The sequence below is a fragment of the Streptantibioticus ferralitis genome (assembly GCF_029223525.1).
Taxonomy (GTDB): domain Bacteria; phylum Actinomycetota; class Actinomycetes; order Streptomycetales; family Streptomycetaceae; genus Streptantibioticus_A; species Streptantibioticus_A ferralitis.
Genome location: NZ_JARHTQ010000013.1, coordinates 1 through 54834, shown reverse-complemented (window position 1 = coordinate 54834; position 54834 = coordinate 1). Strand labels below are relative to the sequence as shown.

The 54834-nt window shown below is 71.0% G+C and carries 56 protein-coding genes, 3 tRNA genes and 3 pseudogenes (1 of these 62 only partly in view); 30 read left to right on the top strand and 32 right to left on the bottom strand.

Annotation, left to right across the window (positions count from 1 at the left end):
- Both P2L57_RS20655 and P2L57_RS20650 read right to left on the bottom strand, forming a co-directional pair.
- Nucleotides 1–621: the beginning of an ABC transporter substrate-binding protein gene (locus tag P2L57_RS20655; protein WP_275816657.1), read on the bottom strand. The gene continues 684 nt to the left of window position 1, outside the view; the window shows 621 of its 1305 coding nt (coding positions 1–621); it begins with the start codon at nt 619–621; its stop codon lies beyond the left edge, outside the window.
- Between the two features lie 56 nt (nt 622–677).
- Nucleotides 678–1631, bottom strand: coding sequence for a phosphotriesterase family protein (locus tag P2L57_RS20650; RefSeq protein WP_275816655.1), 954 nt, complete (start codon nt 1629–1631; stop codon nt 678–680).
- Between the two features lie 107 nt (nt 1632–1738).
- Between P2L57_RS20650 and P2L57_RS40265 the strand changes: the two genes are divergently transcribed.
- Nucleotides 1739–2308, top strand: coding sequence for a CGNR zinc finger domain-containing protein (locus P2L57_RS40265; RefSeq protein WP_275816653.1), 570 nt, complete (start codon nt 1739–1741; stop codon nt 2306–2308).
- Nucleotides 2309–2391: 83 nt separating this feature from the next.
- Here P2L57_RS40265 and P2L57_RS20640 read toward each other — a convergent pair.
- Nucleotides 2392–2679: pseudogene (locus P2L57_RS20640) on the bottom strand (MgtC/SapB family protein); the annotation flags it as partial.
- 320 nt (nt 2680–2999) lie between these two features.
- Here P2L57_RS20640 and P2L57_RS20635 point away from each other — a divergent pair.
- Complete coding sequence (locus P2L57_RS20635; RefSeq protein WP_275816650.1) at nt 3000–4151, top strand: alpha/beta hydrolase; 1152 nt, start codon at nt 3000–3002, stop codon at nt 4149–4151.
- Between the two features lie 149 nt (nt 4152–4300).
- Here the strand turns inward: P2L57_RS20635 and P2L57_RS20630 are convergent, their stop codons facing one another.
- Complete coding sequence (locus P2L57_RS20630; protein WP_275816648.1) at nt 4301–4690, bottom strand: rodlin; 390 nt, start codon at nt 4688–4690, stop codon at nt 4301–4303.
- 145 nt (nt 4691–4835) lie between these two features.
- Here P2L57_RS20630 and P2L57_RS20625 point away from each other — a divergent pair, with 145 nt between their 5' ends.
- Entirely contained in the window at nt 4836–5108 is a 273-nt protein-coding gene (locus P2L57_RS20625) for a hypothetical protein (protein WP_275816646.1), read from the top strand.
- 100 nt (nt 5109–5208) lie between these two features.
- Here the strand turns inward: P2L57_RS20625 and P2L57_RS20620 are convergent, their stop codons facing one another.
- Nucleotides 5209–5598 carry a rodlin gene (locus P2L57_RS20620; protein ID WP_275816644.1) on the bottom strand — a complete coding sequence of 130 codons (390 nt, stop codon included), beginning with the start codon at nt 5596–5598 and terminating at the stop codon, nt 5209–5211.
- A 212-nt stretch (nt 5599–5810) separates the two neighbouring features.
- On the opposite strand from P2L57_RS20620, the gene P2L57_RS20615 reads away from it, so the two are divergent.
- A complete protein-coding gene (locus P2L57_RS20615; protein WP_275816642.1) occupies nt 5811–6422 on the top strand; it encodes a DedA family protein in 612 nt (203 codons plus the stop codon).
- Between the two features lie 32 nt (nt 6423–6454).
- Nucleotides 6455–6619, top strand: coding sequence for a hypothetical protein (locus P2L57_RS20610; RefSeq protein WP_275816640.1), 165 nt, complete (start codon nt 6455–6457; stop codon nt 6617–6619).
- 63 nt (nt 6620–6682) lie between these two features.
- Here the strand turns inward: P2L57_RS20610 and P2L57_RS20605 are convergent, their stop codons facing one another.
- Nucleotides 6683–7396 carry a SanA/YdcF family protein gene (locus P2L57_RS20605; protein WP_275816638.1) on the bottom strand — a complete coding sequence of 238 codons (714 nt, stop codon included), beginning with the start codon at nt 7394–7396 and terminating at the stop codon, nt 6683–6685.
- Between the two features lie 90 nt (nt 7397–7486).
- Here P2L57_RS20605 and P2L57_RS20600 point away from each other — a divergent pair, with 90 nt between their 5' ends.
- Nucleotides 7487–7933 carry a gamma-glutamylcyclotransferase family protein gene (locus tag P2L57_RS20600; RefSeq protein ID WP_275816636.1) on the top strand — a complete coding sequence of 149 codons (447 nt, stop codon included), beginning with the start codon at nt 7487–7489 and terminating at the stop codon, nt 7931–7933.
- Nucleotides 7934–8013: 80 nt separating this feature from the next.
- On the opposite strand, the gene P2L57_RS20595 is transcribed toward P2L57_RS20600, so the two are convergent.
- Complete coding sequence (locus P2L57_RS20595; protein ID WP_275816634.1) at nt 8014–8361, bottom strand: CU044_2847 family protein; 348 nt, start codon at nt 8359–8361, stop codon at nt 8014–8016.
- Nucleotides 8362–8514: 153 nt separating this feature from the next.
- Here P2L57_RS20595 and P2L57_RS20590 point away from each other — a divergent pair, with 153 nt between their 5' ends.
- The 5 genes from P2L57_RS20590 (at nt 8515) to P2L57_RS20570 (ending at nt 15134) form a co-directional block, all read left to right on the top strand.
- Nucleotides 8515–8691: a hypothetical protein gene (locus P2L57_RS20590; protein WP_275816632.1), complete on the top strand. Its 177-nt coding sequence runs from the start codon at nt 8515–8517 to the stop codon at nt 8689–8691.
- Between the two features lie 68 nt (nt 8692–8759).
- Nucleotides 8760–10055, top strand: coding sequence for a deoxyguanosinetriphosphate triphosphohydrolase (locus P2L57_RS20585; protein WP_275816630.1), 1296 nt, complete (start codon nt 8760–8762; stop codon nt 10053–10055).
- 503 nt (nt 10056–10558) lie between these two features.
- Nucleotides 10559–11833 carry an NAD(P)/FAD-dependent oxidoreductase gene (locus tag P2L57_RS20580; RefSeq protein ID WP_275816628.1) on the top strand — a complete coding sequence of 425 codons (1275 nt, stop codon included), beginning with the start codon at nt 10559–10561 and terminating at the stop codon, nt 11831–11833.
- 56 nt (nt 11834–11889) lie between these two features.
- Nucleotides 11890–13779, top strand: coding sequence for a DNA primase (gene dnaG, locus P2L57_RS20575; RefSeq protein WP_275816626.1), 1890 nt, complete (start codon nt 11890–11892; stop codon nt 13777–13779).
- A 95-nt stretch (nt 13780–13874) separates the two neighbouring features.
- Nucleotides 13875–15134, top strand: a complete 1260-nt coding sequence (locus tag P2L57_RS20570; RefSeq protein ID WP_372515810.1) for an RNA polymerase sigma factor — start codon at nt 13875–13877, stop codon at nt 15132–15134.
- 6 nt (nt 15135–15140) lie between these two features.
- Here the strand turns inward: P2L57_RS20570 and P2L57_RS20565 are convergent, their stop codons facing one another.
- Together P2L57_RS20565 and P2L57_RS20560 are read right to left on the bottom strand one after the other, a co-directional pair.
- Entirely contained in the window at nt 15141–16595 is a 1455-nt protein-coding gene (locus tag P2L57_RS20565) for an FGGY family carbohydrate kinase (protein ID WP_275816622.1), read from the bottom strand.
- Nucleotides 16596–16640: 45 nt separating this feature from the next.
- Nucleotides 16641–16940 carry a YtxH domain-containing protein gene (locus tag P2L57_RS20560; RefSeq protein WP_275816620.1) on the bottom strand — a complete coding sequence of 100 codons (300 nt, stop codon included), beginning with the start codon at nt 16938–16940 and terminating at the stop codon, nt 16641–16643.
- Between the two features lie 210 nt (nt 16941–17150).
- On the opposite strand from P2L57_RS20560, the gene P2L57_RS20555 reads away from it, so the two are divergent.
- From P2L57_RS20555 to P2L57_RS20545, 3 genes are all read left to right on the top strand, one after another.
- Nucleotides 17151–17223: transfer RNA gene (locus P2L57_RS20555), tRNA-Asn, on the top strand.
- A 5-nt stretch (nt 17224–17228) separates the two neighbouring features.
- Nucleotides 17229–17301, top strand: a tRNA-Asn gene (locus P2L57_RS20550).
- A 166-nt stretch (nt 17302–17467) separates the two neighbouring features.
- Nucleotides 17468–17544 (top strand) — tRNA-Ile (locus P2L57_RS20545).
- 268 nt (nt 17545–17812) lie between these two features.
- On the opposite strand, the gene P2L57_RS20540 is transcribed toward P2L57_RS20545, so the two are convergent.
- Complete coding sequence (locus tag P2L57_RS20540) at nt 17813–17992, bottom strand: hypothetical protein (RefSeq protein ID WP_275816618.1); 180 nt, start codon at nt 17990–17992, stop codon at nt 17813–17815.
- A gap of 138 nt (nt 17993–18130) precedes the next feature.
- On the bottom strand, nt 18131–18352 hold the full coding sequence (locus P2L57_RS20535; RefSeq protein ID WP_275816616.1) for a hypothetical protein: 222 nt from the start codon (nt 18350–18352) through the stop codon (nt 18131–18133).
- A 22-nt stretch (nt 18353–18374) separates the two neighbouring features.
- Between P2L57_RS20535 and P2L57_RS20530 the strand changes: the two are divergent.
- Both P2L57_RS20530 and P2L57_RS20525 read left to right on the top strand, forming a co-directional pair.
- Nucleotides 18375–18584, top strand: a pseudogene (locus tag P2L57_RS20530) (XRE family transcriptional regulator); the annotation flags it as partial.
- Between the two features lie 101 nt (nt 18585–18685).
- Nucleotides 18686–19549 (top strand): alpha/beta hydrolase, encoded by an 864-nt coding sequence (locus tag P2L57_RS20525; RefSeq protein WP_275816614.1) that lies wholly within the window; start codon nt 18686–18688, stop codon nt 19547–19549.
- Between the two features lie 48 nt (nt 19550–19597).
- On the opposite strand, the gene P2L57_RS20520 is transcribed toward P2L57_RS20525, so the two are convergent.
- From P2L57_RS20520 to P2L57_RS20495, 6 genes are read right to left on the bottom strand one after another with little or no spacing between them, the layout of a single operon-like run.
- Complete coding sequence (locus P2L57_RS20520; RefSeq protein ID WP_372515823.1) at nt 19598–20698, bottom strand: cytochrome P450 family protein; 1101 nt, start codon at nt 20696–20698, stop codon at nt 19598–19600.
- Nucleotides 20683–22203 carry a cytochrome P450 gene (locus P2L57_RS20515; protein WP_372515808.1) on the bottom strand — a complete coding sequence of 507 codons (1521 nt, stop codon included), beginning with the start codon at nt 22201–22203 and terminating at the stop codon, nt 20683–20685. The genes P2L57_RS20520 and P2L57_RS20515 overlap by 16 nt, the downstream gene beginning before the upstream one ends.
- The gene (locus tag P2L57_RS20510; RefSeq protein ID WP_275816611.1) at nt 22200–22799 is read right to left on the bottom strand and encodes a GTP-binding protein; all 600 of its coding nucleotides are present in this window, start codon (nt 22797–22799) and stop codon (nt 22200–22202) included. Before P2L57_RS20510 ends, P2L57_RS20515 begins: the two co-directional genes overlap by 4 nt.
- A complete protein-coding gene (locus P2L57_RS20505; RefSeq protein ID WP_275816609.1) occupies nt 22777–23100 on the bottom strand; it encodes a DUF742 domain-containing protein in 324 nt (107 codons plus the stop codon). Before P2L57_RS20505 ends, P2L57_RS20510 begins: the two co-directional genes overlap by 23 nt.
- 26 nt (nt 23101–23126) lie before the next feature.
- A complete protein-coding gene (locus P2L57_RS20500) occupies nt 23127–23549 on the bottom strand; it encodes a roadblock/LC7 domain-containing protein (protein ID WP_372515807.1) in 423 nt (140 codons plus the stop codon).
- Nucleotides 23546–24892 (bottom strand): ATP-binding protein, encoded by a 1347-nt coding sequence (locus P2L57_RS20495; RefSeq protein WP_275816607.1) that lies wholly within the window; start codon nt 24890–24892, stop codon nt 23546–23548. Before P2L57_RS20495 ends, P2L57_RS20500 begins: the two co-directional genes overlap by 4 nt.
- A gap of 288 nt (nt 24893–25180) precedes the next feature.
- On the opposite strand from P2L57_RS20495, the gene P2L57_RS20490 reads away from it, so the two are divergent.
- Both P2L57_RS20490 and P2L57_RS20485 read left to right on the top strand, forming a co-directional pair.
- Complete coding sequence (locus tag P2L57_RS20490) at nt 25181–26608, top strand: MFS transporter (RefSeq protein WP_275816604.1); 1428 nt, start codon at nt 25181–25183, stop codon at nt 26606–26608.
- A gap of 23 nt (nt 26609–26631) precedes the next feature.
- Nucleotides 26632–27129: a MarR family winged helix-turn-helix transcriptional regulator gene (locus P2L57_RS20485; RefSeq protein ID WP_275816602.1), complete on the top strand. Its 498-nt coding sequence runs from the start codon at nt 26632–26634 to the stop codon at nt 27127–27129.
- Here P2L57_RS20485 and P2L57_RS20480 read toward each other — a convergent pair.
- Together P2L57_RS20480 and P2L57_RS20475 are read right to left on the bottom strand one after the other, a co-directional pair.
- The gene (locus P2L57_RS20480) at nt 27126–29687 is read right to left on the bottom strand and encodes a phosphatidylglycerol lysyltransferase domain-containing protein (protein ID WP_275816600.1); all 2562 of its coding nucleotides are present in this window, start codon (nt 29685–29687) and stop codon (nt 27126–27128) included. The genes P2L57_RS20485 and P2L57_RS20480 overlap by 4 nt on opposite strands.
- Nucleotides 29688–29813: 126 nt before the next feature.
- The gene (locus P2L57_RS20475; protein ID WP_275816599.1) at nt 29814–30509 is read right to left on the bottom strand and encodes a class F sortase; all 696 of its coding nucleotides are present in this window, start codon (nt 30507–30509) and stop codon (nt 29814–29816) included.
- Nucleotides 30510–30792: 283 nt separating this feature from the next.
- Here P2L57_RS20475 and P2L57_RS20470 point away from each other — a divergent pair, with 283 nt between their 5' ends.
- Both P2L57_RS20470 and P2L57_RS20465 read left to right on the top strand, forming a co-directional pair.
- Nucleotides 30793–32019 (top strand): MFS transporter, encoded by a 1227-nt coding sequence (locus tag P2L57_RS20470; RefSeq protein WP_275816862.1) that lies wholly within the window; start codon nt 30793–30795, stop codon nt 32017–32019.
- Nucleotides 32020–32198: 179 nt separating this feature from the next.
- On the top strand, nt 32199–32471 hold the full coding sequence (locus P2L57_RS20465; RefSeq protein WP_275816597.1) for a GlsB/YeaQ/YmgE family stress response membrane protein: 273 nt from the start codon (nt 32199–32201) through the stop codon (nt 32469–32471).
- Nucleotides 32472–32778: 307 nt separating this feature from the next.
- Here the strand turns inward: P2L57_RS20465 and P2L57_RS20460 are convergent, their stop codons facing one another.
- The gene (locus P2L57_RS20460; protein WP_275816595.1) at nt 32779–33207 is read right to left on the bottom strand and encodes a MarR family winged helix-turn-helix transcriptional regulator; all 429 of its coding nucleotides are present in this window, start codon (nt 33205–33207) and stop codon (nt 32779–32781) included.
- 111 nt (nt 33208–33318) lie between these two features.
- Between P2L57_RS20460 and P2L57_RS20455 the strand changes: the two genes are divergently transcribed.
- Nucleotides 33319–34338 (top strand): NADP-dependent oxidoreductase, encoded by a 1020-nt coding sequence (locus P2L57_RS20455; protein WP_275816593.1) that lies wholly within the window; start codon nt 33319–33321, stop codon nt 34336–34338.
- Between the two features lie 111 nt (nt 34339–34449).
- The gene (locus P2L57_RS20450) at nt 34450–34878 is read left to right on the top strand and encodes an organic hydroperoxide resistance protein (RefSeq protein WP_275816591.1); all 429 of its coding nucleotides are present in this window, start codon (nt 34450–34452) and stop codon (nt 34876–34878) included.
- A gap of 33 nt (nt 34879–34911) precedes the next feature.
- On the opposite strand, the gene P2L57_RS20445 is transcribed toward P2L57_RS20450, so the two are convergent.
- The gene (locus P2L57_RS20445) at nt 34912–35535 is read right to left on the bottom strand and encodes a TetR/AcrR family transcriptional regulator (protein WP_275816589.1); all 624 of its coding nucleotides are present in this window, start codon (nt 35533–35535) and stop codon (nt 34912–34914) included.
- Between the two features lie 181 nt (nt 35536–35716).
- Between P2L57_RS20445 and P2L57_RS20440 the strand changes: the two genes are divergently transcribed.
- On the top strand, nt 35717–36685 hold the full coding sequence (locus tag P2L57_RS20440; protein WP_275816587.1) for a GlxA family transcriptional regulator: 969 nt from the start codon (nt 35717–35719) through the stop codon (nt 36683–36685).
- A 10-nt stretch (nt 36686–36695) separates the two neighbouring features.
- Nucleotides 36696–37319 carry a DJ-1/PfpI family protein gene (locus tag P2L57_RS20435; RefSeq protein WP_275816585.1) on the top strand — a complete coding sequence of 208 codons (624 nt, stop codon included), beginning with the start codon at nt 36696–36698 and terminating at the stop codon, nt 37317–37319.
- Between the two features lie 4 nt (nt 37320–37323).
- On the opposite strand, the gene P2L57_RS20430 is transcribed toward P2L57_RS20435, so the two are convergent.
- Both P2L57_RS20430 and P2L57_RS20425 read right to left on the bottom strand, forming a co-directional pair.
- Complete coding sequence (locus tag P2L57_RS20430; RefSeq protein ID WP_275816582.1) at nt 37324–37743, bottom strand: TIGR03668 family PPOX class F420-dependent oxidoreductase; 420 nt, start codon at nt 37741–37743, stop codon at nt 37324–37326.
- Between the two features lie 70 nt (nt 37744–37813).
- Complete coding sequence (locus P2L57_RS20425; RefSeq protein ID WP_275816580.1) at nt 37814–38734, bottom strand: SGNH/GDSL hydrolase family protein; 921 nt, start codon at nt 38732–38734, stop codon at nt 37814–37816.
- A 279-nt stretch (nt 38735–39013) separates the two neighbouring features.
- On the opposite strand from P2L57_RS20425, the gene P2L57_RS20420 reads away from it, so the two are divergent.
- Nucleotides 39014–39508, top strand: a complete 495-nt coding sequence (locus P2L57_RS20420) for a DUF3145 domain-containing protein (RefSeq protein WP_275816578.1) — start codon at nt 39014–39016, stop codon at nt 39506–39508.
- Nucleotides 39509–39562: 54 nt separating this feature from the next.
- The gene (locus P2L57_RS20415; protein ID WP_275816576.1) at nt 39563–40438 is read left to right on the top strand and encodes an NAD(P)-dependent oxidoreductase; all 876 of its coding nucleotides are present in this window, start codon (nt 39563–39565) and stop codon (nt 40436–40438) included.
- A 467-nt stretch (nt 40439–40905) separates the two neighbouring features.
- Here the strand turns inward: P2L57_RS20415 and P2L57_RS20410 are convergent, their stop codons facing one another.
- The 6 genes and pseudogenes from P2L57_RS20410 to P2L57_RS20385 all read right to left on the bottom strand — a co-directional run bounded on the left by P2L57_RS20410 (nt 40906) and on the right by P2L57_RS20385 (nt 47621).
- Nucleotides 40906–42303: a carboxyl transferase domain-containing protein gene (locus P2L57_RS20410; RefSeq protein ID WP_275816575.1), complete on the bottom strand. Its 1398-nt coding sequence runs from the start codon at nt 42301–42303 to the stop codon at nt 40906–40908.
- Between the two features lie 99 nt (nt 42304–42402).
- On the bottom strand, nt 42403–43665 hold the full coding sequence (gene fabF, locus P2L57_RS20405) for a beta-ketoacyl-ACP synthase II (protein ID WP_275816573.1): 1263 nt from the start codon (nt 43663–43665) through the stop codon (nt 42403–42405).
- An 88-nt stretch (nt 43666–43753) separates the two neighbouring features.
- Entirely contained in the window at nt 43754–44002 is a 249-nt protein-coding gene (locus tag P2L57_RS20400; RefSeq protein WP_275816571.1) for an acyl carrier protein, read from the bottom strand.
- Nucleotides 44003–44075: 73 nt separating this feature from the next.
- Nucleotides 44076–45086 carry a ketoacyl-ACP synthase III gene (locus tag P2L57_RS20395; RefSeq protein WP_275816569.1) on the bottom strand — a complete coding sequence of 337 codons (1011 nt, stop codon included), beginning with the start codon at nt 45084–45086 and terminating at the stop codon, nt 44076–44078.
- Nucleotides 45087–45387: 301 nt separating this feature from the next.
- A pseudogene (locus P2L57_RS20390) lies at nt 45388–46320 on the bottom strand (ACP S-malonyltransferase); the annotation flags it as partial.
- A gap of 89 nt (nt 46321–46409) precedes the next feature.
- Nucleotides 46410–47621 carry a PucR family transcriptional regulator gene (locus tag P2L57_RS20385; RefSeq protein WP_275816567.1) on the bottom strand — a complete coding sequence of 404 codons (1212 nt, stop codon included), beginning with the start codon at nt 47619–47621 and terminating at the stop codon, nt 46410–46412.
- Nucleotides 47622–47888: 267 nt separating this feature from the next.
- On the opposite strand from P2L57_RS20385, the gene P2L57_RS20380 reads away from it, so the two are divergent.
- The gene (locus P2L57_RS20380; RefSeq protein ID WP_275816565.1) at nt 47889–48542 is read left to right on the top strand and encodes a pirin family protein; all 654 of its coding nucleotides are present in this window, start codon (nt 47889–47891) and stop codon (nt 48540–48542) included.
- Here P2L57_RS20380 and P2L57_RS20375 read toward each other — a convergent pair.
- Nucleotides 48533–49363 (bottom strand): serine hydrolase domain-containing protein, encoded by an 831-nt coding sequence (locus P2L57_RS20375; RefSeq protein ID WP_275816563.1) that lies wholly within the window; start codon nt 49361–49363, stop codon nt 48533–48535. The two genes, P2L57_RS20380 and P2L57_RS20375, sit on opposite strands and share 10 nt — an antisense overlap.
- Before the next feature lie 125 nt (nt 49364–49488).
- Between P2L57_RS20375 and P2L57_RS20370 the strand changes: the two genes are divergently transcribed.
- Complete coding sequence (locus tag P2L57_RS20370) at nt 49489–49941, top strand: MerR family transcriptional regulator (protein WP_275816561.1); 453 nt, start codon at nt 49489–49491, stop codon at nt 49939–49941.
- 5 nt (nt 49942–49946) lie between these two features.
- Complete coding sequence (locus P2L57_RS20365) at nt 49947–50963, top strand: aldo/keto reductase (RefSeq protein ID WP_275816559.1); 1017 nt, start codon at nt 49947–49949, stop codon at nt 50961–50963.
- A 55-nt stretch (nt 50964–51018) separates the two neighbouring features.
- On the opposite strand, the gene P2L57_RS20360 is transcribed toward P2L57_RS20365, so the two are convergent.
- On the bottom strand, nt 51019–52287 hold the full coding sequence (locus P2L57_RS20360) for an alpha/beta hydrolase (protein WP_275816557.1): 1269 nt from the start codon (nt 52285–52287) through the stop codon (nt 51019–51021).
- Nucleotides 52288–52410: 123 nt separating this feature from the next.
- Nucleotides 52411–53082, bottom strand: a complete 672-nt coding sequence (locus P2L57_RS20355; protein ID WP_275816555.1) for a TetR family transcriptional regulator — start codon at nt 53080–53082, stop codon at nt 52411–52413.
- A 115-nt stretch (nt 53083–53197) separates the two neighbouring features.
- Here P2L57_RS20355 and P2L57_RS20350 point away from each other — a divergent pair, with 115 nt between their 5' ends.
- Nucleotides 53198–54796 carry an MFS transporter gene (locus P2L57_RS20350; protein ID WP_275816553.1) on the top strand — a complete coding sequence of 533 codons (1599 nt, stop codon included), beginning with the start codon at nt 53198–53200 and terminating at the stop codon, nt 54794–54796.
- Nucleotides 54797–54834 lie beyond the last annotated feature (38 nt).

The window sequence follows — 54834 nt, the reverse complement described above, 5'->3', positions numbered from 1 at the left end:
CACACCGGCGCCGCCGTCGTTGCCGAGGAAGAGGCCCTTGGTGTCCTTGGTGGTCAGTCTGCGTGCCGCGTCGACCAACTCGTCGAGCGTCTGCGGCGGTCGCACCCCCGCCCTGTCCAGCAGGCTCCTGCGGTAGTAGAGCAACTGCATGTCGATGACCTGCGGAATGCCGTAGACCCTGCCCTGGTACGTCTTCGGGGCCAGGACCGCGGGATTGAAGTCGGCGCGGGCGTTCTTGATCTGCTCGGTGAGATCGGCGACCTGACCGCCCTGGATCTGGTCGATGGAAGGCCCGTTGACCTCGAAGACATCAGGTCCGGCGTCGGTGAGCAGGGCGGCGGCGGTCTGCTGGTCGTAGTCGCCGGGCCGCCACTGCACCGTGACCCTGGCCTGCCGGTACGCGGCCGCGTACCGCTGCACCGCCTGTTCGGTGCCCGCCTCGCCGTACTGGTGGTACCACTGCGACAGCGCCGGTCCGCCACCACCGGAACTCCCGCCGCCGCGGCCGGTGTTCGACCCGCAGGCGGCGGCGAGCGCGCCGGTGAGTGCGAGGCCGCCGCTCAGACCGAGCAGACGGCGCCGGGAGAGCATGGGAAGCGTGCTGTGCTGCGGCTCCGACATGGTCAAGAAGTATCGTCCGGGTGCGTGTAACGTGCATTGCGAATGCGTGAAATGGCTCAGTGCCAGTGCGTCGCGAAGGCCCGGGCCGGGTTGGCGACGAAGAACGCGTCAGCGCTCTGCTCGCCCAACTCACGGGCGATGCGCGGCCGGAGCACGCGCAGCAGGAACGGGATGCCGGGACCGCCCCCGGTGGCGGCCCGCGCCGCGGCGGTCGTGGTGTCGCCGCCGATCAGCACCTGGTCCGTGTGGCCTGCCTCGGCCAGCGCCACCAGCGCGTCGAACAGCCGCCAGTCCGTCGCGTGGTTGGCCCGCGACGGCCCGTCAAAGGCGAGGAAGGCGCCGGATCGCGCCGCCTCTCGATGGACGCGCAGATCGGGCGAGCGGTTCAGATGGCCGAGGACCACCTTGGCCGCGGGCACCTCCAACTCGCCGCAGAGCAGGCCGAGTACGTCCAGCGGCGCGGTGCCGAGTTCGTGGTGCACGGCGATCGGCGCGCCGGTCGCGTGGTGCGCCTCGGCCGCCGCCGCCATCACCCGCCGGGCGTGCGTGTCGAGGCCGTGGAAGGCGCCCGCCACCTTGATCAGTCCTGCCCTGACCGGCTCGGCGGGGCCGTCCGGGTCCTCGTCCTGGCGTACCCCCTCGGTCAGTTCGGCGACGAAGAGCTCGGCCAGTCGGTCCATGACGCGGTCCAGTACGCCGGGCGTGCAGTGGGCGGCCTGGTGCAGACCGGTCGCCGCGATGACATGTACGCCGGCGTCGCGGGAGACCCGGGGGAGCGCGTCGGTGCGGCGGCCGGTGCCGAACGGCGACCACTGCACGACCGCCCGCCCGCCCAGCTCGCGGAAGGCCCGCAACTCCCGGGTCGCCGCCAGCGGGTCGGTCAGCTCCTGACCGGGCAGCAGCGGACTGCGGAAGAACAGATGGTCATGGGCGTCGCAGACGCCCAGCTCGGCGGCGGGGATGTCGCCGAGCACGGTACGGACGGCGGCTGCCTGGGTGGTCTGCTCCATCGGGCGCTCCGATCGAATGGCGAATGGCCGGGACACCCCCGGGCGGCGTAACGCTCAGACCGTTACACGCTATCAAGGGGTAACGGCTCAGGCGTTACGATTTTTCGGTGGACGATGAGGGATCGCTCGCCTTCCGGCTCGACTGCGGCGCTACCTGGCTCAACCTGCTGGCCACCAGCGGGCGGACGTTCAGTGACCGATCGGTGGAGCGGATCGCCACCGCGGAACGGCTGCGGGAGTGGTTGGAACGGTGCGAGCTGGCGCCCGTGACGCCGCCGACCGCGCGGGACGTGGCGGCGGCGCGGCGGCTGCGGGAGGCGCTGCGGGCGCTCGCCATGGCGACCGTGACGGGCGACCGGCCGCCGGCGGAGGTGGCGGCGCGGCTGGAGGAGTTCCTCGCCGGGCGGCCCGATCCGGTGCGACTGCGGGCCGCCGAGCGGCTCTCGCGTGAACCGCCGCCGGACGCCGGGGCGGCGCTGGCCCGGATCGCCCGGCAGGCGGTGGACCACCTCACCGGACCGGAGCGCGGCACGCTCGCGCTGTGCGGTGAGCACGACTGCCGTGCGGTGTTCGCCAACCCCGGTGGGCGGCGCCGCTGGTGCCCCGCGCCCGCCTGCGCGAGCCGCGGCCGGGTACGGGCGCTGCGGGCCCGCAGGAAGGCGGCGGAAGAGGGCTGACCGCGGCCGGTCCGTGGCGGCGGCCGCTGGCGACCAGATGCTGACGACGCCCGGCAGCTCCGCCAACTCCGAGGCCAGATGGTGCCGCCGATGAAGTCGATGCCGGAGATGATCTGCGCGGCCACCCGGGAGGGGGCGAAGGAGACGTGGTCAAAGCCGAGGGCACCGTTGAGGCCGTGCTGGGAGACATCCATGAACAGCGCGCTGCCCACCCCGGCCGGCGTATGGGTCCGCGACCCGGCGCTCTTCTGCCGGATCGCGCGCTCCAGGCCGATCGGTGCGGCCGGCATCAGGGCGAGCCCCAGCTCGGTCAGCTGCCGCAGGCCCTGCCCTGTGCCCGGATCCCCCAGCGGCAGTGCGATCGGCTGCACGGTCACCTCTCAACCGAGGCTGTCCCATCGAGCCCATCCCCGGCCGCTGACATGTGATCAGGTGGACCCCGACTCCGACGGCCCGCAGATGCGCTCGTTCGGCCCGTTCGGGCACAACCCCGGGGTGCCGGGCCCCAGATGATCGGGAAGACTCCAGATGATGTCGGATATGTCTGAAGTGGGGAGATCTATGGGCCATGGGCGGGACGGGCCGTAAAGGTGGGGAAGGCTGGCTGCAAAGCTGAGTAAACCAATCCGAACGGATTTCCGTCTCCTCTCTTGAGAAGGACTGCCTGAAGCCTGAAGAGAGAGCGACGACCGTGGGACTCACGTCCAATGTGTTCTTCATAGTGCTGGTGATCATCGCGGTAGCGGTGGTCGCCGTGGCGCTATGGCTGTGGCCGCGCGCCGCGAGGAAGGGCCCGGTGCCGTGGCTCGGCCGCCTCGGGCTGATCGCGGCGACGCAGGGTGCCATCCTGTGCGTGGTCCTGGTCGCGGCCAACAACAACTTCGGCTTCTACTCCTCGTGGAACGACCTGCTCGGCAACCCCGACGGCCAGCAGATCATGGACGCGGGCCACACCAACGACGGTCGTCCGGTCACCCTCACCGTCAAGGGCAAGACCGACGCGGGGCTCAAGGGCGGCAAGACCAAGGCAGGCGAGGTCGAGGAGGTCACCTTCCGCGGCCCGTCCTCCGGACTGACCACCGACGGCTTCGTCTACCTGCCGCCGCAGTACTTCCAGAAGGGCCACGAGAAGGACAAGTTCCCGGTCGTCGTCGCCCTCACCGGCTACCCGGGCGTGGCGAAGAACCTGATCACCGGTCTGAAGATCCCGCGGACCGTCTCCGACGACATCGTGGCCAAGAAGATCAAGCCGACCATCTATGTGATGGTGCGTCCGGCCATCGTGCCCGGCCGGGACACCAACTGCACCGATGTGCCCGGCGGTCCGCAGGCGCTGACCTTCTTCAACCAGGACCTGCCGTCGGCCATCGCCAGCCAGTACCGTTCCGCCGACACCCCCGGCTCCTGGGGCGCCGTCGGTGACTCCACCGGCGGCTACTGCGCGTTGAAGTTCCCCATCACCAACCCCACCCGCTACGGCGCGGGAGCGAGCCTGTCCGGCGACTACTTCGCCCGTCAGGACCGGGACACCGGCGACCTCTACGCGGGCAGCGCCCAGGTGAAGAAGGAGAACGACCTGATCTGGCGGATGGAGCACATGCCCGCGCCGCCGGTCTCGCTCCTGCTGACCAGCAGCAAGAAGGGCGAGGACAACTACGGCCCCACCATGCGGTTCGTCTCCAGCGCCAAGGCGCCCACCAGGATCGACACGCTGATCCGCGACGAGGGCGGCCACAACTTCAAGACCTGGAGCGCCGAGTACCCGGAGGTAATTCTCTGGCTGGACAAGCGGCTCTCGGCGAATTCCCAGCAGGCACCGGCCCCGCAGTCACCCCAGCCCTAGTCCCCAGCCCTAGTCCCTAGTCCCCGGTCCGTGGACGGCGTCGCGGCTCATTCGCTTATTGGGTAATCGCGTGGTCATCGAGTCCTGGGAAACAGAAGCCCCCAGTCGCCGGTGGAAGACCGGCGGCTGGGGGCTCCTCGGGATGGCGGTCAGTGGTTGCCCACGCCGTTCCCGGACAGAACCGGGATGTTGTCCAGGATGTGCGACAGCGGGGCGTCGCCCTGCTCGAAGCTCGAGTTCTCGGCGCACGTCTGTTCGCCGTTCTGCGCCAGGAGGTCCTGCACCCCGAGCGCCAAGCCGGCGACGACCTGGACGTCCTTGATCGGAACAGCGACGCACGGCTTGTTGAGCGTGCCCTGGACCAGACCGATCTGGGGGCTCATGTAGCCGCCGGTGGTGGTGTTCCCGTACCGCTGCTCCGACCCGTTGCCGTTGGCGGCGTTGCCGCCGTGGTCGTCGCCGATGGCCATCGCGGGCCCGGCCGAGACGCCGACGATGGAAGTGACCACCGCAGCTGTAGCGAGAATCTTCTTGATCACGCGAGTTTTCCTTCCGATCCTGGAGCGCCCCACTACCGGAGCAGACTGCACAACTCCCACCGCAAGGGGAAGTTCCTATCGTTCACTCGCCTGGATCAATTCCACGCGCCGCCAGCGTGTGAAATTGTCGCAATGGAATGGGCTGATGTGTTCGCGTCCCCCCTCGCTGTCGCTCGCCGGCAGCAAGAAGGGGGAGGGGAACTTTCGCCTCACCATGGAGTTCGCGCCAAAGGCCAAGGTGCCGACCAGGATTGACGCATTGATCCGCGACGAGGGTGGCCGCCATTTCGATACCTGGCGTGCCGAGTATCCGGAAGTAATACCCTGGCTGGACAAGCAGCTTGCCGTGAACGCCCGGCAGGTGTCGGCCCCGCGGTCGCCGCAGGCATGGATCCGGGTCCGTGGAGGCTGTGGCTAATCCGCTCAATGGGCGATTTCGTGGTTGTCGCGTGTTCGGAAGCGGGAGCCCCCAGCCGTCGGCGGAAGGCCGACGGCTGGGCGGTTTCTCGGGATGGCGGTCAGTGGTTGGCCGCGCCGTTCCCGGACAGAATCGGGATGTTGTCCAGGATGTGCGACAGCGGGGCGTCGCCCTGCTCGAAGCTCGAGTTCTCGGCGCACGTCTGTTCGCCGTTCTGCGACAGGATGTTCTGCAGCCCGATCGCCGCGGCGGCCTGGACCTGGACGTCCTTGATCGGAACAGCGATGCACGGCTTGTTGAGCGAACCCTGGATCAGACCGATCTGGGGGCTCATGTAGCCGCCGGTGGTGGTGTTCCCGTACCTCTGCTCCGAGCCATTGCCGTTGGCGGCGTTGCCGCCGTGGTCGTTGCCGATCGCCATGGCCGGGGCGGCCGAGACGCCGACGATGGAAGTGACCACCGCAGCTGTAGCGAGAATCTTCTTGATCACGCGAGTTTTCCTTCCGATCCTGGAGCGCCCCACTACCGGAGCAGACTGCACAACTCCCGGCGCAAGGGGAAGTTCCTATCGTTCACTCGCCTGGATCAATTCCATGCGCCATCGGGGCGCGTAATTCCTGCAATGTAATCGGCTACCGTGTTCGCGTTTTGTCCCCATCCAGCGTCTACGTATCTGTAGACGCATCGGCTAGGGTGGCGGCCGTGCAGAACTTCATCGCGACCTTCGGCTACCTCGCGGTCTTCGTCCTCATGGTCGCCGAGTCGGCCTGCGTCCCGATCCCGTCCGAGCTGATCATGCTGATGGGCGGCGCGCTGGCCGCCGGTGCGGTTCCGGGCAGCCATCCCAACCTGGTCGGCGTGATCGCCGCCGGTGTGGTGGGCAACGTCGTCGGCAGCTACCTCGCCTGGGCGGTCGGCCGGTACGGCGGGCACGCGGCGCTGCACCGCTGGGGCCGCTACCTGTGGCTGAAGGACGAGGACATCGACCGGGCCACGCGCTGGTTCGAAGGGTACGGCTCCGCGGCCGTCTTCTTCGGCAGGATGCTGCCGGTCATCCGCACCTTCATCTCGCTGCCCGCGGGCTTCGCGAACATGCCGGCGGGCCGCTTCGGCCTCTACACCGTCGCGGGCTGCATCCCCTGGACCGCGGCGCTCGGCATCGTCGGCTACGCGGTGGGCCGCAACTGGCAGACGGTCGCCGACGACTTCCACGGACCGAGCTACGTCATCGCCGCAGTGGTGGCGGTGCTGGTGATCGCCGGTCTGCTCGTCCTGGTCCGCAGGCGCCGCGCGCAGGACCGTGGGCGGTCCTGAGCCACCGCCGGTCGGACAAGTAGGATCCTCGGGTGGCGTCTGAGGCAGAGGAACCCGAGGAGCCGCTGGTCACCATCGCGCCGTACGCGCCGCCACCGCCGGATCCACTGGACCGGCCGTGGGTGGGCCCGATGCTCGTCATCGGGGCTCCGGTGACCCTGGCGGTGGTCGTCTTCCTCTTTTTCCTGCTGCGCTGAGGTCTTCGCCGCCGGGCTGCGGGCGTCTCCCCTGGTCGTCCCGGGGTCGTCCCGGGGGCGTCGCTACCGCCGCGCCCCCGTATTCGCCGCGCGCAGCGCCTCCGTGACCCCGTGGTCCTTCGGGCCGAGCAGGCTCGGGTCGGGGTGCAGCAGCACGTTGTAGGCCGCCTTCGACGCCGCCGCCACCTCCCGTACCCCGCCGTAGTACCAGGTGGCGTCGTGCGTCTCGGCCAGCCCGACGCCGTACGCGGAGATGCCCGCCGCCTGGCACAGGTCCAGCGCGCGGCGGATGTGGAAGGCCTGGCTGATCAGGATGGCCCGGTCGACCCCGAAGATCCGCTTGGCGCGGGCGCAGGAGTCCCAGGTGTCGAAGCCCGCGTAGTCGAGCACCACGCGGTCGGACGGGACGCCGTGCCGCACCAGGTAGGTGCGCATCGCCCCGGGCTCGTTGTAGTCGACGCGGCCGTTGTCGCCGGTGACCAGCAGGGCGTTGACCTTGTGGGCCCGGTACAGCTGCGCGGCGGCCGCCAGCCGGTGGGCGAGGTACGGCGACGGCGTGCCGTTCACCAGACCCGCGCCGAAGACCACGGCGACGGGCGCCGCCGGGACATCGGCGACATCGCGCACCCGGGGCGCGGCCTGCGCGTACATCCAGGTGGCGGGCAGCAGCGCCAACGTACAGGCGGCGGCGGTCAGTTGGACGGTGCGCCGCCGGCCCCTGCGCGTCCTCGGCAGCACCGCCCGTATGCCCCGCCGGATCCGCGACCGCATCCCCATGATCCCCGTCATCCCCCGTCGTCTCGCCCACCGCAGATCATCGACGCGTTCGCCGGCGGGCCGGTTCCCGCGATGGCATGATGATGGATCATGGTCGTCGGCCGCCTGCCCGTTTTCGTGTACGGCACGCTGCGTCCCGGCGAGGCCAACCATCCGCGCCTGCTGCGCGGCCGCACCGCCGCCCAGACGCCCGCCGTGCTCGCCGGTGCGCTGCTGTACCAGGGGCCCGGGTACCCGTACGCCGTGGACGACCCGGGCGGCGGCGAGATCCACGGTGAACTGATCGATCCACGGCCCGAGGCGTACGAGGCGGTGCTGGCCGATCTGGACCGGCTTGAGGAGTACGTCCCGGGCGCGCCCGGCAATCTCTACGAGCGCGTCGTGCGCGAGGTGCGGCCGGCGGCCGGGGGTGTCCGGCGGGCCTGGGTGTACCTCGCCGCGACCGCGACCACGCGAATCCTGCGCGCCAACGGCGTGCGCATCCCCGGCGGTGACTGGAAGAGCCGTCGCGGATCCGGGGGCCGGGGGCACGAGTGAGGAACCGGGACCGGGCGGCCGCCGGAGGAACGCGGCGGCTGGTGGCCCGGGCCCCGGAAGGCGCAGGGGGCGAGAGCGCGCTACTCCCGCGACTGCTCGCGGGACCACTCCGCCTTGACGGTGAAGTTGGCCTCGGTCGCCGCACGGGCGATCACCGCCCCGGCCTCCGCGGTGATCTTGATACCGAACTCCACGCTCACCTTGTCCGGCGGCTGCGCCAGCGCCCGTACCTGGCCCACCACCGCGGTCAGCGCGGGCTGTACGCGCGCCAGAGTGCTCTGCAGGGTCTCCGCGGTCTGCCGTGCGGCGTCCTGGCCGCGGCTCACCCGGGCCCGCCGGTTCTCGTCGTCACCGCCGTCCGGCCCCTCGTCGGTCTCGACCACGATCACGCCGCCCCCGTCGAGCGGAATCCGGGTCAGTTGCCCCATCGCGACCTCCTGCGCTACGACCGGATATCCAACGTAGCGGCAATTCCCAACTCCCGTCCGGCAAGCGGCGCTTCGCCCTGGCGCCGACCAGCGGTGAACCGGACGATACGCCGTCGCAACGAGGGCGCAATTCGCCGCCGCAAGACTTGATCCATGACGGATGCGACGCCCGAGCCCGAGTCCGGTCCCGACTTCGATTTCGACGGTGTGTTCGACAGTACGGCGCAGCTCATGTCCTTGGTGACCCAGCAGCTCAGCGCGCAGCTGACCCGGATAGCCCCGCCCGGTCGGCGCGGAACCGGGCCCGACGAGCCCCGCCGGGCCGCCTGAGGCATGATCCGGGGCAACGGGGGCGATGCGCGGGCGCGGCTGTCGGTGCCTGCGGCTACCGTCGCAGTATGGACTGGAACCACCCGTTGACAGCAGCCGCTGGCGCCCCGTACGACGAAGCGGCCACCGAGCGCTGGGTGCCCGAGCCGGACAAGCGGCCGGGCCGCACCGCCTTCCAGCGGGACCGCGCCCGGGTGCTGCACTCCGCCGCGCTGCGGCGGCTCGCGGGCAAGACCCAGGTGGTCGACCCGGGTGCGGCCATGCCCGAGGTCAACACCAGTCCGCGCACCCGGCTGACGCACTCCCTCGAATGCGCCCAGGTGGGCCGGGAGTTGGGGGCGGCGCTCGGCTGTGACGCCGATCTGGTGGAGACCGCGTGCCTGGCCCACGACCTCGGCCATCCGCCGTTCGGGCACAACGGGGAGCAGGTGCTCGCCGAAGTGGCCAAGGAGTGCGGCGGCTTCGAGGGCAACGCGCAGTCGCTGCGGCTGCTCACCCGGATCGAGCCCAAGCGGTTCACCACCGACGGCGCGGGCGGCGTCTCCAGCGTCGGCCTCAACCTGACCCGGGCCGCGCTGGACGCCGCCACCAAGTACCCCTGGGGGCATGGCGACCACCCCACGGACCCGGGGTCCCGTAAGTTCGGCGTGTACGAGGACGACGAACCGGTCTTCAGCTGGCTGCGCGCCGGTGCCCCGGCCGGGCGGCAGTGCTTCGAGGCGCAGGTCATGGACTGGTCGGACGATGTGGCGTACTCCGTCCACGATGTCGAGGACGGGCTGATGGCCGGGCACCTCGACCCGAATCTGCTGCTCGCCGAGCCCGAGCGGCAGGAGATCTACACGGTCGCCACAGGCCGCTACGCGCCGGACGCCGAGCCGGGCGAACTGGCCGAAGCGCTGGAGCGGTTGCTCGACCAGGAGTGGTGGCCGCACGGCTACGACGGATCCGCTCTCGCGCAGGCCCGGTTGAAGGACGCCACCTCGCAGCTCATCGGCCGCTTCTGCCTGGCGGCCGAGCGGGCCACCCGGGACGCCTACGGCCCCGGACGCCTCACCCGGTACGCGGCGCAGCTCGTCGTGCCCCGGCGCGTACGGCTGGAGTGCGCCGTGCTGAAGGCGGTGGCCGACCGGTATGTGATACAACGCGCCGACCAGGCCAAGCGCCGGGCCGAGCAGCGCGTCGTCATCGCGGAGTTGGCCGAGGCCCTGGTGGCCAGGGCGCCCGAGGGCCTCGACCCGCAGTTCCGCGGGATGTACGAGACGGCGGACGACGACCGCGCCCGGCTGCGGGTGGTCATCGACCAGATCGCCTCCCTGACCGACAGCGCGGCCCTCGCCCTACACCACCGACTGGCGGCGTAGCGCCCTTCCGGCGGACCCCGCCCGGCCACCGCGGGCGGCGGCAGTCGCGCGACCGCCGGTCTGCCACGCCGTGGTCACTCGCCGCCGCGGCGGATTCATCGTGCCGCCGCAGCGGAGAGTCTCGTGCCGCCGCACTGGAGCCTGTTTTGTCGCCGCAACGGCGATCAGCCACGACAAGGCGCCCCGGCGGTCGCGCGATCGCCGCGGCGATGAATCTCTGGCCACCGCAGCGGAGCGCCTCGTGCCGCCGCAGCGGTGATCAACCCCCGTGCCACGGACCGGCGGTGCTGAACCAGCCGTACCCCGACGAAGCCCCGCCAAGCGGGCCCGGCCAGGAGATTCGATGCCGTAGCCGGGGGTGACCCGTCACCCCCGGCGTTGCACCATGGAGATCGACACAGGCCGGGCGGCCCGGCGGTGCGGCGCCCTTCACGCGGGCCGCGCCGTGCGGGACGCTCCCTGAAGACGGATTCGCCGGGGGATTCCGCGCGAGGAGGCGCACAGTGGTCGACGCACATCAGACGTTCGTCATCGTAGGGGCCGGACTGGCCGGGGCGAAGGCAGCCGAGACCCTCCGGGCCGAGGGGTTCACCGGCCGGGTGATCCTCATCGGCGACGAACGCGACCACCCCTATGAACGTCCCCCGCTGTCCAAGGGCTATCTGCTGGGCAAGGACGACCGCGACTCGGTCTTCGTCCACGAACCCGCCTGGTACGCCGGCGCGGACATCGAACTCCACCTCGGCCAGCCGGTCGTCCACCTCGACCGCGTCGCCAAGACCGTCACCCTCGGCGACGGCACCGCGCTGACCTACGACAAACTGCTGCTCACCACCGGAGCCGAGCCGCGGCGGCTGAACATTCCCGGCACCGATCTCGTCGGCGTGCACCACCTGCGCCGCCTCGCGCACGCCGAACGGCTGCGCGGCGTCCTCACCTCGCTCGGCCGTGACAACGGCCACCTGGTGATCGCGGGCGCGGGCTGGATCGGCCTTGAGGTGGCGGCCGCCGCACGCGAGTACGGCGCCGAGGTCACCATCGTGGAACCCGAGTCGACGCCGCTGTACGCCGCCCTCGGCCCCGAACTCGGCGCGGTCTTCGCCGAGCTGCACCGGGATCACGGGGTCCGGTTCCACTTCGGCGCCAGGCTGACCGAGATCACCGGCCAGGACGGCGTGGTGTTCGCCGCCCGCAGCGACGACGGCGAGGAGCATCCGGCGCACGATGTGCTCGCCGCGATCGGCGCCGCACCGCGCACCGCGCTCGCCGAGGCGGCCGGTCTCACCCTCGCCGCCCGCGCCGACGGCGGCGGTGTCGCGGTCGACGCCGCGCTGCGTACCTCGGAACCCGACATCTACGCGGCGGGCGACTGCGCCGCCGCCCAGCACCCCACGCTGGGCCTGCGGCTGCGGGTGGAGCACTGGGCGAACGCGCTGAACGGGGGGCCCGCGGCGGCGCGCTCGATGCTGGGGCAGGAGGTGTCGTACGACCGCGTGCCGTACTTCTTCTCCGACCAGTACGACCTGGGCATGGAGTTCTCCGGGCATGTGGCGCCGGGCAGCTACGACCAGGTGGTGTGCCGTGGAGATGTCGGCAAGCGGGAGTTCATCGCCTTCTGGCTGGGGCAGGGCGGCGAGGGGTTCCACGTCCAGGCCGCGATGAACGTGAACGTCTGGGACGTGACGGAGACCTTGCAGGAGCTCATCCGCTCCGGCCGCGCCGTCGACCCCGACCGCCTCGCGGACCCGGGCGTTGTGCTGACCGCCTTCCTGGAGTGATCGACGTGATCACCATCCCGGGCGCCGCTGTCAGATCTCGACCGTAGAATTCTGGCGTGGCGGGCAGGATCAGGGATGAGGATGTGAAGGCGGTTCGGGACGCGGTCCCGATCGACGCCGTGGTGTCCGAGTACCTTCAACTCCGTCCGGCGGGCGGCGGCAACCTCAAGGGGCTATGCCCTTTTCATGATGAGAAGTCCCCTTCTTTCCAGGTGAGTCCGAGTAAGGGACTTTTCTACTGCTTCGGTTGCCAGGAGGGCGGTGACACCCTCGACTTCGTCATGAAGCTCGACCACCTCTCCTTCTCCGAGACGGTCGAGCGGCTGGCCGCCCAGGCCGGGATCACCCTGCGGTACGACGAGGGCGGCTACACGCCCGGCCGCCAGCAGGGCGAGCGCACCCGGCTGGTGGAGGCGCACAAGATCGCCGCGCAGTTCTACGTCGACCAGCTCGGCGGCGCCGAGGCCGAGATCGGCCGGAAGTTCCTCGCGGACCGCGGCTTCGACCAGGCGGCCGCGAGCTACTTCGGCGTCGGCTACGCACCGGCGGGCTGGGACCACCTGGTCCGCTTCCTGCGCGGCAAGGGCTTCTCCGAGAAGGAACTGCTGCTCTCCGGGCTGGCCAGCGAGGGCCGCCGCGGTCCCATCGACCGGTTCCGCGGCCGCCTGATCTGGCCGATCCGCGACATCACCGGTGAAGTGATCGGCTTCGGCGCGCGCAAGCTGCGCGAGGACGACAACGGACCGAAGTACCTCAACACACCGGAGACCCCGCTCTACAAGAAGTCCCAGGTCCTCTACGGGATCGACCTCGCCAAGAAGGACATCGGCAAGTCCGGCCGCGCGGTGGTGGTCGAGGGCTACACCGATGTCATGGCCTGCCACCTCGCGGGCGTCACCACCGCCATCGCCACCTGCGGCACTGCCTTCGGTGAGGATCACATCAAGATCCTCCGGCGGGTGTTGATGGACAACTCCGGCTCGCAGGTGGTCTTCACCTTCGACGGGGACGCGGCCGGTCAGCGCGCCGCGCTGCGCGCCTTCGAGGACGACCAGAAGTTCACCGCCCGTACCTCCATCGCGGTCAGCCCCGGCGGTATGGACCCGTGTGAACTACGGCTCGCCGAGGGCGACGGGGCGGTGCGCAATCTCGTCGACCAGGCACTGCCGCTGTTCGACTTCGCCATCCGGTCAACCGTCGCCCGGCATAACCTGGACACCGCGGAGGGCCGCGCCGCAGCGCTGGAGGAGTCCGCGCCGATCGTCGCCGGGATCAAGGACGCCGCCATCCAGCACGAGTACGCCGTCGAACTCGCCGGGATGCTCGGCATCCTGGAAGTGGGCTTCGTGGTCCGCCGGGTCAGCCAACTCGCCCGCTGGCAGCGCGAGCGCCGTCGGCAGCCGGACCGCCGGCGCGCTTCCTCCCGTTCCGCGCCCGCCCAGCCGCAGGCCGCGCCGCGACCCACCGGCCCCCGGCTCGATCTGCGCAGCCCGCACCATCGTGTCGAGCGTGAACTGCTGAAACTCGCACTGCAGTACCCGCAGTTGGTCTCCCCGGCGTTCGACGCCTACGGCGAGGACGAGTTCACCGCGGCGCCCTATGCGGCGGTCCGCCGGGCCATCGCCGAAGCCGGGGGAGCGACGGCCGCCGACGCCGAATACCTCACCCGGGTGAGGGACGCGGTGCCCGATGACTCGGTGCGCGCGATGGTCACCGAACTGGCCGTCGAGCCGGTGATGCACAAGGCGCCCGACATCTACGCGGGCGAGGTGCTGGTGAGCGTACGGCTGGCGGCGGTCAAGCGCCGGGAGAGCGAGCTGCGGGCCGACCTCGCCCGCCTCGGCCCGCGCGCCGACCCCGCGCGGATCGGCGCCGTGCAGAACGAGCTGTGGGCACTGCAGCAGTACGGCAACCGACTGCGTCACCAGGGCGCCGCGGGCCTGTGAAACGTAGTCGGGTGAGCGCTGCGGGTAACGGGAACCGAAGAAACTGACCGCACACCCCTCGTAGTCGGGCGGTGTCGTACCGCACACTGGGTCCGGTGCCTGAGTCCTCGGAGCGCGGAACGCCAGAACCCCCCGGCCATCCGCTCACGGTGTACTCCCGGACGGACAGCGGCTTGGCCGTGCCCGTTCCGCTGCCGCACGCCTCCGAGTCCGTGACCGCGCTCAGTGTGGAGGCCGTCCCTGTGCAGACCCAGACCCTCGTCCCCCAAGCCGACCGTGCCACCGAACTCGCCCCCGTCGAAACCACGTTGGAACGTGTGCCTGAGCAAAGTCACGCGGCGGTGCACCCCGAGGCCGAGCCGGTACTCGACGGCGCGGGGACCGCGGTGCCCGACGTGAGCGAAGTGCCGGAGGCGGAACGCCCCTTCCAGGGCGAGGTGTCCGGCCCGTCGGCCGACCTCTTCCGCCAGTACCTCCGCGAGATCGGCCGCATTCCGCTGCTGACCGCCGTCGAGGAGGTCGAGTTGGCCCGCAAGGTCGAGGCCGGACTGTTCGCCGAGGAGAAGCTGAGCGGCGCCGCCGACCTGGACTCCCGGCTCGCCGGCGATCTCGACCAACTCGTGGTGGAGGGCCGGATGGCCAAACGCCGCCTGATAGAGGCCAATCTGCGGCTGGTCGTCTCGGTGGCCAAGCGCTACGTCGGACGCGGGCTGACCATGCTCGACCTCGTCCAGGAGGGAAACCTCGGTCTGATCCGGGCGGTTGAGAAGTTCGACTACGCGCGTGGCTACAAGTTCTCCACCTACGCGACCTGGTGGATCCGCCAGGCCATGAGCCGGGCCCTGGCGGACCAGGCGCGCACCATACGGGTTCCGGTCCATGTGGTGGAGCTGATCAACCGGGTGGTGCGCGTCCAGCGCCGACTGCTCCAGGAGCGCGGCTTCGAACCGGCCACCGCCGATGTCGCCGCCCAACTCGACCTCACCGAGGAGCGCGTCACCGAGGTCCTGCGGCTGGCACAGGAGCCGGTCTCCCTGCACGCGCCGGTGGGCGAGGAGGACGACGTCGCCCTCGGCGACCTCATAGAGGACGGCGATGCGGCGTCCCCCGTCGAGTCCGCCGCCTTCCTCCTGCTGCGCGAGCACCTGGAAGCCGTACTGTCCACGCTCGGCGAACGCGAGCGGAAGGTCGTACAGCTGCGCTACGGGCTGGTCGACGGCCGTCCCCGCACGCTGGAGGAGATCGGCCGGATCTTCGGTGTGACGCGGGAGCGGATACGCCAGATCGAGTCCAAGACGCTCAACAAGCTGCGCGACCACGCGTTCGCCGACCAACTGCGGGGATACCTGGACTGACCGCCGCTAGACGACCGCGAAGGCCCCCGGGTGCGTCTGGTCCCGTACCGCCCGGTACTGCTGCCGCACCGATGAGCCGGCGGCCAGTTCGTCACCCGGTTCGGCCACCCGGCTGCCGGAGAGCACCGCCGACTCCCAGTGCGGCGGATCCTGCGGCGACAGCGAGCCGTGCTGGACGCCCAGCGCCCAGGCCGCCTGGCGGGCCGCGCCCAGCGCCGCGTAGTCGGCGGGCGGGGGCACGACCACCGGCACCCCGAAGACCGCGGGTGCCATCGCCTGCACGGCCGGCAGCTCACCGGCGGGGCCGAGCAGGAAGACCCGGCGCACCGCCACACCGCGTCCGCGCAGCACGTCCAGCGCGTCAGCGAGCCCGCACAGCATTCCCTCGAACGCGGCCCTCGCCAGGTGCTCGGGCTTCATGCTTTCGCGCCGCAGACCCGCCAACAGCCCGGCGGTGTGCGGCAGTTGCGGAGTGCGCTCGCCCTCCAGATAGGGCAGCAGCACCAGCCCGTACGAACCCGGGGTGGACCGCAGCGCGAGTTCCGACAGGCCGGACAGATCGGTACCCAGCAGGTCGGCGGCGCCGCGCAGCACCCGGACCGCGTTACGGGTCTGCACCACGGGGAGGTGGTGGCCGGTCGCGTCGGCGAGCGAGGTGATCAGTCCCGAGGGGTCGTTCAGCGCCTCGTGGTGCACCGCGAAGACGGTGCCGGAGGCACCCAGCGCCACCACCGCGTCGCCGGGGCCGAGGCCCAGCCCGAGGGCGGCGGCCATGTTCTCCCCGGTACCGGCGGAGATCAGCAGCCCCTCGGGAGTGTGCCCGGCGGCCTCCGCGGGCCCCAGCACCTCGGGCAGCCGCACCCGGTGCCCGAGCGCGAGCTCCACCAGATCGGCGCGGTAGCCGCCGGCCGCCGCGGACCAGTAGCCGGTGCTGGACGCGTCGCCCCGGTCAGTGGTGCGCCGCGCCGGGCGGCCCAGCAGCTGCCACACCAGCCAGTCATGCGGAAGGAGTACCTCCGCCGTCCGCTGCGCCGAGGCCGGCTCGTGCTGGGCGAGCCAGCGCAGCTTCGAGACCGGATACGCCGCCTCGGGGACCGAACCGACCGCCTCCGCCCAGCCCGCGGGTCCCCCCAGCGCCTCGGTGAGGTCGGCTGCCGCGACCTGTGCCCGCCGGTCGTTGCGCAGCAGGACCGGACGTACCAGCACTCCGCCCGCGTCCAGCGCCACCAGCCCGTGCTGCTGCCCGGAGACGCCGATCGCCTGAACGCCCTCCAGCAGCCCGTCCTTGGCGGCCTCGCCGAGCGAGAGCAGCCAGGCCTGCGGATCGGCCTCGGTCTGCTTGCCGTCCCCTTCGGCGGGGTGTGGGGCGTACCCCTGCCGCAGCACGGCACCCGTGTCGGTGTCACATACGACGACGGTGGTTCCTGCGGTCGAGCTGTCCAAACCGGCGACTATCCCCATAGGGCCAGATCATGCCGTATTCGACCGCCGTCGCGAATCCGGGGATCAGGTGTTGCTGGTGCCCCAGTCGTCCTCGTCCGACATGCGCTGCTCGCGCAGCGAGCGCAGCCGTTCGCCCATCGATGCGGGCAGCCGTCCGTCGATCCGCGAGGCCACGGCGTCGGCGGCCTTTCCGGCCAGTTCCCGGCTCTGCTGGCCCGCGGACTCCACGGTGTTGCGCACCGCGGGGTTCTGCGCGATGCGCTGGGCGGTCTTGCGTAGCTGCTCGTACCGATCGCGCCCGGCGCGCGCCCCGAGCACATAGCCCACGGCGGCTCCGGCGATGAACGTCAGCCGATAGCGCATGACTCCACCCTTCCCTCGTTCTGGCGTACCTGGTGCGCTCCGCCAGAATGCACCGATCCGGCGCTCCGCGCCTACCCGCTGTAGCCGTACGGCAACCGTGGCGATACCGGTTGGCGGAGCACCCTCCTGCTTGCGCTAATGTATGTGTCGCAGCGAGCGCACGCCGCCGGGCCAGCCCGGATGTGGGTGCGTTCGAGGCACGCGGAGCATTCCCCTGTAGCTCAATTGGCAGAGCAGCCGGCTGTTAACCGGCAGGTTACTGGTTCGAGTCCAGTCGGGGGAGCTCGGTCCCCTGTAGCTCAATTGGCAGAGCAGCCGGCTGTTAACCGGCAGGTTACTGGTTCGAGTCCAGTCGGGGGAGCACAGCTCAAGGACCCCCTTCGGGGTCCTTATTTGTATGGTTGGGAACCGATCCCCGGCGGGTGAAGTCCTCCCAGTCGTGCGTGTGTGACCCGTGAGGGCGACAGATCGTATGAGCGGCTATGCTGCGGCAGACGATGTGCACGGCAAAGCACGGCACGCCGTACGGGGCGTTAGCTCAGCCGGTTAGAGCAGCGGACTCATAATCCGTCGGTCGTGGGTTCGAGTCCCACACGCCCCACCAGGACTCCATCCTGCAGAAACGATTTCACCTGCGGTGGAGCCACGCCGAGACTTCCCCCGGGTGTACCTGGGGGAAGTGCGGAGATGGCTGGCTCGGCCGCAGCTCGGCCGATACGCAGGCGAGCGAGTTCAGGCACCTGACGGCGTATCCCGACCGCTCCACCCGGACGGCCGCCCTGGATATGACGAGCCTCGCAAACCAGAAGGCCCCGCCCGTGCGCCTCAGGGGGTCAGGGCGCACGGACGGGGCCGTTCGGTGCGGCGTCGCGTCAGATCCGCTCGGGCTCCTGCGGCGGCAGATCATGGGGCACGACGGTCGTGTCCTCGGTAACCAGGTCCGCGACAAGAGTGAACCCGTCGCACCATCGGGCGGGCCGCCTCGGCCGCTCGATACGCCCTGGCCGCCAGTAGCGGTGCTCTTCCCGGGCCGCCTCGTAGGCGGCCGGCACCGCGGCGTACTTCGGGCTCAGGGTGTGGGCACGTGGCCCAGATGCAGAGCGGAACGACGATTGCGGCCACAGCGAGCTGGCCGACTGCGGCGAAGGCCCGGCCGCCGCGACGCTCGACGAGAATGCTTGAGACGCCCTTCATGAGGTGACGGCTGCCGCTGTCGGCGGACCGCCGGGCGTCGTGTACGTACCGTCGGCCCGGCGCTGCTCCCCGTCGCACGTCTCGACGGTGGCGCCCAGATGGATGATGCGGCGGGTGAACAGGCCGCGGGCGTCGTCGTCGCGGGAGAGCCGGTACCAGTCGTGGTCGATAACCACGCGGAGCACGTCGGCGCCGACGTTGCGGACGGCGTTGAACATGGTGGTGAACGCCGGACGCCGGTCGTTGCAGACCGCGGATGACGGCTACTACCGGGGTGCCCGCTATCACGGGGCGATCCAGATGCTTGCCGAGCCGACCGGGCGCCGCATCGTCGGCAAATGGGTGGGCTTCGGTAAGGAGATGGACGTCAACACCGGCCCTTGGGAGCTGGTCTTCCAGAGTGCCTCGACGAACAAGGCGACCGTGGAGGCGTACAACCGTCGTCCGTAGCCGGACGTGCGAAAGTGCTGATCCTGCTGGTTCCCGGGCCGGATTCTTCCGGCATCGTCCACACCGTAAATCGGTGGCCCGATGCCGGGCGACCTGGGAGCATGATCGATGTGACCGTGACCTTCGTGCTGGTGCATGGCCAGAACAGCAACGCCTCGATCTGGAGCGTGGTGCAACGCGAACTCGCCCTGCTGGGGCACCGGGCGGTGGCCGTCGACCTGCCGGGGCACGGTGTGGAGGCGGGCTTCCCGGCCGGGTACCAGGCGCCGCAGGATCCCGCCGCCCTGGCGCAGTCGCCGTCCGCCATGGCCTCGGTGACGCTCGCCGACAACGTCGAGCGGGTGACCGGGATCGTGTGCCGGGCGGCTGAGCACGGACCGGTGGTGCTGGTCGGGCACAGCCTCGGCGGGCTGACGCTCAGCGCAGTCGCCGCGGTGGTACCGGAGTTGATCGACCGGTTGGTCTATGTCTCCGCGTGGTGCTGCGTGAGGATGTCGGCGGCGGAGTACTCGCAGTCACCGGAGAACGCCGAGAGCAAGTTGGGCGACACCGTGGGCCTGCTGGTGGGCGATCCCGCGCAGCTCGGCGCGCTACGGCTCAACTGGCGTACCTCCGACACCGCGTTGCTCGCCGCGCTCAAGGAAGCCCTGCTGGCCGACGGCACCGACCAGGAGTTCCTCGCCCATCTCAACACCCTGGAGCCGGACGAGTCGTTGGCCGTTGTCTCGTCGGACACCCAGGTGGACGCGGCCACGTGGGGCCGCGTGCCGCGCTCCTACGTACGGCTGACCGGTGACCGGACCATGCCGGTGGCGCTTCAGGACCGCTTCATCAAGGAGGCGGACGCGCTCACCCCGGACAACCCCTTCGATGTGCACTCGATCGACAGTGGGCATGTCCGGGCCCTGCTGCGCGGCCCGGAGCTGGTCGAGATCCTGGACGGGCTGGCGCGCCGTACCGGATGAGCGCCGGGCGGTCCGAGCGCCTGCTCGGACTCGGACCGCCCGGCCGCCTCAGCCTCCCAGCAGCACCGGCAGTGAGCGGTGACCGTTGGAGATGAACGACTCCACCGTCTGCAACTCCTCGGCCGGAACGGCCAGTCGGGCATCGGGGAAGCGGTCGAACAGCGCCGGTAGCGCGATGGCCGCCTCCAGCCGGGCCAGCGGGGCGCCCAGGCAGAAGTGGACGCCGTGGCCGAAGGCCAGATGCTCCTTGTCCAGGCGGGTGATGTCGAACTGGTCCGCCCGGTCGCCATGGTGGCCCGCCGCCTGGTAGTTGGCGAGGATCGCATCCCCCTTGGCGATCCGTACCCCTTCCAGCTCGATGTCGTCGACCGCGTACCGCAGCGGCAGATGCGCCACCGGCGCACGGAACCGCAGCGCCTCCTCGATCACGTCGTCCCAGGAGGCCCGGCCGGAGCGCACCAGCGCCAGCTGCTCGGGGTGGGTGAGCAGGGCGTGGATCGCGTTGTCGATGAGGTTGACGGTGGTCTCGTGCCCGGCGCTGATGACCAGCAGCAGGGTGTCGACCAGTTCGTCCTCGCTCAGCCGGGTGCCGTCGTCCTCGTTGCGGGTGGCGATCAGCACACTGGCCATGTCGTCGCCCGGTTCGGCCCGCTTGATCGCGACCAGCTCCCGCAGGATCTGGTACATCAGGTTGTAGTTGGCCAGCGCCTGCTCGGGGGTGTTGGTGGTGGCGAACACCCCGTCCACGGCCCTGCGCAGCGGCTCGCGCTGGTGCTCGGGGACGCCGAACAGCTCGCAGATCACCTGGATGGGGATGGGGTAGGCGTACCCCTCGCGCAGATCGGCGGGTTCGCCGTCCGGCACCGCGGCCAGCCGGTCCAGCAGGCCCGCGGTGATCTCCTCGATCCGCGGCCGCAGCGCGGCGGTGCGGCGTGCGGTGAACGCCGGGGCGACCAGCTTGCGCAGCCGCCGGTGGTCATCGCCGTACGCGGTGAACATGTTGGTCACCGCGACCCAGGTGAACAGCTGCCAGTCCTGCGGGATCTCACCGTTGATGAAGGCGGGCCAGTGCTGGTGGGAGTCCTTGGAGACCCGGGGGTCGGTCAGCAGCTGCTTGAGCAGGTCGGTGCGGCCTACCGACCACGCCACCACCTGGCCAGGGAGCTCCACCCGCGTCGCCGGGCCGCGCCGCGCGATCCTGGTTGCCTCTCCGGCGATGTCGCGGCCGGCCGGGTCGATGACGTGGGGCTGGCTGTCCATCGGCTGTCTCCAGGGGTCTCGTCGGGCAGAGCGGACGGCGAAGCGGATACCGCGGCCGGTGCGGCCGCCGGTATCGGCCCGTACCCGGGCTGGGCTACGGGCGGCGCGGGTGGCGGCAGTGGTGCGGCGACCGGCGGGAAGCGCACCGGGAGCCCGGTGAGGGCCCGCTGGAAGGGGCCGGGGCGCCACTGCAACTCCTCGGCGCGCACCGCCAGTTCGATGTCCGGTAGCCGGTCGAGCAGCCGCTCCATGGCGACCGCGGCGATGATCCGCGCCTCGCGCCGCGCCGGGCAGGAGTGCGGTCCCGCGCTCCACGCGAGGTGCGCTCGGTTGCCGGAGCGCTGGTCGGAGGCGAGCGTGGGGTCGGTGGTCGCGGCGGCGAAGCTGATGACCACCGGCTCGCCCTCGTGCAGCCGGTAGCCGGCGACCTCGGTGTCGTAGAACGGGTAGTGCACGCCGTAGTTGGCCATCGGCGGGTCGGTCCACAGCACTTCGTCGAGCGCGTCCTCCACCGGCAGACCGCCGCCGCCCAGGTTTCCGGCGAACCGGTCGTCGGCGAACAGCAGCCGCAGGGCGTTGGCGATCAGGTTGTGCATCGGCTCGTTGCCCGCGCCCATCAGCACGACGAGTTGGTGGATCATCTCCTCGTCGGTCAGCCGCGCCTCATGGGCCATCAGCCAGGAGGTCAGATCCGCTGCCGGTCGCTGCCGCTTCTCCTGGACCAGGGTGATCAGGGTCTCGGTGAGCAGCGCGTCGGCCTTCTCGGCGTCCACCCCGTCGAAGATCCCGCCCATGCCTTCCGCCAGCCGGTCGCCGAGGTCGGGCGGACAGCCGAAGATCTGGTTCATCACCAACTGGGGCAGCATCCTGGCGTAGTCGGCGAGCAGATCCGCCTGACCGGTCGGGCCGATCCGGTCGATGATCGCGTCGGCGCTGCGTTCCACATAGCCGCGCAACGCGTTGGGGTCGATCCTCGCGAGGGAGTCGTCGATCGCGCCGCGCAGCCTCCGGTGCCGGTCGCCGTCCGCGTAGAGGGCGTTGGGCCGCCAGGTCATCATCGGGACCACCGGGTTGTCCGGTGACACCCGCCCGTCGGCCAGCGCCCGCCAGCGGCGGGCGTCCTTGCCGAACGTCTCGGTGCCGCGCAGCACCTGCAGCGCCGCGTCGTAGCCGGTGACGAGGGTGGCGTCGACGCCCGGCCCCAACTCCACCGGCGCCAGCGGGCCCTGCTGCCGCAGACGGTCGTAGACGCTGCCGGGGTCGCGGGCGAAGTCCGCCCCGTACAGCGGTGTCGCGCCCGATCCGGTCGGGTGCGCGGGGTAACCGGACTGCCGGGCCGCGTGTGCGGGGCAGCCGGGGGGCGGAAGGGCGTCGTGCGGGGGGCGGTTGGTCACGCGCGCTCCTGGCGGTTGCGGGAGTACAGGTACTGGACGAGCGAGATCAGCGCTTGCGTGGACGACCTGCGGTCGCGTGCGTCGCAGGTGACGAGCGGGGTTTCGGGGAGCAGGTCGAGCGCCTCGCGCAACTCCTCCTCGGCGAACACCGGTGCGCCGTCGAAGTGGTTGACCGCGACCGCGTACGGCAGGCCGTGCTCCTCCAGCAGGCCCATCACGTCGAAGGAGTGCTCCAGGCGCCGGGTGTCGGCGAGTACCAGTGCGCCCAGTGCGCCGTACGTCATGTCCCGCCACAGCTGGGTGAAGCGCCGCTGTCCCGGCGCGCCGAACAGGTACAGCACCAGATGGTCGTTGAGGGTCAGTCGCCCGAAGTCCATGGCGACGGTGGTGGTGGTCTTGTCGGGAACGCCCGCCAGGTCGTCGGTGAGCGCACCGGCCTGGGTCATCGTTTCTTCGGTGCGCAGCGGCCGTATCTCCGACAGGGTGCCCACGAACGTGGTCTTGCCCACGGCGAAGTGCCCGACGACGAGGAGCTTGACCGCGGTCTGCACCGTGTCGGGCAGATAGACGCCGTCAGAGGCGAGCACGGAGCCCATCGAGGACCTCCTGCAGGATCTGGGGTTCGGGGAGTTCAGCGGACGGGATGGGGGAGCGGGTGACGATGTGGCCGCTGTCCACGAGGTCGCTCAGCAGGACCTTGGTGACGCTCACCGGGATCCGCAGATGTCCAGCCACCTCGGCGACGGACAGCGATCCGCCCCGGCACAGCTCCATGACGCGGCGTTTCTCCGGGCTTAAGCCGCCTGTCTCACCGCCCGCGGCGATCACCAGGGTCACCAGATCGAGGGTGTTGCGGGTCGGGTGAGCGCGGCCGTCGGTAATGACGTACGGCCGCACCAGCCCTCTCTTCTTGCCCGGCGGGGTCACGCGGTCCTGCCGACGTCCTGCCGCGGCGGACTGGTCAACTCCTTGCCCAACCGGTCCACGAGTTTGTGCATGCGGAACGTGACCGCCTCCATGTCGACATCCGCGGCGGCGGACACCGCGAGGTACGCGCCGGGCCCGGCAGCGACCAGGAAGACGAATCCGTCCACGAACTCGATCAGCGTCTGCCGCCAGGCGGTGTCGGGGTGGTCGCAGAACTCGGCGGTGGAGCGGCTGATCGACTGAAGTCCGGCCAGTGCGGCGGCCTGCCGCTCCGACTCGTCCCTGCTGATGCCCCGGGAGTGCGCCCGCAGCATTCCGTCGGCGGAGAGCAGGATCGCGTGCCGGGCGCCGGGGACGGCCAGGGCGTCGTCGAGCATCCAGCCGAGACGGTCGTTGGAGGTCTCGTTCAGTCCGTTCATGTGTGGGGATTCCCTTCATGGTCCGATGAGGAGGCGCGGCCGGACCGGGTGCCGCGGGCGAACGCCCCGATGATGGCGGCGGCGTCCTGCGCCGAGCGGCCCTGCGGGGTTTCGGGTGCCGACCGTTCGGCCGGCGGGGTGTGTTCTGCCGTCGGCTGCCTGCGGCGGCGTTTGGGCAGGCCGCCCGCGGTCGAGGCGTACACGGGGGTCGGGTCGGCGCTGGGCGTCCGGGAGGCGTCGTCCGGCGCGACGTGCTCGGTGGCCACCGGACCGCTCGGGCGCGGTGGCGCGGCGTGCCGGGCGGGGGGACGGGCGCGCACCGAGTCGGGGCCCTCGTCGTGTGCCCGGGTGAGCAGTGCGCTGGGCAGGAAGACCACCGCCCGTACGCCGCCGTAGGGGGAGCGGGTGTCCACCGAGACGCTGAATCCGTAGCGCGCGGCGAGTACGCCGATGGCGGCGAAGCCGAACTGCGGCGGGTCACCGAGCCGGGTGATGTCCACGGTCTGCCCGGCACCGGACAGCAGCTCGGTCGCGCGCCGGATCTCCTGCTCGATCAGGCCGACACCGGCGTCGTCGATGACGATGGCGGTGCCGTTGTGCGCGGGCTGGATGTTGACCTGCACGGTGGTGTTCGGCTGCGAGTGGCGCGCGGCGTTGTCGAGCAGTTCCGCGACGGTGAGTACGACGGGCTCGACCGCCCGGCTGACGATCGCGATGTCGACCTGGGCGTGCACCTGGACGCGGCGGTAGTCGCGGATCCGGGAGGTGGCGCCGCGCACCACGTCCACCAGCGAGGAGGCCGAGCGCTGGCGTCCGGGCCAGGAGCCGCACAGCACGGCGATGGCCTGCGCGCGCCGTCCGAACTGGGAGTTGGTGTGGTCGATCGCCAACAGGTCCTGCAGTACATCGGCGTTGTCGTGCCGGTCCTGCATCTCGGAGATGCTCAGCTGCTGTTCGTTGGCCAGACCCTGCAGGGTGCGCATCGAGGCCTTGAGCGCGGCCTTCGCCGACTGGTCGGCGCGCGCCTGTGCGGCCTGCGCGGACCGGCTGAACAGGTCGGACACCGTCTTCAGACTGATCGCGTACTCGGATCCGGCGAGGTGCCCGTGCAGCAGCCCGGGGGCACCGGCGGGTTGGTGCGGTCCGGACTCCATCAGCGCGGGGAGCCGGACGGTGGCCAGGTGGCGGATTTCCTCGTCACGGGAGCGCACGCTGGCCTCAAGCGTGGCGACCGTTCTGCGCAACCGGGCACTGATCTGCCGTTCACGTATCAGCAGGATCACGACGGCCAGTGCCCCGGCCAGGAGGCACCAGAACACCGCCTCCGGTATGTGTCGTGTCATCAGATCCTCGGGACGGGGGCGGGGGGATCACGGCCTGTGCGGGGGATCTTACCCAAGGCCACCGCACGCATGAGCGAGAAGCGAATGGTCAACCGCCCTATCACTCCCGGCATTTGAGGTTCCGTAGGGGTGTGCAGGGGGCGGCTAGGGGTGGTCCGATGTCGCTGTCCGCGGTTGACCTGCGACGTCTTGTGTGCGACATGCGTCGGGTGCAGAACATTTCGGTAGCCGATGTAACCTGGAAGTGTCGGATGCCACGCCACAGCCGGTAGAAGAGAGAAGGAGGCCATGAGCGGACAGCTGTCCCCGGCCCCGCCGCGCCGTCGCCCCTGGCCCGCCTTCCTGCTCCAGGAGCGCCGCCGGCCGGAGCGTATCCGCAACCGGCCCGGCGCATGGTGGCTGGCGGTCGCCACGGTCTGCTTCGGCGCCTTCATGGGGCAGCTCGACGCCAGCATCGTGACCTTGACCTACGGCAGTCTGCGCACCGAGTTCCACGCCCCACTGGCCGCGGTCGAATGGGTCTCGCTGGCCTATCTGCTGGCCCTGGTCGCACTGCTGGTGCCGGTGGGCCGGCTCGCCGACGCGCACGGCCGCAAGCTGTTCTACCTCTATGGATTCGTGGTGTTCACCGCCTCCTCCGCGGCCTGCGGTCTGGCGCCGGTGCTCGGTGCCCTCATCGGCTTCCGCGTCGTACAGGCGGTCGGCGCCGCCATGATGCAGGCCAACAGCGTGGCGCTGGTGGCCACCAGCGCGCCCCGCGACCGGATGCGGACCGCGCTGGGCGTCCAGGCCGCCGCCCAGGCGCTCGGACTGGCGCTCGGCCCCACCATCGGCGGCGCCCTGGTGTCCACGCTCGGCTGGCGCTGGGTCTTCGGCATCAACGTGCCCATCGGACTGGTCGCCCTGATCGCGGGCCAGTACCTGCTGCCCAGGACCCGCAACCGCAACCGGCGCCCCGGATTCGACTGGCCGGGAATCGCGCTGCTCGCGCTGGCCACCACCGCCGCGCTGCTCGGCGTCTCGGCCGCCTCCGGGCTCGCCGTGCCCGGCTGGGGAGCGGCCGTGCTGTTCGCCGTCGCGGTGGCCGCGGGGTGGGGATTCGCCGTACGGCAGGGGCGCACGTCCGCACCGCTGATCGATCTGGCGCTGCTACGGCCGCGGGCGGTGTCGGCGGGTCTGCTGGGGGCGCTGTGCGGCTATCTGGTGCTGTTCGGGCCGCTGGTCCTGGTGCCGGTGGTACTGACCGGAGCGGGCTCCTCCGAACTGGCGGCGGGGCTGGTGCTGACCGCGCTGCCCGCCGGGTTCGCCATCGCGGCCACCGGTGCCGACCGGCTGCTGCCCAGGGGGATGACCGACCGCGGCCGGTGCCTGCTCGGCGCCGCGGTCTGCGCCGGGACGCTCGGCGTGCTGCTCGCCGTTCCGCTGGACGAGGCGTGGCTGACGCCGCTGCTCGCGGTGCTGGGGATCGGGCTGGGCGTCTTCATGCCCGCCAACAACGCGCTGATCATGGGGGCGGTGCCGAGCAGCTCCGCCGGTACCGGCGGGGGCCTGGTGAACATGGCCCGCGGGCTGGGCACCGCGCTCGGGGTCGCCCTGGTGACCCTGGCGCTGCACCTGTCGTCCCACGACGGCCCGCGCTGGGCCCTCGTGCTGCTGCTCGCCGTCGCCGCGTCGGCGGTGCTCGCCGCCTGGTCCAGTCCGCGCCGGAACCGTTAGCCGCAGGCCATTAGGGTCTAGTCATGCCGCCCCAGTCCCGATCCGGATCCCAGGCCGACACGGCCGCGACGCCACCGCCCGCGGAGCACGGCCAGGATGCCCGACTGCTCACCGAGGCCGTCACCCGGCTTCGCCGGGCGCTGCGCGCCTCGATACGCACCGACTACCCATGGGAGCAACTGCCCATGGCGCAGGTCGAGTTGCTACAGGTGCTCGCCGAGCACTCACCGGCCAGGATCGGCGACCTCGCCGCCCGCCAGCGCCTGGCGACCAGCACCGTCAGTGGCCTGATAGGCCAGATGATCAGCGCGGGCCTGGTGGCCCGCGCCGTGGACCCCGCCGACCGGCGGGCCTCCGCCGTCACCCTCACCGACGCGGGCCGCGCCCAACTGGCCGCCTGGGCCGAGGCCCATGAGCGCCGTCTGGACGCCGCGCTGGGCGCCCTGGACGAGGCGGATCGCGCCATCGTCCGTGCGGCGCTTCCGGCGTTGTTCCGCTTGGCGGATCACCTGGACACCTAGCCGCTCGCGTTCGATGGTCCGCCCGAAGGCGGGACCCTCGGCAGACGCGGCGTGGTCAGGAAGCCTTCGGCGTCGCCGAGGGCGATGCGCGGCAGCTCCATGGCCCGCTCGTAGAGCAGGAAGCGCGGTCGCCAGCGCGGATGGAACGCGGAGTTGATCCGCTGCACCGACGCCAACTGCCGCCGCCGGGACAGCAGTCGGACGATGCCCCGGTGCAGCCGGAAGACCAGACCGGTGCCCGGGCCGCCGTGCTCGGCCGCGGTGTGGAAGAGCGTGAAGTTGAGCGAGACCCGCTCCAGCCCGGCGACCGGCTCCGCCCCCGCCTGGGCCCGTAGCAGCAGTTCGGTGATCATGTACGGGACCAGTTCGCCGGAGGATTCGCGGTCCCGCCGCATCAGGTCCAGCGCCAACCCAGTGTGTCCCCAGGGCACCAGGCTCAGCAGCGCGCAGGTGCGGTCGTTGGGGTCACGGCACTCGACCAGGACGCAGTCGCCGTCCGCCGGTGCGCCGAGCCGCCCCAGCGTCATCGTGAACTGGCGGTCCGAGGTGCCGTGCCGCCAGGCGTCCGCCAGATGCACCAGGTGTGCCATCTCGGGCCCGGGGATGTCGCGGTGGCGGCGTACGACGACGGTGTAACCGGCGGCCTGGATCATCTCGTGCGCCTGGCGCAGCGGCCGTATCGCATCGCCGTCCAGCGTGAACCCGGCGACGCCCACCACCGCTTCGTCGCCGAACGCCAGCACCTTGAGCCCGCACCGCTCGTACGCTGCCGTGCCCGCCTCGCTCGCACCGGTGACCGCCGGAACCCAGGCGTGGGTACGGGCGGTCTCCAGCCAGGCGTCGATCGCCTGCGGCCAGCCGCGCGGATCCCCCACCGGATCACCGCAGGCCAACGCGACCCCGTTGGCCACCCGGTAGAGCACGGCCGCGTCGTGCGCCGGCGACCAGATCGCCGACTTGTCGTGCCGCAGCGCGAAGTAGCCGAGCGAGTCCAGGGCGCCGAACTCGTCCAGCAGCGTGCGCAGCCGCAGTTCGTCCTCCGGCAGCAGCCGGGCCCGGCCGCGTGGCGAGCGGAAGAAGGCCCGCAGCACCTGGAGGAAGAACGCCACGCTGATGATGTTGATCAGCAGGTCGGTCCAGCCGGGGACGGAGATCTCCGGCAGGTTGACCAGGGTGGAGACGGTGAAGATGCGCAGCACCGCGTACCGGAAGCAGGCCGCCCAGTCCGCGGTCGGCGGATGGTCGGTCTGGTGCACCAGCACCGTGCCGAGGCCCGCCGCCACCACACCGCCGAGCACCAGGTAGGCAAGGCCGCGGGCGATGTTGCCGCGCTCGCCGCGCACCCGGCAGACCGGCTCGGCGATCAGCAGGGCGAGCGGCACCGCGGTGGTCAGCCCGGCGGAGGCCCAGTTGAACGGATGCGCGCGGACCTCGGGCAGCGCCCACAACGCCACCCCGTACAGCGCGGCGTTACCGGTGGACAGCGCGATGGTCACGATCCAGGCGGCCCGCTTGCGGCGGCGCAGCATCACCGCGAGCAACGCGGCCAGCGCGGCCGCGGTGAAGCCCGCCGTCACCAGGAACGGGGTGAAGAAGTCCCCGCTGTTGGCCCGGTGCACCCGGTTGCGGAACGGTGCGATCAGGCCCGCCACGACGTCGAACGTGGCGGCCAGCCGCAGATACCAGACCACCGCCGTCAGACACGGCGCACTGAGCGGCCGCAACAGGCGCTGCGGCCTGGAGGGGCCGAGCTCGGCGGCCGACGGTCGGGTCGGCAGCGCCTTGCGCACCATCTCCGCGGCCCTGGCCTGCGGGCGTTCCAGGTGCGGGGCACCGGCCAACAGGTCGTAGAACCGCATGCGTACCGTGTCCAGCCGCCGGTGCAGCCGTGCGTCACGCCGTTCGGCGCGGGCCAGTCGGCGCGGCCGGGAATAGTAGCGCCAGCGTGCCCACGGACTGTTCGGCCTGGCCAGCCGGATGGCACCGATCAACGCCAGGGGCGGGAACGGCACGCCGAACAGCCCGGTCCACACCTTGCCCTTGAGCATGCAGAACACCACCAGCACCAGCAACACCGCCGCGCTGCCGAGGTTGCTGACGGCCTGTGGACCCCTGAACCCGGCGAACGGCACCCAGCCGAGCAGCAGCATGACGATCAGCGCGACCGCGAGGATCACCGCGTCGACCGACTTGCGGCCCTCCTCGCTCCAGTACACGTCCTCCAGGTGCAGTACCAACGCGAACTCGTCGAGCACCAGGCCGCAGCCGACGCCGAAGAACACCGCCAGCACATTGCGGGCCAGCGTCGAGTCCGGGCGGATGGTGAACGCCCCGACGCCGCCGAGCAGCATCATCGCCTGGCCGAACACCACATGGTGGATGTGGAGACCGCCCGGTGCGATGTTTCCGGGCCACCAGCGCACCCCGCGGCGGATCATCCGCACGCTGAACCGGATGAAGACGAAGGAGCCGACCAGGCCGGTCAGCAGCAGGAACAGCGGCTGCCGCCCGGTCTGCACGATCCGGGAGGTGTAGGTGTGCACCAGCCACTGCCACATGGTTCCGTACTGTCTCCCGTCCCCCGCAGGGGGTGGTCGCCATCGACCGCGAGCAGGCACCGTACGCCGGGGCCGTCCAGCTCGTCCAACTCGCCGGGCGCGCGGCCCGCGGCCCGTGCGCCGGGGCTATTTCGTGCCGGTGAGACGGGCGTACACCACCACGTTGCCGGTGTAGCTGTGGGTCTTCTTCGAGAAGGCGCCGCCGCAGGTGATCAGCCGGATCTCGGGTGCCGGGGAGTCGGCGTACACCTTCTCGGTGGGGAAGCTCTCCTTCGCGTACACCTCGATGCCGTAGATGGTGAACACCGCGGTGCGGTGGTCGGCGCGGGCGACCTCGACGGTGTTGCCCTTGTGCAGCGAGCCGAGGTTGTAGAAGACCGCCGGGCCCGCCATGGTGTCGACATGCCCCGCGAGCACCGAGGCGCCCTTGGCGCCGGGGATCACGCTGCCGACGTACCACCCCGCCAGGTTGCGGTCGCTGTCCGGCGGCACCTGCAACTGGTGGTCGGCGCCGATGGCGAGGTTCATCAGGGGCGCGTCGACGCGGATGGCCGGGATGCGGACCCGCCTCGGGGCGGAGTTCGGCAGGGGCAGGACGGTCGGCGAGGGGGACACGACACCGCTGTGCCGTCCCGGCGGCAGGCCGTCGGATGCCTTGGGGGCGGGCGGCTGACTCGACTGGGATCCGTCGTGCATCAGCCACGCGCCCGCGAGCAGCGCCAGCAGGGCCGCGCCGACGGCCGACTTCGACGGGGCGCGATGCGTCTCCCGCTCGGCTGGCACAGGGGATCTTCCGGGCTCGAAGTCCTGGGAGCGTTCCATGGCGACCTCCGTGAATGGCTGCCCTGTCGCAATGTTCCCGGGTCCGATGCGGGAATCCGGCAGCTGACCCGTTATCTGACAGGGGATCACACAATGTGCTGAATGGCGCGCGACGGACGTTCCCGGAACCCGTACGGAGCACGGGGCAGCCGGATTGCTAGCGTGTCGTGTGCCTTCGATACGCAGCCGGGCTGACGACCCGGACAGATCCACGGCCGAACGCGCCTCCGGCGGCCCGCCCGCCACCGGCGCGCCCAACGGGGGCGGTGCGGCGCGGCGCCGGGTGTTCGCCGATCTGACGCCGTTGCGGATCTCGGCCGCCTACCGCCGTCTGTGGTTCGGCAACACGATCTCCTGGATGGGCCAGCAGATGACCGCGCTCGCGGTCTCCCTCCAGGTCTACGCGGTCACCCGGTCCACCTTCTCCGTCGGCCTGGTGGGCCTGTTCTCCCTTGTTCCGCTGGTGGTCTTCGGGCTCTACGGCGGCGCGGTCGCCGACACCGTGGACCGCCGCAAGCTGGGCCTGGTGAGCGCCGGCGGGGCCACGGTGCTGTCCGTCGTGCTGGCCGCGGCGGCGCTCGCGCACTTCCACCACGTGTGGCTGCTGTACGGGATCGTGGCGCTGCAGGCGATCTGCTTCGCCATGAACTCCACCGCCCGCAGCTCGATGATCCCCCGGCTGCTGCCGACCGAGTCGCTGCCCGCCGCCAACGCACTGCAGGCCCTCACCACCAACCTGGGCCTGATGGCGGGCCCCTCGCTGGGCGGCCTGATCGTCGGCCTGTGGGGCTACCAGGCCGCGTACCTGGTCGACGTGGCGGCCTTCACCGCCTCGCTCTACGCCATGTGGCGGCTGCCCGCCATCCGTCCCGACCGCGGTGACGGCGGCGGGCGGCGGCGTGCCTCCGTGCTGGACGGACTGCGCTTCCTGGCCACCCGTCCCAATGTGCGGATGACCTTCTTCTGTGATCTGGCGGCCATGGTGCTGGCACAGCCCCGGGCGCTGTTCCCGGCCATCGCGGCCCTGTGGTTCGGGGGCGGTGCCAAGACCGTCGGCCTGTTGGTGGCGGCCCCCGCCATCGGCGCGGTGCTGGGCGGGCTGTTCTCCGGCTGGCTGGGCCGGATACGCCGGCACAGCCTGGCGATCCTGTTCGCCGTCGCGTCCTGGGGCGCGGCCGTGGCCGTCTTCGGGCTCACCCGTCAGCTGTGGCTGGGCATGGTCTTCCTGGCGATCGCGGGCTGCTCCGACACCATCTCCATGGTGTTCCGCAGCACGATGCTGCAGGCGGCGACCCCGGACGAGATGCGCGGCCGACTGCAGGGCGTGTTCATCGTGGTGGTCGCGGGCGGGCCGCGGCTCGGCGACTTCCTCGCCGGTTCCGTCGCCGATCTGGCCTCGCCCACCGTCGCCGTGGTCGGCGGAGGCCTCGCCTGCGTCCTGGTGTTGGGCCTGCTGGCGCTGCGGTGGCGCGGATTCGCCCGCTACGACGCCAGAACGCCGCAGGCCTAGGCCGGGGTTCAGCGGGCACGGGGCCAACTGGCCGTCCGCCGCGCCGAGCCTCGCCACGCATGATCGGCCCGGGCGCGGGCAGGCGGACTGGCAACCGCGGCCGCGGGCGGCCGCGTCTGTGGGGGTGTGGCCGCACCCCGTGGCCGCATGCAGCGAAGAGAAGAAGGCAGGACAGCAACATGGGTATCGTCGGCTGGATCATCCTGGGACTGCTCGCCGGAGCGATAGCCAAGATCCTGCTGCCCGGGCGTGACCCGGGCGGCCTCATCGGCACCACGCTGACCGGTATCGCCGGTGCGTTCCTCGGCGGCTGGCTGTCCGCGAAGTTCCTGCACCGCCCGATCCCGCACCAGTTCTTCGACCTCAAGACCTGGGTGGCCGCGATCGCGGGTTCGCTCGTCCTGCTGATCGCCTACCGGATCCTGTTCGGCAACTCCCGCGAGCGCCGCTAGCGCCTCCGGCGGACCTGACCAGAGCCGGAGCCAAGCCCCCGTGCCGCCTCGGGGGTGTCGGGGGCAGGCCCCAAACCCCAGCGGTGGCTGCGGTCGGCGGTCCGCTTGCCTACGGGCTTCCTTGGCGGCAGCCCCCAAACCTCCGGGGGCGTCGGGGCCGAGTCCCTCCCACTCCCAGGGGGTTCGGGGGCCTGCCCCGACAGAATTTGTTCCGCCGTGAAGGCGAGCGACCCGCACGGCGCGGACCGGCGGCGTCCGAACGCACCGCGCCCCATGGCATCCCGGCCGCCACGCCGCCTGGAGAGCCTCAGGTCTCCAGGCCGAGCATGCGCCGCAAAATGTCCCGCAACGCCGTCCGCTCGTCGGTGGACAGTCGGGCCAGCGGCTCCCGGGCGAAGTCCAGCGAGGACCGCAGCCGCTCGTAGGTCTCCTTGCCCGCCGCCGTCGCGGCGGCCAGCTTGATCCGCCGGTCGGCGGCGTCCGGGCGCCGTTCGACCAGGCCGCGTATCTCAAGCCGGTCGATGATCCCGGTGACGTTCGACGGCTCGCACTTGAGCTGCTCCGCGATCCGGCGCATGGGCATCGGTTCGAGCGAGAGCAGCCCCAGCACCCGGGCCTGTGCGCCGGTGAGCTGGTGCTTGCCCGCCGCCGCGTCGTACTCCTCGTGGTAGCGGAAGACGACCGAGCCGATGAGGTCGACGACCTCCCTGGTCAGGGGATCAATACGTGGCGTCATGGCTTCAGGATACCCATTTGCTTGACAACGTGAAATATCCAGGAGCATTATTAGTTCAGAACCTGAACCTTTGCCATGGTGACGCTGTGGCGGAAGGAGAGAGCCCTCCCCATGTCTGCACTGCCCACAACCAGCCGCGAATGGCACCTGACCGCCCGCCCCCAGGGCTGGCCGAAGCCCGCCGACTTCGCGCTGCGCGAGGCCGCGATCCCGGAGCTCGGCCCCGGCCAGGTGCTGGTCCGCAACCTCTACATGTCGGTCGACCCGTACATGCGGGGCCGGATGAACGACGTCAAGTCGTACGCACCGCCGTACCAGCTCGACCAGCCGATGCACGGCGGAGCGGTCGGCGTCGTCATCGCCTCCCAGGCCGAGGGCCTGAACATCGGCGACCATGTGCTGCACGGGCTGGGCTGGCGCGAGTACGCGGTGCTGGACGCCAAGCACAGCATCACCGTCGACCCCGAGGTGGCGCCGCTGTCCTCGTACCTCGGCGTGCTCGGCATGCCCGGGCTGACCGCCTACGCGGGACTGCTGCGGGTCGCAGCCTTCAAGGAGGGCGACGCGGTCTTCGTCTCCGGCGCGGCCGGTGCGGTGGGCAGCCAGGTCGGACAGATCGCCAGGCTCAAGGGCGCCTCGCGGGTGATCGGCTCGGCCGGTTCCGACGAGAAGGTCAGGGTGCTGGTGGAGGAGTACGGCTTCGACGCGGCCTTCAACTACAAGAGCGGCCCGGTGGCCGAGCAGCTCAAGAAGGCCGCGCCCGACGGCATCGACGTGTACTTCGACAACGTCGGCGGCGAGCACCTGGAGGCGGCGATCAGCTCGCTCAACGTGCACGGACGCGCCGCGCTCTGCGGCATGATCGCGCAGTACAACGCGACCGAGCCGCCCGCGGCCCCGCGCAACCTGGCCCTGGTCATCGGCAAGCGGCTGCGCCTTGAGGGCCTGCTGGTCGGCGACCACGGCGACCTCAAGGAGCAGTTCGTCGAGGAGGTCGGCGGCTGGATCCGCGAGGGCAAGCTGCACTACCGGGAGACCGTGGTCGAGGGCATCGACAACGGCGTGGAGGCCTTCCTCGGCCTGCTGCGCGGTGAGAACACCGGAAAGATGGTCGTCAAGCTCGCCGACTGAGGCAGGCAACGGGGGCGTTACGCGGGCTTCGCAGCCCTCACCTAGGCTCATCACCAGACCGTCGCGATCGAGGGCGCGAGTCGCGGCGCACCAGCAGGAGGATGTCGCTATATGTCCATCCAGTCCGTAGACGTGGCCTACACCGCGGTCGCGACCGCCGAGAACGGCCGCGACGGCCGCGTCGCCAGTGACGACGGCAAGCTCGACGTCATCGTCAACCCGCCCAAGGAGCTGGGCGGCAGCGGTGCCGGCACCAACCCGGAGCAGCTGTTCGCCGCCGGCTACAGCGCCTGCTTCCAGGGCGCCCTCGGCGTGGTCGCCCGCCAGGAGAAGGCGGACATCTCCGGTTCGACCGTGACCGCCAAGGTCGGCATCGGCAAGACCGCGGCGGGCGGCTTCGGCCTCAAGGTCGACATCTCGGCGTCCATCCCGAACGTGGACGCCGAGACCGCCAAGTCGCTGGTGGAGAAGGCACACCAGGTGTGCCCGTACTCCAACGCGACGCGCGGCAACATCGAGGTGACGCTGTCCGTCGACTGACGGCCAACTCGCCACACAGGTAAGGGGCGTGCTCTATGGAGCACGCCCCTTACCGCGTTCCGTGGGGTTCAGCAGCGCCAGGAAGGCGCGGAACGCGGCCGCCATGTCCACTTCCTCCGGCTCCAGCAGCCACTGCAGTTGCAGGCCGTCCATCACGGCGATGAGCAGCGGGGCGACGCGCTCCGGAGTGAGACCGGCGGGCAGCTCGTCCCCGTACTCGGCGCGCAGCGCGTCCGCCGCGCCCGCGCGCACCCAGGCATAGCGGTCGCGGAAGAAGTCGTGTGCCGGATGCCCCTCGGTCACGCTGTCGCTCGCCAGCACCGTGAAGGTCTGCACAAGGCCGGGCCGGGTCGCGTTGTACTCCACCAGCGAGGCCAGCATCTCCAGCGGCCAGACCGAGCCGTGCAGCGCCGCCGACGCCACGTCCCAGCGGTCGCGGGCCTCCAGTACCGCCATGAACAGGGCTTCCTTCGTGGGGAAGTAGTGCAGCAGCCCCTGCTGGGTGAGGCCGACCCGCTCCGCTACCGCACTCAGTGACGCGCCCCGGTAGCCGCGCTCGGCGATGACCGCCAGCGCGGCCTGGACGATCTCCGTGCGCCGGTCCTCGCCGCGCGCCGACCGCCCTCCTGGTGATCGGCCCTGGCCGTTGGCTCTCACGTGCGAGAGCGTATTACGGCCCATCGGCAGTTTAAACCTCACGATTTGGTAACGCCATCAGTCGGCCGTCCAGGGGTTTGACGGCAAGGCGTCAAAGGAAAAAAGAGAGCCACCGCTACTGGCTGAGATCGTCATATCCATGTCCTTGCCGCCATCACCGACGGCGCGCCACGATGAGTGTGTGACGCAGCGCCGCATCGTCTTCGTCGTCTATCCGCGGTTTCAGCTCCTGGACCTGACGGGACCGCACGAGGTGTTCGGGCAGGCAGCAGAGCGGCTGCCCGAGGGCAGCGGCTACCTGGTCGAGATCGTCGCGCCCCAGCCCGGGGCGGTGCGGGCCAGCCACGGCGTCGACGTCGTACCCACCAGTACCGTCCAGCGGTGCGGGGGACCGCTGGACACACTGGTGGTCGTCGGCGGCCCCGGCGACCGGGAGGCGGCGGACGACGAGCACCTCGTCCGCTGGCTCCGGGCCGCGGCCGGGCGGGCCCGGCGGGTGGCCTCGGTGTGTACCGGAGCGTTCCTGCTGGCCCGGGCCGGGTTGCTGGACGGGCGGCGAGCGGTGACGCACTGGGGGTCCTGCGAGCGGCTGGCCCGCGAGTACCCGCAGGTGACGGTCGCCCCGGACCACATCTTCGTACGGGACGGGGAGGTGTGGACCTCGGCCGGGGTGACCGCGGGGATGGACCTGGCGCTCGCCCTGGTCGAGGAGGACCACGGGCCCGAGGTGTCCCGGGCCGTCGCCCGGCAGCTGGTGATGTTCGTCCAACGCCCTGGCGGCCAGGCCCAGTTCAGCACCCAACTCGCCGCGCAGCGGCCGACACGGGAGCCGCTGCGCGAGGTCCAGGCCTGGGTCACCGGCCATCTCGCGGACGATCTGACCGTCCGTGTGCTCGCCGAGCGGGCCGGGATGAGCGAGCGCAACCTCACCCGTGTCTTCCGCGCCGAGACCGGCCGCACCCCGGCCGCCTACGTGGAGACCGTCCGCGTCGAGGCGGCCCGGGCCCTGCTGGAGACGACGGACACCACCGTGGACGCGATAGCCCGCGTCTGCGGCTTCGGAACCGCCGAGACCCTGCACCGCCGCTTCAAGCACACCCTCGGCGTCACGCCGGGGCAATACCGCCATCACTTCTCCACCGCACGATGAAGGAGCGCCCATGCGTATCGTCATCCCCGTCTTCGACGGCTTCACAGCGCTCGACGCGATCGGCCCGTACGAGGTGCTGAACGGACTGCCGAAGGCCGAGGTGGTCTTCGCCGCCACGCGGCCCGGGCCGGTTCGTCCCGACAGCGGCACCCCCGCGCTCCTCGCGGAAGCCGCGCTCGCCGACGTCGACAGCTGCGACATCCTGCTGGTCCCGGGTGGCCCAGGTGCCCGCCGCCGGGTCGACGACGAGCCGCTGCTGGACCAGATCCGCCGTCTGCACGACCTGGCGCAGTGGACGACCTCGGTGTGCACCGGGTCGCTGCTGCTGGGCGCCGCCGGACTGCTGAAGGGGCTGCAGGCCACCACCCACTGGAGCGCGGTGGAGCTCCTGGAGTCCTACGGCGCCACGTACACACCGCAACGCACCGTCTTCCAGGGCCGGATCGTCACCGCCGCCGGAGTCTCCTCGGGCATCGACATGGCCCTCGCCCTGGTGGAGCGCATCGCGGACCGCACGCATGCCGAGGCGTTGCAACTGCTCATCGAGTACGACCCGCAGCCGCCGTTCGACGCGGGCTCACCCGCCAAGGCCCCGCAGGCCGCGAAGGACCTGCTGGCCGCCTGGCGCCTGTAGACCGCTACTCGCTGAACGCCCAGCCCGTCCACCGGTCGACCGTCACGTCGATGACCGCCCCGCGCGGCAACTGGCCCTCGTACTGCGGGTACTTGGCGGCCAGCCGCTGGATCGGCTCGATGCGGTCGTCGTCCCCGCCGAGGATGCGGGCGGTGCCGTCCGCCCGCACCCACCACAGGCGACGCCACTCCTCCTCGTAGTGGTCCACGAGGAGCGAGACCTCCGGGGTGGCGCGGATGTTGTCCAGCCGCCGCAACTCCTGGTGCCGCTTGGGCTTCTGGTCGACGGCCATGAACACCGTACGGCCCACGGCCGCGAAGACCGCCGGGACCAGGTGCGGGCGTCCCCGCTGGTCGATCGTGGCCAACCGCAGCACCCTGGCGGCCGTGAACCGCCGCCGCGCCTCGTCCTCGGGCAGTCGCATGCCGCGAGGCTACCCGGCAAAAGGTGTGAGCTGGACAAAGCCCGCCGATGGCGCGACGGAGCCGCGCCGATCAGCTCCTCGTCACCCCGTCGTAGCCGAGCCGGGCGAGTTCGGCCTGCCCCTTGGTGCTGGGATGGAACCAGTCCCAGTCGCTCAACTCGTCCGTGCCGAAGGCGTATTGGAAGACCGCGCCGCCGTCGTACCGGCACAGCGGGTACCGTCCGCACGCCTCGCCCAGCGCGCTGTTGTACGCCATCACCCGGGCGCGCACCGCCTCCCGGCGCGCCGTCGCGTCCGCCGCGGTGTTCGCGGAGTCGGCCAGCATCGACGGGCAGACGCCCAGCTTCCATATCTGTTCGCCCAACGGGTTGTGCCGGCCGACCGACCACAGCCGGAGCAGATCCGGAATGCTGGAGACATAGACCTCGGTCTTGGGCGAAGTGCGGCGCAACTCGTCCATCGCCGCGGTGAACCGGTTCCGGAAGTCGTCGATCGATGTCATGCCGTCCACCGAGTGGGCGCACGCGTCATTGGCCCCCATGAGCACCGTCACCAACTGCGGCCGCTGCAGCGCCGCCTGTCGCATCTGGCCGGGTAGATCGGCCATCCGCGCCCCGGTCCTCGCGAAGTTCCAGTCTCCTTCCTGCGCCGAACCGCGCAGGCGCCCGGCCAGGCTGTCCACACCAGCGCGGGAACCGGTCGCCCAGGACACCTCCGGGCAGTCGGACAGCAGTGAACAGGCGTCGAAGCCGCGGGTGATGGAGTCGCCGAGCGCGGCGACCGATTGCGGATGCGGATTCCACACGGGGGTGGGGGAGGGGGACGGCCGGTGCGGGGCCGCCGTGGCGGCGCGGCTGTGCGACGGGGCTGAGCTGCCCGTTCCACAACCGGCGAGCAGCAGGGCGGCGGCGAGGACGGCCGTGACGCCGCGCCCGGGGCCGCCTGCGGGCCGACGCCCGCGCGTCCCGCCGCGACCTTGAGCCTCTCGCATCGTTGTCCTCTCGGATGACCGGGTGATATCTGTCTGAGCCCGACGGTACGTCACCCTCGAAAGGACGGTGCACGGTAGTTTTTCCCTGATGGCTCGACCGGGCTCAGCGGGCTCGGTGGCGAAGAGGGTGGTCGACGGAAGTTTGGGTGCGAACGATCAGTTCTTGTCCCGTTTGCTAAAAATGGTGCAGAATGTCTGGTGCTGTCGCTATGGCGGAGCCACCGAATCGGGCGCGAGGCCGCTGGGGAAGGCGAACCTCGTCCCACACTGGAGGTCCCGGTGACGACACGTGGAGTTCTTTACGTGCACTCCGCACCACGCGCGCTGTGCCCGCACGTTGAATGGGCGGTCGCGGGCGTGCTCGGTGTGCGCGTCAGCCTTGACTGGATCCGTCAGCCCGCCGCGCCCGGCACCTGGCGCGCCGAGTTCTCCTGGCACGGCGACCCCGGTACGGCGTCGAAGCTCGCGTCAGCGCTGCGCGGCTGGCATCTACTGCGCTTCGAGGTGACCGCGGAACCCTGTGCCACGGCCGAGGGCGAGCGGTACAGCAGCACTCCGGAGCTCGGCATCTTCCACGCCGTGACCGGTATGCACGGCGACATCCTCATCCCCGAGGACCGGCTGCGCGCCGCACTGGCCAGAGCGGCGCGCGGTGAGGCCGATCTGCAGGCCGAGGTCGCCAAGCTGCTCGGCAAGCCGTGGGACGACGAGTTGGAGCCGTTCCGGTACGCGGGTGAGGGCGCTCCGGTCCGCTGGCTGCACCAGGTGGTGTAACCACCTGGCTGTGCCGTTGACCTTGAGTGGCCTCGAAGTCGTAGCGTGGCCAGCATGGCTGACACGATTTCAGTAGCTGTTCTGGGTACCGGCACGATGGGCGCGCCGATGGCGCGCAACCTGCTCAGGGCCGGGCACACCGTCCGGGTGTGGAACCGCACCCGCTCGCGCGCGGAATCGCTCGCCGCTGACGGTGCGTACGTTGCCGATGACCCGGCCGACGCGGTGCGCGGCGCCGACACCGTGCTGACCATACTGCTGGACGGCCCGAGCGTCCTCGACGCGATGCGCGCCGCCGCGCCCGAGCTGCGCCAGGGCATGGTGTGGCTCCAGTCGAGCACGGTGGGCCCCGAGGCCCTGGCGCCGCTGGCCGAGCTGGCGGCCGAGCACGGTCTGCACTTCGTCGACGCACCGGTCCTGGGCACCAAGGCCCCTGCGGAGCAGGGCAAGTTGCAGGTGCTCGCCGCCGGGCCGCAGGCCGCCCGTCCCATCGCCGACCGGGTCTTCGACGCGATCGGCAGCCGTACGGTCTGGCTGGCCGAGGACGGCACCGAGGGGGCGGCCAGCAAGCTCAAGCTGGTCTTCAACAGCTGGGTCCTCACCGTGATCAACGGCACCGCCGAGACGCTGGCACTCGCCAAGGGCCTCGGGGTGGATCCGCAACAGTTCCTCGCCGCCCTGGAGGGCACCACGCTTGACTCGCCGTATCTGCGGATGAAGGCGCAGGCCATCCTGAGCGGCGACTACACCCCCAGCTTCACGGTCTCGGCGACCTTCAAGGACGCCCGCCTGATCGCGGAGGCCGCGGAGCGGGCCGGGGTCCGGCAGTATCTGGCGCCCGCCGGTGTCGAGCGGCTGCGCCAGGCAGTGGAACTGGGCCACGGGGACAAGGACGCCGCCGCGTCGTATCTGGCCAGCTTCGACGACTGACGCGCGGAGCGCTGTCCAGCGGCGGTCGGCGGGTACGGAGCCCGGCACCGCCGGGCCGCGGTGTCGGGGCGCGGTGCGTTGAAGACCGCCGGGCCGCGGTGTCGTGGTTGCTCGCCGTCGCGGCGGGAGAAATTTCCCGCCGCTGCGGTGGTAGGCAATGTTCCGCTGCCGCGGTGGAGACGAAAGTGCCTGATACCGCCAAGGGGCCACCCCATCGGTAGGAGAAGGCCGCTCGCCGCTGCGGAAAATTCTGTCCGCCGCAGCGGCGAGTAACCACAGCGTTGTGGTCCGGCGGTCTCGAACTCACCCCGGTCCGCTGAGGATTCCCGCATCGGCCCCGAGGCGAGTCCGGATCGGCCCCGAGGCGAGTCCGGCACCGCCAGTCTGCGACGGCGAGCAACCACCACACCACGGGGCCGGCGGTAACGCCACCGCCGCACCCCCGACCGAGCCATCCGCCGGAAGGGCTAAAGCGGGATGTTGTCGTGGGCTCCGCGGCGCGCCGGGGCCTCACGGATGGCCTCGGCGATCGCGGTGCGGGTCGCGTCCGGTGAGACCACCTCGTCGACGACGCCCAGTTCCATCGCTTTGGGCAGACCGCCCGCCACGATCTCGTGCTCCGCCGCCAGCTCCAGCTCGAACTGCTCCTTGAGCTCGTCGGGGACCTGGGACAGCCGCCTGCGGTGCAGGATCCGCACCGCCGCCACCGCCCCCATCACCGCGACCTGCGCCTGCGGCCACGCCAGGACCTTGGTCGCGCCGAGCGAGCGGGAGTTCATCGCGATGTACGCGCCCCCGTACGCCTTACGGGTGACCACGGTGACCCGCGGCACCACGCACTCCCCGAACGCGTGCAGCAGCTTCGCGCCGCGGCGTACGACGCCGTCCCACTCCTGTCCGACCCCGGGCAGATAGCCGGGGACGTCCACCAGGACCACCAGCGGCACTCCGAACGCATCACACATCCGCACAAAGCGGGCCGCCTTCTCCGCGGAGAGGGAGTCCAGACAACCGCCCAGCCGCAGCGGGTTGTTGGCGACCACACCGACCGCCTGACCGCCGAGCCGTCCCAGCGCGGTGATGATGTTCGGCGCCCACTTCGGGTGCAGTTCCAGTCCTGGGGTGTCCAACACCCGCTCCACCAGCGGGCGTACGTCATAGGCGCGCCGGGGCGACTCCGGCAGGATCTCGCCCAACGGCCGGTCCTCGACCTCGTCGAGGCGCGACTCGACCTGGGTTCCCAGGAGTTCGGCCAGCCAGCGGGCCTTGTCGAACGCGTCCCGCTCGGAGTCGGCGATCACGTGTACCACGCCCGAGCGGCGGCCATGCGGTTCCGGGCCGCCCAGTCGGGCCATGTCGACGGTCTCCCCGGTGACCGTACGCACCACATCGGGCCCGGTCACGAAGATCCGGCCCTCGGGCCCCAGAATCACCACATCGGTCAGCGCGGGACCGTATGCCGCGCCGCCCGCCGCCGGGCCCAGCACCACCGAGATCTGCGGGACCCGGCCGGAGGCCAGGATCATCGCGTGGAAGATCCGGCCGACCGCGTCCAGTGAGCCGACGCCCTCCTGGAGCCGGGCGCCGCCCGAATGGTAGATCCCGATGATCGGGCAGTTCTCGGCCACCGCCCGGTCATAGGCGCGGACCACCACATCGCAGCCCTCGGCGCCCATCGCGCCGCCCTGCACGGTCGGATCGGAAGCGAACGCGACCACCTTCGCCCCGTCCGCCGTGCCGATCGCGGCGAGCATGCCCGACTCGTCGTAGGCCGAGACCTCCTGGTAGCCGTCCTCGTCCAGCAGGGCCCGCAGCCGCAGCCGCGGATTGCGCGGATCGCTCTCGCGTGGCGGCTTGCCGGCCATCCTGCGGCCTCCTCGGGTCAGGGCGAGGGGGGTACCTCCCATGCCCTGAGGCACGGGGGAGGGCCTGGCGTTGCCGCCGGGCCCGCCCGGTCCTGCCGATCAGCTCTTGCGGAACGCCAGGACGACGTTGAGACCGCCGAAGCCGAACGAGTCATTGAGCGCCACGATGGTGCCCTCGGGCAGGGGTCGCGCCTCGCCGCGCACGATGTTCGCGTCGACCTCGGGGTCGAGGTTGTCCACATTGATCGTCGGCGGAGCGATGCGGTTGTGCAACGCGAGGACGGTGGCCACCGTCTCGACGCCGCCCGCGCCGCCCAGCAGATGGCCGGTCATCGACTTGGTGGCGGAGACCGCCATGTGGTCGATGTCGTCCCCGAAGACCGCGCGCAGCGCCCTGAGCTCGCCGACGTCACCGAGCGGCGTGGAGGTGGCGTGCGCGTTGATGTGCGCGATCTCGGCCGGCTTCAGGTCCGAGTTGTCCAGCAGGTTGGTGAGCGCGCCGGAGATGCCGCGGCCGGTGGGCTCCGGCTGGGCGATGTGGTGGGCGTCGGCGGAGATGCCCTGGCCGATCGCCTCGCAGTACACCCGGGCACCGCGCTTGGCGGCGTGCTCGGCGGACTCCAGGACGACGATGCCCGAGCCCTCACCCATGACGAAGCCGTCGCGGGCGACGTCGTACGGGCGGGAGGCGCCCTGCGGGTCGTCGTTGTTCTTCGACATCGCCATCATGTTGGCGAAGGCCGCGATGGGCAGCGGGTGCACCGCCGCCTCGGTGCCGCCCGCCACGACGACGTCGGCACGGCCGGTGCGGATCATCTCGATCGCGTAGCCGATGGCCTCGGCGCCCGACGCGCAGGCGCTGACCGGGGTGTGCGTACCGGCCCGCGCGTTGAACTCGATGCTGACGTTCGCCGACGGGCTGTTGGGCATCAGCATCGGCACGGTGTGCGGGGAGACCTTGCGGAAGCCCTGCTCACGCAGGACGTCGTACTGGCCGAGCAGGGTGGTGACGCCGCCGATGCCGGAGGCCACCACCGTGCCGAGGCGGTCCGGGTCGACCGCGGGCTCGTCCCCGGCCTTGCCGGAGAACCCGGCGTCCGCCCATGCCTCCCGGGCCGCGATCAGCGCGAACTGCGCCGAGCGGTCCAGCTTGCGGGCGAGCGGGCGGGGCAGGACCTCGGTCGGCTCCACGGCGATCTGCGCCGCGATGCGAACCGGCAGGTCAGCGGCCCACTCCTGCTCCAGGGGCGTCACGCCGGAGCGTCCGGCGAGCAGCGCCTCCCAGGTTGATGCGCTGTCGCCACCCAAGGGTGTGGTTGCGCCGATACCGGTGACGACCACGGTGCGATTGGTCGAGTTCACAGGAATTCTTGTCTCCACGTATCGAGGGTGAAGGCAACGCGGTGCCACCCGGGCGGGCGGCGACAGACGCGTCAACCTACGGGATGGTTCAGCTCTGGTGCTTCAGGATGTAGTCGGTCGCGTCGCCGACGGTCTTGAGGTTCTTGACGTCGTCGTCCGGGATCTTCACGTCGAAGCGCTCCTCGGCGGCGACGACGACCTCGACCATGGACAGCGAGTCGACGTCCAGGTCATCGGTGAAGGACTTGTCCACCTGGACATCCTCGACCGGGATGCCAGCGATCTCGTTGACGATCTCGGCGAGACCGGCGACGATCTCTTCCTTGGTGTGGGCCATCTGCGGCGCTCCTTCAGTTTTCTACGGTAGTGATAACGCGGCTCGCGGAAGTGCGGTCCGCAGGGGATCTTGCCTAGGGGAGGGTAACGACAGCGGCTGCGTAGACGAGACCCGCCCCGAACCCGATGACGAGCGCGGTGTCGCCGCTCTTGGCCTGGCCGGTCGCCAACAGCCGCTCCATGGCGAGGGGGATGGAGGCCGACGAGGTGTTGCCGGTGGTCTCGATGTCGCGGGCGACCGCGACGTGCTCCGGCAGCTTGAGTGCTTTGATCATCGAGTCGATGATCCGCATGTTGGCCTGGTGCGGGATGAACGCGTCCAGCTCATCCGCGGTGATACCGGCGGCGTCCAGCGCCTCCTGGGCGACCTTGGCCATCTCGTAGACCGCCCAGCGGAAGACCGCCTGGCCCTCCTGGGTGATCGCCGGGAAGCGGATGTCCTCCGGGTTGGCCGCGCGGTAGACGTCCCACGGCAGGGTCTGCTTGATGGTCTCGGCCTTGTCGCCCTCCGAGCCCCAGACCGTCGGGCCGATCGCGGGCACGTCGGACGGGCCCACCACCACCGCGCCCGCGCCGTCGCCGAACAGGAAGGCGGTGGCCCGGTCTTCCTTGTCGGTGAGGTCGCTCAGCCGCTCAACACCGATGACCAGCACGTACTTTGCCGATCCTTCGGTCACCATGCCCTTGGCCAGGGTCAGCCCGTAGGTGAACCCCGCACAGCCCGCGGAGATGTCGAACGCCGGGGGCTTGCCCGCGCCGAGCCGGTGAGCGATCTCGGTCGCGATGGCCGGGGTCTGCTTGAAGTGCGTGACCGTGGCGACGAGTACCGCGTCGACGTCCTCGGCGGTCAGACCGGCGTCCGCTATGGCCTTGCCCGCGGCCTCGATCGACATCTCGGCGACGGTCTCCTGCGGGCTCGCCCAGTGCCGGGTGGTGATACCGGAGCGGGTGCGGATCCACTCGTCGGAGGAGTCGATGTACTTGAGGATCTCCTCGTTCGGCACCACGCGGGTCGGGCGGTAGCCACCGACGCCGAGGATGCGGGCGTAGGGCGCGCCCTTGCTCGGCTTGATCTTCGCGGTCATGCTCTGGGGCTCCTCGTTGGTTCGCCGATGTCCTGTCGGTCCATCAGGTTCACTCGGCCACGGGATGGATGCGCAGCAGCGGCTGCCCGGGGGCGACAGGGTCGCCGTCCTCGACAAGCCATTCCACGACGGTGCCGCCGTGCTCGGCGGTAACCGCCTGCCGGTCGCGGTTGTTGGCGACATGCGCCACCGTAGCGCCCGGCTCCAGCACATCACCGGCCTTGACCTCGCCGGTGCTCACCGTGCCCTTGAACGGGGCCACCGCGAGCCGCCAGGTCGGCCCGTGCTCCAGCGGGTTGCCGGCGGCGTCGCCGTGCTCCGCGATGATCTCGCGGGCCGCGTCGATGTCGTCGGGGGTCTTCAGCGCCAGCGTCCTGACACCCGGCAGGGCCCGCTTGGCCAGCCCGGCGAGGGTACCGGCCGGGGACACCTCGACCAGCGCGGTGACGCCGAGCTCCTTGAAGGTCTCCATGCACAGGTCCCAACGGACCGGTCCGGCCACCTGCTTCACCAGTCGGCGGACGATCTCCGCGCCGCTGTGCACGACCTGGCCGTCGGCGTTGGAGACGTACCGGGTCCGCGGGTCGTGCACCGACACACCGGGCACCAGGGCCTCCAGCGTGGCGACGGCCGGGGCCATGTGGTGGGTGTGGAACGCACCGGCCACCTGCAGCGGGCGAACGCGCGCCCCCTCGGGCTTGTCCTCGGCCAGCGCCGCGAGCTGCTCCATGGTTCCGGCGGCGACGATCTGGCCCGCGCCGTTCATGTTCGCCGCGGTCAGCCCGTGCTCCTCCAGCTTGGCGACCACGTCCTGCGGATCGCCGCCCAGCACCGCGGACATGCCGGTCTCGGTGACGGTCGCGGCCTGCGCCATGGCGAGGCCGCGCTGCCGTACGAGCACCATGGCCGCCTCGGCGGTGATCACTCCGGCTCCGGCCGCGGCGGTGATCTCACCGACGCTGTGGCCCGCCACCGCGCCGACCACGCGGCGTCCGTCGACCGGGTGCGGGAAGACCGAGAGGGCCGAGACCAGACCGGCGGCCACCAGCAGCGGCTGTGCCACGGAGGTGTCGCGGATCTCGTCGGCGGTGCCCTTCGTGCCGTAGTGCACGAGGTCGAGTCCGGCGACGGCGGACCACCAGTGCAACCGGTCGGCCACGCCCGGGAGTTCGAGCCAGGGACTGAGGAAGCCGGGCGTCTGGGCGCCCTGGCCGGGAGCTACGAGTACGAGCACCTTCACACTCTCTCTCGCGTCAGGCGGTCGCCGCCGGTGAGGACAGGGACCAAGAACGGTCAGGCGATTTGTGGGTGTCCCACAAAAGCTCAATCCGGTTGATCCCCGCCGGAGAGTCGGCCGAGGATCAGGGCGATCCGCAGGGTGAAGGCGGAGCGTACATCGGAAGGCGACCAGCCCGTGACATCCGTCACACGTCGCAGCCGGTAGCGGACGGTATTGGGATGAACGAACAACATCCGGGCAGCGCCTTCCAGTGACGAGGCCTGCTCCAGGTACACGCTGAGCGTCTCCAGCAGCGCGGAGCCCGCTTCCTCCAGCGGTCTGTAGATCTCCTCCACCAGCTGCTCGCGGGCTGCCGGGTCGCCCGCCATCGCCCGCTCCGGCAGCAGATCGTCCGCGAGCACCGGACGCGGTGCGTCCGGCCAGGCCGCACAGGCCTTGAGCCCGGCCGCGGCCGCCTGTGCGGACCGGGTGGCGGCCAGCAGATCGCCCACCACGGGACCGGCCACGACGGGGCCGGGCGCGAACGGGCCGATGAGGTCCTTGGCGGTACGGATCGGATCGTCCGACCCGCCCGCGACGACCACCAGCCGGTGCCCCAGCACTCCGGTCAGCACCTGCAACTTGGCGTGCCGGGCGGCCCGGCGGATGGCGTCCACCGTCAACTCGCTGTCGCCGTCGGGTGCGGTGCCGAGTACCACGACCACTCGGTCGGGTGAGCTCCAGCCGAGCGCGGCGGCCCGGGAAAGCACTCCCTCGTCCGCCTCACCCGACAGCACGGCGTTGACGACCAGCGACTCCAGTCGCGCGTCCCACGCGCCGCGGGCCTCCGCGGCCTGCGCGTAGACCTGCGCCGTGGCGAAGGCGATCTCGCGGGCGTAGACCAGCAGCGCCTCGCGCAGTACGGCCTCGTCGCCCGGCGCCGCGACCTCATCGATCGCGGCTTCCATGACCTCGATGGTCGTCCGCACCATCTCGACGGTCTGCCGCAGCGAGATCGCCCGGGTCAGCTCGCGCGGCGCGGTGCCGAACACATCCGTGCTGATGGCCTGCGGTGCCTCGGGGTGCCGGAACCACTCGGTGAAGGCGGCGATACCGGCCTGGGCGACCAGGCCGATCCAGGAGCGGTTCTCCGGCGGCATCGCGCGGTACCACGGCAACTGCTCGTCCATGCGCGCGATCGCCGCGGCCGACAGCCTGCCGGAGGACTGCTCCAGTCGGCGCAGGGTGGCGCTGTGCGGGTGCGGGGCGCTCCGCGAGGACTTCGGTGGATGCGGGGTATGCGTGGACTCGGGCACGGGACAAGCCTGCCTTATCGCCTGCGGCGAGCGGAAAGGGGTGCGGCGTCGCCTGCGGCGGGCTGGGGTGGGGTGGGGTGGGGTGCGCCGTCGCCTGCGGCGGGCTTCGGCGGGGTGTGCGCTGCGGTGCGCGGGGGCGGTGCGCCTTGCGGCGGGCTTGGGTGGGGGCGGTGCGTCTCGCGGCGGGTTTCGGTGGGGTGGTCGGTGCGCCGCCGTTGCGCCCGCGGCGGATTTTCCCGCCCGCAGGGGCGGGCATACCGTGGGCGGATGACTGAGGTGAGGCGCTCAGGCGAGCGCTACATCGGCGGCGACGCCGCCAACGGCATCGAGACCCGGCACGCGTTCTCCTTCGGGCCGCACTACGACCCGGACAACCTGTCGTTCGGCCTGCTCCTCGCCTGCAACGAGGAGCAGCTCGCGCCGAACGCGGGCTTCGCCCGACACCCGCATCGCGATGTGGAGATCGTCACCTGGGTCATCGAGGGCGAGCTGCGCCACGAGGACGACGCGGGGCACCGCGGACTCGTCCACGAGGGCGAGGTTCAACGCCTGAGCGCAGGCTCAGGCGTCCTGCACAGCGAGCGCAACGCCTCCCCGGACAGACCGCTGAGGTTTGTCCAAATGTGGCTGCACCCCGCCGAGTTCGGCGGCGAACCCTCGTACCAGATCACCCGCGGCCAAGTCGTCAGCCCGCTGCGCCAGCCCGGCGCGGTGCTCAGCGCGCACACCGGCACCGCCCGGCTGCCCGACGCGCCGTTCGTGTACGTGCATGTCGTGCACGGTGAAGTCCGGCTCGGCGGGGAGACGTTGGGCCCGGGGGACTCGGCCCGCGTCCGGGACGAAGCCGGGCTGACGGCCGAGTGCGGCGGCCCGGCCGAGTACCTCGTCTGGGAGATGCACGGCGAGCCGAACTACGGCTGACGCCCCAGTTCCGCGAGCACCGCGTCGGTCAGCGCGGGCCACAGCGGCAGCGCCCACTCGCCGAAGTCCCGGTCCGTGAGGCAGACGCACGCCGCGCCCACCGCGGGGTCGGCCCACAGGAACGTGCCCGACTGGCCGAAGTGGCCGAAGGTGCGTGGCGAGGACGAACTCCCCGTCCAGTGCGGCGACTTGGTGTTCCGGATCTCGAGGCCGAGGCCCCAGTCGTTGGGGTTCTGGTGCCCGTACCCGGGCAGCACGCCCTTCAGCCCGGGGTACGCGACCGCCGTCGCCTCCGCGTGCGTCTGCGGTGCGATCAGCCGCGGGGACAGCAGCTCCGCGGCGAACCGGACGAGATCGTCCACCGTCGAGTAGGCGCCCCACGCGGGCGAGTCGGTGAGCTCGGTCGAGGCCATGCCCAGCGGCTCCAGTACCGCCTCGCGCAGGTACTCCGCGAACGGGATGTCGGTGGCCTTGGCGATGTGGTCGGCCAGCACCTCGAATCCGGCGTTGGAGTACAGCCTGCGGGTGCCGGGCGCGGCCATCACCTGGTGGTCGTTGAAGGCCAGGCCCGACGCGTGCGCGAGCAGATGCCGTACGGTCGAGCCGTCGGGGCCCGCCGGCTCGTCCAGCTCGACCGCGCCCTCCTCGATCGCGACCAGTGCCGCGTAGGCGGTGAGCGGCTTGGTGACCGAGGCGAGACGGAAGCGGTGCCCCGTAGGACCGTACGATCCGGCCATCCGGCCGTCCGCACGGACCACGGCCGCCGCCGCCATCGGCACCGGCCAGTTCTCGATCAACCGCAGACTTTCCAGGCTCTCCATGACCGCGAGCGTAACGCGGTGCCGCTGGGCGCCCACGACCGAGCTTGCTTAGAGTGCACTCGAACTCTCTAGCGTTGAGGACATCGAGAGATCGAGAAGGCGGCAGCCGGAAGGGGCGGTACGGCATGACAGTCGTGGAGACCGAACGGAGCCCGCTGACCAGCTGTCTTGAGCCGGTCGCCAAGCAGCGCCCGGAACGCCAGGACCGCTACACGATCAGCGAGGTCGTCGGCTACACCGGGCTGAGCGCCCACACCCTGCGCTGGTACGAGCGCATCGGTCTGATGCCGCACGTCGACCGATCACACACCGGACAGCGCCGTTACACCGACCGTGACCTGGACTGGCTCGACTTCGTCAGCAAGCTGCGGCTGACCGGGATGCCGGTCGCGGACATGGTCCGCTACGCCGAGCTGGTGCGCGAGGGCGATCACACCTATCCCGACCGGCTGGAGCTGCTGGTGGCGCACCGCGAGGGCGTGCGCCGGCGGATCGCGGAGCTGCGCGGCACTCTCGACGTTCTCGACTACAAGATCGACTTGTATGCGGGCGCCAAGCGTGCGCCGGAGAGGCACTGAGTTTCATGGGCATCGAGAAGATCAGCACGGTAGCGCTCGGCACCAACGGTCCGCAGGTCGGCGTCCAGGGCCTGGGCTGCATGGGCATGAGCGAGTTCTACGGGGACACCGACGAGGCGGCGGCGCGTGACGCGCTGGACGCCGCGCTGGAGGCGGGTGTCACGCTCTTCGACACCGCCGACACCTATGGGTCGGGTGCGAACGAGGAGTTCCTCGCGCCGTTCGTGAACGCCCACCGCGACGAGATCACCTTGGCGACCAAGTTCGCCATCGTCCGCAAGGCCGACGACCCGCAGTACCGCGGCATCCGCAACGACCGGGCGTACCTCCGCCAGGCCGTCGAGGACAGCCTGCGGCGCCTGGGCGTCGAGGTCATCGATCTGTACTACATGCACCGCCGTGACCCGCAGGTCCCGCTGGCCGAATCCGTGGGCGCCATGGCCGAGTTGGTGGCCGAGGGCAAGGTCAAGCACCTGGGCCTGTCCGAGGTGACCGGCGAGGAACTGCGCGAGGCGCACGCGGTCCACCCGATCGCCGCTCTGCAGTCGGAGTGGTCGATCTTCAGCCGCGATGTGGAGCGCAGCGCGGTACCGGCCGCCGCCGAGCTGGGTGTGGCGTTCGTGCCGTACTCGCCGCTCGGCCGGGGCTTCCTCACCGGTGCGTTCACGGACGCGTCCCAGGACCTGTCCAGTGGCGACTTCCGGCGGTTCCAGCCGCGCTTCACCGGCGACAACGCCAAAGCGAACGCGGCGCTGCTGGAGCCGATCCGCAGGGTCGCCGCCGCCCATGGCGCGACGCTCGGGCAGATCGCGCTGGCCTGGGTGCAGCAGCAGGCGGAGGGCCACGAGCTGGCGGTGGTCCCGATCCCGGGTACCCGCAAGCGGACCCGGGTGCTGGAGAACACCGCCGCCACCCGGATCAAGCTCAGCGAAGCGGAACTGGCGGCGCTGGAGCCGATCGCGGGCAAGGTCGCGGGCGACCGCTACCCGGACATGTCGTTCACCTCGGCCGCGCGCGAGTAGACAGCGGAAAGGGGGTTGGGGAAGTCCTTCCCCAACCCCCTGCCGTCCGTGCGGATCAGGCGGCGACGGCGCCCGCGGCGCACGTGGCGTTGCTCGTGGCGCAGCGCACCGACCCGTACTCGCCCAACGCTATGCGGGTGAAGTTCTTGAGGCTCTCCGTACCGGAAGCGAAGTATCCGGTGTGCTGTAGGGCGCCCGCCGCGGAGACCACCCGGGCCCCGAACGAGCTGGAGACGGGGTCGGAGCCATGCCCGATACCGGCGACCTCCAGGTACGGGACGTCCTGGATCCAGTCGGTCGCGTCCCGCGCCGCCCACACCCGGGCCCGGGTGTGCAGCCCGGCGACATTGTCCGCGCGCATGCCCGGGCTGCCGTAGACCGTGATGTCCGTCACCTTCTGCTGCGGCAGCCGGGAGGCGGCCACACCACAGGTCACCGACCCGTACGAGTGGCAGAACAGCTGGACGCTGGTGTCCTGCGGCAGGCCCCGGACCATGTTGTTGAGCCGGATCGCGCCCGCCTCGGCCATGGCGCCGGTGGAGGCGTCCAGGCCGACGCCCTCCGGCGTCGTGTAGTCCGCCCAGGCGATGACCGCGGTCTTCGCCGACGGATCGGCGGCCCGCTCGGCGCCGTAGAGCGCCTCGGCCATGCCGTCGGGGGTCGAGTACGGCTTGACGGTCTTCTCGAACGAGAGGATGTCGGTGTCCACGCCGGGCACCACGACGGCGGTGCGGCGCGCGGTCGTCAGATCGCCGAAGACCTCGGCGACCCGGCCGCGACCGCTCGGGTCGAAGGCGAGGATCTGCCGCTCCGGGCTGCGTAGCGAGCCGAAGCGGTGCGCGAGCTGGAGCGCGGACTGGCGGCCCTCGGCGGTCAGGTCGGTGGCCTTGGAACGCGCCTCCTGCCAGGCCTCGGCCTGGCCGAGCGCCTGCCGGTTGGCCAGGTAGCGCAGCGGGATGGGGGCGCCGTTGAGGTTGCCGACGACCAGCGGGTAGCGGTCCGCGAGCTGCTCCCGCTGCGCGTTGCTCAGCGAGGCGAAGAAGCGGGAGACCGTGGCCGCGCTGGCGGTGTCCGGGTTGGGCAGGCGGCGTCCGGCGACCGAGCCGTGCAGCCACGCGGAGACCGCGGCGGCCCGCGGATCCTGTGGTGGCTTCTGATGGCGCATGGCGGTCCAGCCACTCGTCGCCAGCAGCACGAAGACGACCATCACGGCCATCGCGGCCCGCCCTGGCGAGGTCAGGTCCTGCGCGATGACGCGCAGCCAGTACCAGCCGAGGGATCGAGGGGAGGAGGGAGCGCCGATGCGCTCATCGAAGACATTCACCGCGGGCCACCATAGGAGAAAGACGGCCCCGACCGTGAATACGGTGACTCAGATCACGTTTATATCGGTCATAAACGGCCGTTAGTGGCACAGGGGTGACATTGACTCAGCGTGCGGGTGATGCTACGCGCCAGGCGTGCGCCACTGGCCGGTGAGTGCCGGAGTGAGCGTGGTCAGGTGTTCGTCGAAGCTGCGCCGCATCTGCTCGACGCTGTCGTCTTCGCACTGCCCCCAGTGCCCCGACGCCGCCTGGATGACCCCGCCGACCGCCGCCACCAGCACCCGCGGCCGCAGGTCCGTCACCGGGTCCAGCCCTTCGCGTCGGGCGATCTCGGCGGTGATCCGCTGCTCCATCTCCGACTGGCGCCGCATACGGGTGGACAGCAGGGCGGGGGTGGACTCGATCACCTGGTACATCCGCATGTAGAGCTCGATCGGTACGACCTCGTGGATCGCCGCGCTGATGTCGTCCCAGGTGCCGAGCACCGCCTGGCGCAACGCCTCCAACGGGGTTTCCGTGGCGGGCCGTTCGCGTAGCGAGGCCATGAAGCGCTCCTCGATCAGGTCCTCAAGGGCGAGCGCGGCCTGCTCCTTGTTGCTGAAGTAGCGGAAGAAGGTGCGCTGCGACACCTCCACCGCGTCGGCGATCTCGTCGACCGTGGTGTGCTCGAAGCCCTGGGTGGTGAACAGCTCCATGGCCGCCCGCGTCAGGGCGTCGCGGGTGCGCTGCTTCTTGCGCGCCCGTAGCCCGGAGGCGCCCGGTGCGGGCTGCGCTGTCGCCACGGTGTCCGTCATCCGCCGGCTACCTCCTCATCGTTTTCCGCAGGTCACCATACCTGCGCTATATCTGTCAGTTACCGACAGGTGAACCCGTTTGTCAAATGTCAGCTGCTGACATAATCTCCCGCCCATGAGCCAAGTTCCCCTCGCCACCGACCACCGCCCGGACCAGATACCGGAGCCCCGCAAGTCGCTGCGTGGCCACCCCTGGCTGACCCTGTTCTCGGTCGCCATCGGCGTGATGATGGTGGCGCTGGACGCCACGATCGTCGCGGTCGCCAACCCGGCCATCCAGAAGGACCTCGGGGCCTCCCTCGCCGATGTGCAATGGATCACCAACGGCTATCTGCTCGCGTTGGCCGTCGCGCTGATCACGGCGGGCAAGCTCGGTGACCGGTTCGGACACCGCCAGACCTTCCTGATCGGCATCACCGGATTCGCCCTCACCTCAGGCCTGATCGGCCTGTCGAGCAGTGTGGCGATGGTGATCGTGCTCCGCGTCTTCCAGGGGCTGTTCGGCGCGCTGCTGCAGCCCGCCGCGCTCGGCCTGCTGCGGGCGACCTTCCCGGCGGAGAAGCTGAACACCGCGATCGGCATCTGGGGCGCGGTCATCGGCGCCTCCACCGCCGCCGGGCCGATCATCGGCGGCCTGCTGGTCGAGCACGTCAACTGGCAGTCAGTGTTCTTCATCAACGTCCCCGTCGGGGCCATCGCGTTGGCGCTCGGACTGGTGATCCTGAAGGACCTGCGGGCGGAGAAGGCGCCCAAGTCCTTTGACGTCCCCGGTATCGCGCTGCTGTCGGCCGCGATGTTCTGCCTGATCTGGGGTTTGATCAAGGCTCCCGCCTGGCACTGGAGCTCGTTCGGCACCTGGGCGTTCGTCGGCGGATCGGTGCTGCTGTTCGCGGTCTTCGCGCTGTGGGAGAGCAGGTCGCGTGAACCGCTGATCCCGCTGGGCCTGTTCCGCTCCGTACCGCTGTCGGCGGGCACCGTGCTGATGGTGCTGATGGCCTTCGCCTTCATGGGCGGGCTGTTCTTCGTCACCTTCTACCTGCAGAACGTGCACGGCATGAGCCCGGTCTCCAGCGGCGTCCACCTGCTGCCGCTCACCGCGATGATGATCGTGGCCTCGCCGGTGGCCGGCGCGCTGATCACCAGGTTCGGGCCGCGGATCCCGCTGGTCGGCGGGATGCTCTTCACCGCCGTCGCCATGATCGGCATGTCGCGTCTGACGGCGGACAGCGGCACGGCCGCAACCTCGCTGTGGTTCGCGCTCCTTGGCCTCGGCCTGGCGCCGGTCATGGTCGGCGCCACCGAAGTCATCGTCGGCAACGCCCCGTTGGAGCTGTCCGGTGTCGCCGGAGGCCTGCAGCAGGCCGCGATGCAGGTCGGCGGATCGCTCGGCACCGCCGTGCTCGGCGCGGTCATGGCCGCGCGGGTGGACAACCAGCTGCCGAGCCGCTGGGCCGCCGCGGGGTTGCCCAAGCTGCCCCCCGCGCAGGCCGCCCAGGCTTCCGACGCCGTGGCCGTCGGCGTGGCGCCGGTACCGCCGCACGCGCCCGTCCAGCTGGCGACGACCATCACCCGGGTCGGCCACGAGACGTTCGTCTCCGGGATGGGGCTGTCCTTCACCGTCGCCGCGGTGGTGGCGGCCGTGGCCGCGGTGGTGGCCTTCTTCACCAAGCGCGGGGCGAACGCCGATGCCGCCGGCGGCTCGGTGCACATCTGACGATCGCGTCTGGCGAGATCTCCCCGCCCGCCCACCCG

Bases quoted from the DNA above. Each gene is read 5' to 3' on its own strand.
- P2L57_RS20650 (WP_275816655.1), bottom strand. From the start codon at position 1,631: ATGGAGCAGACCACCCAGGCAGCCGCCGTCCGTACCGTGCTCGGCGAC.
- P2L57_RS20625 (WP_275816646.1), top strand. From the start codon at position 4,836: ATGTGTTCGCGTCCCCCCTCGCTGTCGCTCGCCGGCAGCAAGAAGGGG.
- P2L57_RS20605 (WP_275816638.1), bottom strand. From the start codon at position 7,396: ATGGGGATGCGGTCGCGGATCCGGCGGGGCATACGGGCGGTGCTGCCG.
- P2L57_RS20600 (WP_275816636.1), top strand. From the start codon at position 7,487: ATGGTCGTCGGCCGCCTGCCCGTTTTCGTGTACGGCACGCTGCGTCCC.
- P2L57_RS20595 (WP_275816634.1), bottom strand. From the start codon at position 8,361: ATGGGGCAACTGACCCGGATTCCGCTCGACGGGGGCGGCGTGATCGTG.
- P2L57_RS20590 (WP_275816632.1), top strand. From the start codon at position 8,515: ATGACGGATGCGACGCCCGAGCCCGAGTCCGGTCCCGACTTCGATTTC.
- P2L57_RS20585 (WP_275816630.1), top strand. From the start codon at position 8,760: ATGGACTGGAACCACCCGTTGACAGCAGCCGCTGGCGCCCCGTACGAC.
- P2L57_RS20565 (WP_275816622.1), bottom strand. From the start codon at position 16,595: ATGGGGATAGTCGCCGGTTTGGACAGCTCGACCGCAGGAACCACCGTC.
- P2L57_RS20560 (WP_275816620.1), bottom strand. From the start codon at position 16,940: ATGCGCTATCGGCTGACGTTCATCGCCGGAGCCGCCGTGGGCTATGTG.
- P2L57_RS20535 (WP_275816616.1), bottom strand. From the start codon at position 18,352: ATGTTCAACGCCGTCCGCAACGTCGGCGCCGACGTGCTCCGCGTGGTT.
- P2L57_RS20525 (WP_275816614.1), top strand. From the start codon at position 18,686: ATGATCGATGTGACCGTGACCTTCGTGCTGGTGCATGGCCAGAACAGC.
- P2L57_RS20510 (WP_275816611.1), bottom strand. From the start codon at position 22,799: ATGGGCTCCGTGCTCGCCTCTGACGGCGTCTATCTGCCCGACACGGTG.
- P2L57_RS20500 (WP_372515807.1), bottom strand. From the start codon at position 23,549: ATGAACGGACTGAACGAGACCTCCAACGACCGTCTCGGCTGGATGCTC.
- P2L57_RS20495 (WP_275816607.1), bottom strand. From the start codon at position 24,892: ATGACACGACACATACCGGAGGCGGTGTTCTGGTGCCTCCTGGCCGGG.
- P2L57_RS20490 (WP_275816604.1), top strand. From the start codon at position 25,181: ATGAGCGGACAGCTGTCCCCGGCCCCGCCGCGCCGTCGCCCCTGGCCC.
- P2L57_RS20485 (WP_275816602.1), top strand. From the start codon at position 26,632: ATGCCGCCCCAGTCCCGATCCGGATCCCAGGCCGACACGGCCGCGACG.
- P2L57_RS20480 (WP_275816600.1), bottom strand. From the start codon at position 29,687: ATGTGGCAGTGGCTGGTGCACACCTACACCTCCCGGATCGTGCAGACC.
- P2L57_RS20475 (WP_275816599.1), bottom strand. From the start codon at position 30,509: ATGGAACGCTCCCAGGACTTCGAGCCCGGAAGATCCCCTGTGCCAGCC.
- P2L57_RS20465 (WP_275816597.1), top strand. From the start codon at position 32,199: ATGGGTATCGTCGGCTGGATCATCCTGGGACTGCTCGCCGGAGCGATA.
- P2L57_RS20460 (WP_275816595.1), bottom strand. From the start codon at position 33,207: ATGACGCCACGTATTGATCCCCTGACCAGGGAGGTCGTCGACCTCATC.
- P2L57_RS20455 (WP_275816593.1), top strand. From the start codon at position 33,319: ATGTCTGCACTGCCCACAACCAGCCGCGAATGGCACCTGACCGCCCGC.
- P2L57_RS20450 (WP_275816591.1), top strand. From the start codon at position 34,450: ATGTCCATCCAGTCCGTAGACGTGGCCTACACCGCGGTCGCGACCGCC.
- P2L57_RS20435 (WP_275816585.1), top strand. From the start codon at position 36,696: ATGCGTATCGTCATCCCCGTCTTCGACGGCTTCACAGCGCTCGACGCG.
- P2L57_RS20430 (WP_275816582.1), bottom strand. From the start codon at position 37,743: ATGCGACTGCCCGAGGACGAGGCGCGGCGGCGGTTCACGGCCGCCAGG.
- P2L57_RS20425 (WP_275816580.1), bottom strand. From the start codon at position 38,734: ATGCGAGAGGCTCAAGGTCGCGGCGGGACGCGCGGGCGTCGGCCCGCA.
- P2L57_RS20415 (WP_275816576.1), top strand. From the start codon at position 39,563: ATGGCTGACACGATTTCAGTAGCTGTTCTGGGTACCGGCACGATGGGC.
- P2L57_RS20410 (WP_275816575.1), bottom strand. From the start codon at position 42,303: ATGGCCGGCAAGCCGCCACGCGAGAGCGATCCGCGCAATCCGCGGCTG.
- P2L57_RS20400 (WP_275816571.1), bottom strand. From the start codon at position 44,002: ATGGCCCACACCAAGGAAGAGATCGTCGCCGGTCTCGCCGAGATCGTC.
- P2L57_RS20395 (WP_275816569.1), bottom strand. From the start codon at position 45,086: ATGACCGCGAAGATCAAGCCGAGCAAGGGCGCGCCCTACGCCCGCATC.
- P2L57_RS20380 (WP_275816565.1), top strand. From the start codon at position 47,889: ATGACTGAGGTGAGGCGCTCAGGCGAGCGCTACATCGGCGGCGACGCC.
- P2L57_RS20375 (WP_275816563.1), bottom strand. From the start codon at position 49,363: ATGGAGAGCCTGGAAAGTCTGCGGTTGATCGAGAACTGGCCGGTGCCG.
- P2L57_RS20370 (WP_275816561.1), top strand. From the start codon at position 49,489: ATGACAGTCGTGGAGACCGAACGGAGCCCGCTGACCAGCTGTCTTGAG.
- P2L57_RS20365 (WP_275816559.1), top strand. From the start codon at position 49,947: ATGGGCATCGAGAAGATCAGCACGGTAGCGCTCGGCACCAACGGTCCG.
- P2L57_RS20355 (WP_275816555.1), bottom strand. From the start codon at position 53,082: ATGACGGACACCGTGGCGACAGCGCAGCCCGCACCGGGCGCCTCCGGG.
- P2L57_RS20350 (WP_275816553.1), top strand. From the start codon at position 53,198: ATGAGCCAAGTTCCCCTCGCCACCGACCACCGCCCGGACCAGATACCG.